The organism is Achromobacter sp. FW305-C-30-7, assembly GCF_058783105.1.
Genome location: NZ_JBYSYI010000007.1, coordinates 283194 through 323764, shown reverse-complemented (window position 1 = coordinate 323764; position 40571 = coordinate 283194). Strand labels below are relative to the sequence as shown.

At 67.2% G+C, this 40571-nt stretch carries 36 protein-coding genes and 2 tRNA genes (1 of these 38 only partly in view); 13 read left to right on the top strand and 25 right to left on the bottom strand.

Going from position 1 to position 40571, the window contains the following annotated elements; all coding sequences use genetic code 11:
• Positions 1 to 200: 200 nt before the first annotated feature.
• A tRNA-Arg gene (locus AC3WOB_RS23375) sits at positions 201 to 277 on the top strand.
• A gap of 80 nt (positions 278 to 357) precedes the next feature.
• Here AC3WOB_RS23375 and AC3WOB_RS23370 read toward each other — a convergent pair.
• From AC3WOB_RS23370 to AC3WOB_RS23360, 3 genes are all read right to left on the bottom strand, one after another.
• The gene (locus AC3WOB_RS23370) at positions 358 to 1134 is read right to left on the bottom strand and encodes a hypothetical protein (protein ID WP_492276321.1); all 777 of its coding nucleotides are present in this window, start codon (positions 1132 to 1134) and stop codon (positions 358 to 360) included.
• A 98-nt stretch (positions 1135 to 1232) separates the two neighbouring features.
• Positions 1233 to 2675 (bottom strand): DUF1254 domain-containing protein, encoded by a 1443-nt coding sequence (locus AC3WOB_RS23365; protein WP_492276320.1) that lies wholly within the window; start codon positions 2673 to 2675, stop codon positions 1233 to 1235.
• 82 nt (positions 2676 to 2757) lie between these two features.
• The gene (locus AC3WOB_RS23360; RefSeq protein WP_492276319.1) at positions 2758 to 3447 is read right to left on the bottom strand and encodes a DUF3313 domain-containing protein; all 690 of its coding nucleotides are present in this window, start codon (positions 3445 to 3447) and stop codon (positions 2758 to 2760) included.
• A 333-nt stretch (positions 3448 to 3780) separates the two neighbouring features.
• Here AC3WOB_RS23360 and AC3WOB_RS23355 point away from each other — a divergent pair.
• Positions 3781 to 3857: transfer RNA gene (locus AC3WOB_RS23355), tRNA-Arg, on the top strand.
• 90 nt (positions 3858 to 3947) lie between these two features.
• Here AC3WOB_RS23355 and AC3WOB_RS23350 read toward each other — a convergent pair.
• From AC3WOB_RS23350 to AC3WOB_RS23340, 3 genes are all read right to left on the bottom strand, one after another.
• The gene (locus AC3WOB_RS23350; RefSeq protein ID WP_041655893.1) at positions 3948 to 4169 is read right to left on the bottom strand and encodes a DUF3079 domain-containing protein; all 222 of its coding nucleotides are present in this window, start codon (positions 4167 to 4169) and stop codon (positions 3948 to 3950) included.
• Between the two features lie 205 nt (positions 4170 to 4374).
• A complete protein-coding gene (locus tag AC3WOB_RS23345; RefSeq protein ID WP_013395153.1) occupies positions 4375 to 4623 on the bottom strand; it encodes a hypothetical protein in 249 nt (82 codons plus the stop codon).
• Positions 4624 to 4724: 101 nt separating this feature from the next.
• A complete protein-coding gene (locus tag AC3WOB_RS23340) occupies positions 4725 to 5327 on the bottom strand; it encodes a helix-turn-helix domain-containing protein (protein ID WP_013395152.1) in 603 nt (200 codons plus the stop codon).
• Between the two features lie 185 nt (positions 5328 to 5512).
• Between AC3WOB_RS23340 and AC3WOB_RS23335 the strand changes: the two genes are divergently transcribed.
• The 3 genes from AC3WOB_RS23335 (at position 5513) to AC3WOB_RS23325 (ending at position 7727) form a co-directional block, all read left to right on the top strand.
• Positions 5513 to 6133, top strand: coding sequence for a hypothetical protein (locus AC3WOB_RS23335; protein ID WP_492276318.1), 621 nt, complete (start codon positions 5513 to 5515; stop codon positions 6131 to 6133).
• Between the two features lie 141 nt (positions 6134 to 6274).
• On the top strand, positions 6275 to 6901 hold the full coding sequence (locus AC3WOB_RS23330; protein WP_492276317.1) for a cysteine dioxygenase family protein: 627 nt from the start codon (positions 6275 to 6277) through the stop codon (positions 6899 to 6901).
• Positions 6902 to 6962: 61 nt separating this feature from the next.
• Entirely contained in the window at positions 6963 to 7727 is a 765-nt protein-coding gene (locus AC3WOB_RS23325) for an IclR family transcriptional regulator (protein ID WP_492276316.1), read from the top strand.
• Between the two features lie 12 nt (positions 7728 to 7739).
• On the opposite strand, the gene AC3WOB_RS23320 is transcribed toward AC3WOB_RS23325, so the two are convergent.
• On the bottom strand, positions 7740 to 8708 hold the full coding sequence (locus AC3WOB_RS23320) for a Bug family tripartite tricarboxylate transporter substrate binding protein (protein WP_492276315.1): 969 nt from the start codon (positions 8706 to 8708) through the stop codon (positions 7740 to 7742).
• A gap of 284 nt (positions 8709 to 8992) precedes the next feature.
• Here AC3WOB_RS23320 and AC3WOB_RS23315 point away from each other — a divergent pair, with 284 nt between their 5' ends.
• The 5 genes from AC3WOB_RS23315 to AC3WOB_RS23295 are packed head-to-tail and all read left to right on the top strand — an operon-like array spanning position 8993 to position 13981.
• A complete protein-coding gene (locus tag AC3WOB_RS23315) occupies positions 8993 to 10162 on the top strand; it encodes a CaiB/BaiF CoA transferase family protein (RefSeq protein WP_492276314.1) in 1170 nt (389 codons plus the stop codon).
• A complete protein-coding gene (locus AC3WOB_RS23310; protein WP_492276313.1) occupies positions 10159 to 10881 on the top strand; it encodes an enoyl-CoA hydratase/isomerase family protein in 723 nt (240 codons plus the stop codon). Before AC3WOB_RS23315 ends, AC3WOB_RS23310 begins: the two co-directional genes overlap by 4 nt.
• 33 nt (positions 10882 to 10914) lie before the next feature.
• Positions 10915 to 11748, top strand: a complete 834-nt coding sequence (locus AC3WOB_RS23305; protein ID WP_492276312.1) for a CoA transferase subunit A — start codon at positions 10915 to 10917, stop codon at positions 11746 to 11748.
• Positions 11741 to 12475: a CoA-transferase subunit beta gene (locus AC3WOB_RS23300; RefSeq protein WP_492276311.1), complete on the top strand. Its 735-nt coding sequence runs from the start codon at positions 11741 to 11743 to the stop codon at positions 12473 to 12475. The genes AC3WOB_RS23305 and AC3WOB_RS23300 overlap by 8 nt, the downstream gene beginning before the upstream one ends.
• 9 nt (positions 12476 to 12484) lie before the next feature.
• Positions 12485 to 13981: a class I adenylate-forming enzyme family protein gene (locus AC3WOB_RS23295; RefSeq protein WP_492276310.1), complete on the top strand. Its 1497-nt coding sequence runs from the start codon at positions 12485 to 12487 to the stop codon at positions 13979 to 13981.
• Between the two features lie 33 nt (positions 13982 to 14014).
• Here AC3WOB_RS23295 and AC3WOB_RS23290 read toward each other — a convergent pair whose 3' ends face one another.
• Positions 14015 to 14986, bottom strand: a complete 972-nt coding sequence (locus AC3WOB_RS23290; RefSeq protein ID WP_492276309.1) for a Bug family tripartite tricarboxylate transporter substrate binding protein — start codon at positions 14984 to 14986, stop codon at positions 14015 to 14017.
• Positions 14987 to 15046: 60 nt separating this feature from the next.
• Positions 15047 to 15916: a fumarylacetoacetate hydrolase family protein gene (locus AC3WOB_RS23285; RefSeq protein ID WP_013395141.1), complete on the bottom strand. Its 870-nt coding sequence runs from the start codon at positions 15914 to 15916 to the stop codon at positions 15047 to 15049.
• Between the two features lie 187 nt (positions 15917 to 16103).
• Here AC3WOB_RS23285 and AC3WOB_RS23280 point away from each other — a divergent pair, with 187 nt between their 5' ends.
• Positions 16104 to 16772 carry a FadR/GntR family transcriptional regulator gene (locus AC3WOB_RS23280; RefSeq protein ID WP_492276308.1) on the top strand — a complete coding sequence of 223 codons (669 nt, stop codon included), beginning with the start codon at positions 16104 to 16106 and terminating at the stop codon, positions 16770 to 16772.
• A 92-nt stretch (positions 16773 to 16864) separates the two neighbouring features.
• Here the strand turns inward: AC3WOB_RS23280 and AC3WOB_RS23275 are convergent, their stop codons facing one another.
• The 6 genes from AC3WOB_RS23275 to AC3WOB_RS23250 all read right to left on the bottom strand — a co-directional run bounded on the left by AC3WOB_RS23275 (position 16865) and on the right by AC3WOB_RS23250 (position 24088).
• A complete protein-coding gene (locus tag AC3WOB_RS23275) occupies positions 16865 to 17755 on the bottom strand; it encodes a GntR family transcriptional regulator (protein WP_492276307.1) in 891 nt (296 codons plus the stop codon).
• 5 nt (positions 17756 to 17760) lie between these two features.
• Positions 17761 to 18813, bottom strand: a complete 1053-nt coding sequence (gene pdxA, locus AC3WOB_RS23270; protein WP_492276306.1) for a 4-hydroxythreonine-4-phosphate dehydrogenase PdxA — start codon at positions 18811 to 18813, stop codon at positions 17761 to 17763.
• Positions 18810 to 20027: a D-threonate kinase gene (dtnK, locus tag AC3WOB_RS23265; protein WP_492276305.1), complete on the bottom strand. Its 1218-nt coding sequence runs from the start codon at positions 20025 to 20027 to the stop codon at positions 18810 to 18812. The genes pdxA and dtnK overlap by 4 nt, the downstream gene beginning before the upstream one ends.
• On the bottom strand, positions 20024 to 21049 hold the full coding sequence (locus tag AC3WOB_RS23260) for a 2-keto-3-deoxygluconate permease (protein WP_013395136.1): 1026 nt from the start codon (positions 21047 to 21049) through the stop codon (positions 20024 to 20026). The genes dtnK and AC3WOB_RS23260 overlap by 4 nt, the downstream gene beginning before the upstream one ends.
• 148 nt (positions 21050 to 21197) lie before the next feature.
• Positions 21198 to 23324, bottom strand: a complete 2127-nt coding sequence (locus AC3WOB_RS23255) for a TonB-dependent siderophore receptor (protein ID WP_492276304.1) — start codon at positions 23322 to 23324, stop codon at positions 21198 to 21200.
• A gap of 239 nt (positions 23325 to 23563) precedes the next feature.
• Positions 23564 to 24088 (bottom strand): MarR family winged helix-turn-helix transcriptional regulator, encoded by a 525-nt coding sequence (locus tag AC3WOB_RS23250; RefSeq protein ID WP_492276303.1) that lies wholly within the window; start codon positions 24086 to 24088, stop codon positions 23564 to 23566.
• 166 nt (positions 24089 to 24254) lie between these two features.
• On the opposite strand from AC3WOB_RS23250, the gene AC3WOB_RS23245 reads away from it, so the two are divergent.
• Both AC3WOB_RS23245 and AC3WOB_RS23240 read left to right on the top strand, forming a co-directional pair.
• Complete coding sequence (locus AC3WOB_RS23245) at positions 24255 to 25229, top strand: tripartite tricarboxylate transporter substrate-binding protein (RefSeq protein WP_492276302.1); 975 nt, start codon at positions 24255 to 24257, stop codon at positions 25227 to 25229.
• Between the two features lie 10 nt (positions 25230 to 25239).
• A complete protein-coding gene (locus AC3WOB_RS23240) occupies positions 25240 to 26808 on the top strand; it encodes a sulfatase-like hydrolase/transferase (protein ID WP_013395132.1) in 1569 nt (522 codons plus the stop codon).
• A gap of 51 nt (positions 26809 to 26859) precedes the next feature.
• Here AC3WOB_RS23240 and AC3WOB_RS23235 read toward each other — a convergent pair whose 3' ends face one another.
• The 10 genes from AC3WOB_RS23235 to AC3WOB_RS23190 all read right to left on the bottom strand — a co-directional run.
• Positions 26860 to 28563, bottom strand: a complete 1704-nt coding sequence (locus tag AC3WOB_RS23235; protein ID WP_013395131.1) for an AMP-binding protein — start codon at positions 28561 to 28563, stop codon at positions 26860 to 26862.
• A 48-nt stretch (positions 28564 to 28611) separates the two neighbouring features.
• Positions 28612 to 29202 carry a chalcone isomerase family protein gene (locus AC3WOB_RS23230; RefSeq protein WP_013395130.1) on the bottom strand — a complete coding sequence of 197 codons (591 nt, stop codon included), beginning with the start codon at positions 29200 to 29202 and terminating at the stop codon, positions 28612 to 28614.
• Positions 29166 to 29711: a PaaI family thioesterase gene (locus AC3WOB_RS23225; protein ID WP_013395129.1), complete on the bottom strand. Its 546-nt coding sequence runs from the start codon at positions 29709 to 29711 to the stop codon at positions 29166 to 29168. Before AC3WOB_RS23225 ends, AC3WOB_RS23230 begins: the two co-directional genes overlap by 37 nt.
• 17 nt (positions 29712 to 29728) lie before the next feature.
• Positions 29729 to 30928, bottom strand: coding sequence for an acetyl-CoA C-acyltransferase (locus AC3WOB_RS23220; RefSeq protein WP_013395128.1), 1200 nt, complete (start codon positions 30926 to 30928; stop codon positions 29729 to 29731).
• Position 30929: 1 nt separating this feature from the next.
• On the bottom strand, positions 30930 to 33320 hold the full coding sequence (locus AC3WOB_RS23215) for a 3-hydroxyacyl-CoA dehydrogenase/enoyl-CoA hydratase family protein (protein WP_013395127.1): 2391 nt from the start codon (positions 33318 to 33320) through the stop codon (positions 30930 to 30932).
• Positions 33321 to 33390: 70 nt separating this feature from the next.
• A complete protein-coding gene (locus AC3WOB_RS23210; protein ID WP_013395126.1) occupies positions 33391 to 34713 on the bottom strand; it encodes an OmpP1/FadL family transporter in 1323 nt (440 codons plus the stop codon).
• A gap of 77 nt (positions 34714 to 34790) precedes the next feature.
• Positions 34791 to 36749, bottom strand: a complete 1959-nt coding sequence (locus tag AC3WOB_RS23205) for a 3-hydroxyacyl-CoA dehydrogenase NAD-binding domain-containing protein (protein WP_492276301.1) — start codon at positions 36747 to 36749, stop codon at positions 34791 to 34793.
• Positions 36746 to 38041 (bottom strand): acetyl-CoA C-acetyltransferase, encoded by a 1296-nt coding sequence (locus AC3WOB_RS23200; protein WP_492276300.1) that lies wholly within the window; start codon positions 38039 to 38041, stop codon positions 36746 to 36748. Before AC3WOB_RS23200 ends, AC3WOB_RS23205 begins: the two co-directional genes overlap by 4 nt.
• A 12-nt stretch (positions 38042 to 38053) precedes the next feature.
• The gene (locus AC3WOB_RS23195) at positions 38054 to 40402 is read right to left on the bottom strand and encodes an acyl-CoA dehydrogenase (RefSeq protein WP_492276299.1); all 2349 of its coding nucleotides are present in this window, start codon (positions 40400 to 40402) and stop codon (positions 38054 to 38056) included.
• Between the two features lie 47 nt (positions 40403 to 40449).
• On the bottom strand, positions 40450 to 40571 hold the 3' end of the coding sequence (locus tag AC3WOB_RS23190; protein WP_492276298.1) for a TetR/AcrR family transcriptional regulator. It continues 544 nt past the right edge of the window; 122 of the gene's 666 nt are visible here — the last part of the coding sequence; its start codon lies beyond the right edge, outside the window — the gene reads right to left on this strand; it ends in the stop codon at positions 40450 to 40452.

Sequence of the window (40571 nt, the reverse complement as noted above, 5' to 3'; positions counted from 1 at the left end):
CCGTAGCTCAGCTGGATAGAGTACCTGGCTACGAACCAGGGGGTCGTAGGTTCGAATCCTGCCGGGCGCACCAAGTTTGATTCTGGATTGGTTTTAATCGGCCAGTGCAGCATTGAATAAAGCGTGTAAATGGCAAGAGCAGTAGCAAAAGCAGTAAAAACGGCAAGATTTTTCTGATATAATTTTGCCTCTTTGCCGGAGCGCCCGTAGCTCAGCTGGATAGAGTACCTGGCTACGAACCAGGGGGTCGTAGGTTCGAATCCTGCCGGGCGCACCAAGTTCACTTGGTCAATACAGCAAAGAAAATGGAAAGGCCTTTGATCTCGTATCGAAGGCCTTTTTGTTTTGCGCCGTCATCTAGAAGCGGATCGTCACGCCCGCCATCGGCCCTTGCAGCACGGCGTCGAACTTGAAGCCCCCACTGCTGTAGTCCACGCCCAGCGCGCGATAGCCTATCGCTGCCGAGACGTTCTTGCTGATGTTGTAGCCGATGCCCAGGCCCACATCCCAATCCGCTTCTGCCCCGCCCGCGCCGATCAGGCCCCAGCCGGTGATGTAGTACTTCGAACTCAGGACATAGTTTCCGCGCACGCCCACCAGGCCGTCGACCCAGGTGGCGCCGTCGCTGCGCGTTCTGCCATTCAGGTGCGCGCCCTTGAGCGTGATGTCGGTGTCGACCGACCAGACGCGCAAGCCGGCCACCACGTCCAATTGATGCGGCGAGTTTTCCAGCACGGAATAGCCGACCCCGAGCAGTCCCGCGAAGGTGGAAGTCTTTACGTCCGCGCTGCTGGCCAGCAAGCCGTGCGGCGTATCTCCTTGCGTGCCGATCTTGGTGTAGATCAGGTCGCCGAATATGCTGTAGCGGCCTTTGCGCGCATCGCCTATCAGCATGGCGCCGAAGTCGAGGTTGTCCAACAGTTTGTCGAAGTCTGCGTGGACATCGATGACGGGCGAACGCGATGCCGACGTCTTGCCGGACAGGCCGGCGGCCCAGAAGTAGGGCGTGACCGAAAACTGCCATTCATTTGACGGCAGGGATCCCGCCGCGGAAGCCGGATCCGCTTCGGCGCCCAGCGCGGCCCCGGCTTGCAGCAGCCCGCAAGCCAGGCAGCCCATGACTATCTTTTTCATCGCAAACCCTCCCCAAGCCGCGGGCGTGATGAATCGAATCCATCACGCCCGCCGTGGACGCAAAGCCGGTCTGGCGCCGGCGGAGTGCAGCGCCGGTATCAGGTGACCCTTCTTACGGGAGGCAAGGTCCAGGAGCCGTCGATGATCGACGGGTTGCTTTCGTTGGGCCAGTAGAGGCGCATCATCAGGATGAACTTTCCCTTGGGGGCGGGCAGCCAGTTCGACTCCATGTCGGGGCCGGGCGATTCATGCTGGATGAGCAGATCGATCGAACCGTCTGGCTTCGCCTTGAGGGCTTGGCGCGCGCTGATCGAGTAGCGGTTCAGCGGGTTATCGACGAAAAAGTAGCTCGCGTCATACATCGTCAACGACCAGAAGCCGGAGACGGGTGGAGTGAGGCCCTTCTTGAAGGTCAGCACATATTTTTCGGAACCGTTGTAGACGCGCTTGATGGCGCCGGTATCGGACTTCAGGGAGGTGGGGTAGATGGCGTCCTGCGGGCGGTTGGCGCCCAGGCCTATCGCGGTGACCAAGGCCCGCTGGATGTAGTTGGTGCCGTAGATGCCCGTCTTGGTCGTGAACCCCCAGCCGTCGATGTCCTGGATGTCGCCGTTGCTGGACTTGAAGTGCGTCATGATGCGCCCGAACCCGACCTGCGGGACGCGCTTCGCAATGGCGGGATCGAGTTGGCTCTTGTCGAAGTCCTGGCCGGGCACGATGCCTATCGCAGCCATTTTCGCCACGATGGGCGCGTCGGCGGCGCTCGGCGGATTGCGCTTGAGCAACTGGGCAAACAAGCTGAAGTACTCGACCGCGTCCATGTTGTTGACCTGGTCGCGCACCGAGGTTTTCATGTCGATGGCGGGGTCGACCTTGCCCGGTGGCGGATTCCAGTCCTTGCCCCATGCGCTCAATGGACAGAGCTTCACTTCGTCCTGCAGCTTGTGCACTAGCGCATAGTCTTCCGGCGTACCCGTACAGTAGATGCGGCCCAGCAGCCAGACGATGCTGGTGGGGGATTTGTAGTGGGTCATGCCTTGCGGAATCGCGCCCTCCCATCCGGGGCCGCTGACTACGTAGGTTTGGGCCCCGGTGCCAGTCGTGCGCTTGCCGGGCACGTCGAATACCGTGGTCCAGCCGTCCAGCATCGGAAACAGGGCATAGCGTCCGTTCATGTCGGGCAGGCTGACGACCCAGGGCTCGTCGCCGACGTCGAAGAAGGAAGTGGTGTAGAGCGTGTCGGCGTTCGGTGCGGTCACGTCCCGGAACTTGGCATCGGGATACTGGCGCAGCTTGATGAGATGTCCCATCGGCGCACGCGTCCCCTTGGGCTCCGCGACGTTGGTGATGACTCTTCTGGTCATCTCCATCGTCACCAGGGGATAGGCATAGACGTAGACATCCGTTGCCAGTCCGAACTGCTCGTCGCCTTCGGGAAAATCCGCGACCAATCCATCGGCGGCTCGGGCTGGCGCACCCAGGACGCTGGTTGCGAGTAGGGCAAGGCCACCTGCATTCAATGTGCGGCGTGTCAGCTTCATAGGATCGCTCCAACGAAATCATGGTTTGAAAATCACGAATAGCCGTGGCGCAGGTAAGGCTGCGCCCGGCCGATGCCTTGCGTTACCGCTGCCGGACGTACTTGCCGATTTCTCGCGCCGCGCCCGTGGTCCATTCATCGATCAACGGTTGCAGCTTGGACAGGCGCACGCCGCCCGCGCCCTGAGTGGCGTTGGCGACCTTCTCGCCGGTGCCGCCGCGCACGGAGGCATACAGCAATTCGTCCGTCATGCTGTCCGTGACCCGCGATTCGATGGCGACAGTCGCGTTGCGCGCCATGCCTCCTTCCATGGCGGCCCGGGCCTCGGTCATGACCAAGGCGATGGGAATGTATTGATAGGCGCGCAGCGCTTGCTCCGAGGTCCCCACCGCGGTGATGGCGATGCGTATATGGGCGACGCCAGGTTCGGCGCGATCAACCAGCCGCACCTGCTCGCCGACCTTGCGTCGCAGCGTTTCGTTGACCGCATTGCGGATTTCGGTGAGGGTTTCCAGGGAAACGTCCGCGGAAGGCTGCGGCTCCGGGTAATACACGACGGGCTCCAGCCAGACCGCGGTATAGCGCGATGGGTTGAAGTCGGGATTCAGGTAGACCAGGCGGGTGCCGCCGTCGGGCGCGGGCGCCTGGTGCAGCTGCGAGTAATCCGGCAGGAAGCCGGACTCCGTCGTTTTCGGCGCGGTGGAACAGCCGGCCGCCAGGATCGCGGCGGCGATGCCGACGAGAAGCGCGCCCGAGGAATTCTTGATCTTCATGCAAGTTCCTTCTGACGATATGGGGCATGGGAGCCCCGGCTGCAGGCGTCGGCGAGAGGTCCCGTGCAAAAGCTGCTTTCCGCTCGTGGGCGCATGTTTTGACCTATATGCACAGGAAGCCAATTATTTTTCGAACGCGGAAGTTTCGCAATGCGGCTGCATGAACTGGGTTTTCTGAACTATTTCCTTTGCGTGCGTTTTGTGGAAGGCATTGCGCGGAAAAGGTCCGTCAGCGTCTGGATGCGCCGGCGGCTGGATACGGGTGGGCGCCGGTTTGGTCGGGCCGATTTGCGCGTGCTTTATTTTTCATGGTATAAACACGCCTCTTTCGGAGCGCCCGTAGCTCAGCTGGATAGAGTACCTGGCTACGAACCAGGGGGTCGTAGGTTCGAATCCTGCCGGGCGCACCAAGCTTCTTGCTTGGCTTACACAGAAAGAAAATAGAAAGGCCTTTGATCTTGGATCGAAGGCCTTTTTTGTTTTGCGGCGGGAATGTCGCGTCAGCGCGGAGCAGGTGGGACTGGCGCCTGGGCTTGGGCTTTGTCGTCCGCGTCGAATCCCCAGTCGCCGACCGTGTACCAATCGTCTCCCAGCGTCTCGGCGGGATGCATGGTGCGGCCGGAGCCGTTGCCGCAAGCCATCGAATCGGTAGGGCAATAGCGGTCGCAGCCCCAGCATATGCGTTCGGGGTGCTTCGGGTGCAAGGGAAACTTCTTGGCCATGCCGGGTGCCTGTTGCCTGAGGGCGCCGCGGCGGCGGCGCCGATCTTTCCATGTATGCATCCAGCGTACTGCCGGGCGTGCACGGAATTCCTTGATCTGGCTCAAGCGCGAGCGCCTGCGGCGCACGTGCGCAATGTCGCGCGCCGGGCGGCTGTCTTGCAGGATTTGGGGAAGGGACCGCCGCCGCGGCAGCGGTCTCCTGCGCCTAGCGGCGTCGTCGGTCCACCGCCGTCAGCGAGGTGCCGCTCTTTACGAGCCGGTAGGTCTGTCCGCCTAGCCACGAGACCTTTTCGCCCGTGCTGGTGCGGCATATGCAATGCGTCTTCGGATCGAAACGCGAGGTGCCCAAGGCGGAGTACGCGTCAGGGTCTGAGACAAATCGTTCAATGCGGTAGAGCGTGCCGTCCGGCGCGGTGGCGAGGACGTCGGTCAATCGTCTTGCGGTGCCGAGCATATGCGATACCTCCATGCGCGGGCCATTGGATATACGGCGCCAAAGTCGTTCGGGCATTTCAGTGCGCTGGGGCGGGAAGCTGGATGTTCCCGCGCCGGGCGCTAATGAAAGTGCCCTCCAAACAATGAATCGTCGAGCTGGTCGGGAGAGACGCCCAGGGCTTCGGATACGCGGTCCAGGATAACCTGCCTGGGCCGTGGGCGCGGCCTTTCCAGTTCGATATAGATGGAGTGGTCCACGCCCAGGCGTGCAGCCATATCAGCGGTGCTGATATTGAGATGCTCGCGCCAGGCGCGTATCAGGCTCCAGTCGTTGCCGGTTTTTAGATTGACGACAGCTAATGGTAAATGACTCTGCCCCTGCGCGGGGGCTTTGCGCGGCGCGGCTTTTCTGCGCGCGTCGCGCAGGCTGCTCTTGGCGGCAGCGCTCTTGCGGGAATCGCCGCGAGGCGTGGTGGTTGCAGCTTCGGCGGTGAAAATGGCGCCGCCATTCAATTGGCGATATTGGTTGTCGCCGATCCAGTGCAGGGTCTCGCCGTTATCGAGCATGCATTCGCAATCCAGGTGGTAATTGCTGGGCATGCTTTCAAGTTGGGCGATGGTTTCCGTGGTCGTGGCGTGGCGCACCACACGGTGCAAGACACCGTCCGGCGAACGCACAAACACGTCGGGAAGTCTCCAGGAAAACGGAATGATAATCTCCACGGCGAAGCCTATCCGCCACTGTATCCCGGGGTGCTGGTGGTGGGATTTGGGGTTTCCCCTCGCCTGACTTGAGTACATGATTGTGCGCTACATCAGCCCTCAACATCTTCACAAATCTTCACTGCGCTCGGGGCTATCATCGCCGCGTTGCCCGCTGTCCGGGGCGTACTGTTCGAGTGGTGGCGATGCATCTGGCTGCGGCTGGAATCGTGGATGCGCGGCCGCGCGCGAGAAGGGTGGCATGGTGGGCGCTGCTGGCGGCGTGCGTGCTGCATGCGGTGGTTGCGGGGTTGTGGTGGCGAGAGCGGATCGAGCCCGTCGGCATGCGCGGCGCGCGCGCGCCGGAACCGCCGTTCTTCGTGGATCTGCTGCCAGCCAAGGTGCCGTCCGCGCCACCGGCACAAAAGATGCAGGACAGGTCCGGCTCCGTGCCTGCTCAACCCGCCCGCATCGACATGCCGCCGGCTCCCGCGGTGGCGCCGCGGCAACGATCCGGCGCGCGCAGGGCGCCCGCGCCATCCGCGCCACAATCGGACGGGACGCCCGCGGCATCGTCAGGCGCGCCGGATCCTCGGCGCGATTTCGCCTGGCGCCCGGAAGACGCGCAAGCGGCGGGCATGCCGCGGGCGCGCGGAGAACCCGCCGTGCGCCTCGGACCCAAGGCGCCAGTCGAACAATCCGAGATCGCGCGGGGCATCGCGAAGAGCGCGCGGCCGCCGTGCAAGAACGCGCATGCGGACATGGGCTTGCTGGCCTTGCCGTTCTTGCTGGCCGATACCGTTACGGATCGGGGCTGCAAGTGGTGAGGCCGAAGCCTGCGCTCGCGCCAGTCAAGAAAGGCTAGTCGCGATTACCAGGGCGGCGACAGGGGCAAGGCTGCGCATCTGTCCTGAATCATGGATACTGTTTTTTCAATCTGGGATTTCCAGAATTCATGGAGAGACGCAATGCCCGAATCTCAAGGCGGCCTGGACAGGCTGCGCCGCTTCATCGCCACCGCTACCCGCCTGGCCACGCCGTCCGCGCTGGCGCAGACGCCGGAACTGCAGGCTGCGTTCGCCGACCTGGTGCGCCATGACGACTGGCTGCCCGAGGCCTGTACCGCGCCGCATCCACAGTACTACCAGCAATACCTGCTGCACTGCGATCCGCTGGAGCGGTTTTCGCTGGTGAGCTTTGTGTGGGGGCCGGGCCAGTTCACGCCGGTGCACGATCACGAGGTCTGGGGCTACGTGGGCATGCTGCGCGGGGCCGAGGTCAACCAGCGTTATGTGCGCGGGCTGGACGGCAGCGTCGCGCCCGCGGGCGCCTCGACCACGCTGCAACCGGGCGACGTGGAGCGCCTGTCGCCCGCCGAAGGCGATATCCATCGTGTGTCCAACGCTCATGCGGACCGCGTGTCCATCAGCGTGCATCTCTACGGCGGCAACATCGGCGCCGTGTCGCGGCATGTCTATGATCCCGCGACGGGCCAGGCCAAGCCTTTCGTGTCCGGCTATTCGTCGGCCACCCTGCCGAACCTGTGGGACCGCTCGGAAACCGTGCGGGCCGCCCTCGCCGGGGGCGCAAGCTAGCACCTGTTCGCGCGCGGCGTCTCATGCTATTTTCTTGTCCTAAATATTAGGAAAATAAATAATGGACAAGACGCTGCTCAAAGGTCTGATGGTGCTGGAGGCGGTGACCGACGTGGACAATCCGCCGCGCACCATCGATGCGTTGGCCGCCCGTGTCGGGCTGACCCGCAGCAACACGCACCGCACCTTGCAGACGCTGATACACGCGGGCTACGTGATCAAGGACGACGACGGTGGGGGTTATCGCGGCGCGGTGCGGCTATTTGAGCTGGCGGCGCGCCAGCTGGCCCAGCTGGACGTGCGCAAACTGGCCGCGCCCTTCATGCGCACGCTGGCCGACCAGACCGGCGAAACCGTGCACCTGTCCGTGCTCGACGGCTTCGACGTGGTCTATGTGGACAAGATCGACAGCCCCCAACCCATACGCGCCTATTCGATGGTGGGCGGACGCGCGCCGGCCTACGCCGTCGCCACAGGCAAGGCGCTGCTGGCCTATCAGGCGGAAGGTTATGTCGAGCGTTACGCCGACAAGCTTGTGCGCCATACGCCATCGACCATCGTGTCCATGCCGTTCTTGAAGGACGAGCTGCGCAAGATCGCCCGCACCGGCTACGCGGTCAACCGCGGCGAATGGCGCGAAGGCGTGGGCGGGCTGGCCGTGACCTTGTTCAACAGCCTGGATCAGCCCGTGGCCGCGATAGGCATCTCCGGTCCGCTGGACCGCCTGAGCGCCGCCAGGATGAAGCAGCTGGCGCCGGACGTGGCTGCCTGTGCCCAGTCCATCTCGCAGGGGATGGGCTATCGCCGGGGCTATCTGGACCAGTAGCGGGCCGCGCCCTCATTTGGCCGCCGACAAACGCACCACGTCGGCCCAGCGGGCGACTTCCTGCTTGAGCACGCGGCTGGTGTCGGCGGGTGTGGTCGCCACGGCGTCGGCCCCCAGCTTCTGCGCGGCCTGCTGCACGGAAGCCATGGCGGCGGCCTTTTGCATGCCAGCCGAAAGCTTGTCCACCACCGCGGGCGGCGTGCCCGCTGGCGCCAACAAGGCGTAGGTGGTGGCGACCGAATAATCCTTCACGCCCTGCTCGGCCAGCGTGGGCAGATCCGGCAGCGCGGTGGCGCGCGTGGCGGTGGTGACGCCCAGCAGGCGGATCTTGCCGGTCGCGACCTGTGGCAGCAGCGCCGGCAGCGTTTCGATCACCATGTCGATCTGGCCGCCTAGCAGGTCGGTGATGGCGGGGCCGCTGCCGCGGTACGGCACGTGCATGAGCCGGGTGCCGGTCACGACCTGGAAGAGTTCGCCGGCCATGTGCTGGGAAGTGCCGGGGCCGGCCGAACCGAACGTGATGGTGCCGGGCTTGCTCTTGGCCAAAGCGATCAGCTCCTGAATATTCTTCGCGGGAATCTTGCTGCTGTTGACTGCCACGGCCATGGGCATGCTGGTGGCCATCGACACGCCGACGAAGGCGGTGCCGAAGTCATAGCCGGGCTTGTCCGGCATGGCCGCATGGATCGCGTGGCTGCCCACGGCGCCCATCAGCAGGGTGTAGCCGTCGGCCGCTGACTTGGCCACGTATTCCGCGCCGATCTCGCCGCCCGCGCCCGCCTTGTTTTCCACCACCACGCTCTGGCCCAGGTAGTCGCCCAGGTGTTGCGCGTAGATGCGCGCGGCGGCATCCGTCGCGCCGCCGGGCGGGAAGGGGACCACCATGCGCACGGGTTTCGTCGGCCAGTTGTCGGCCGAGGCCGCGCCGCCTGCCAAAACCAGCACCATGCCTGTCAGGGCAATGCGCCACGTTTTCTTCATGGAAGTCTCCTTGGTGTCGGTGGGGCCGGCATGCGCAGGGGCCGCGGTCCTTTTATTAAATCCTAATATATAGGACTCATGTATCAATAAATGGTTTACTTAGAATTCCACAGGGTGATATGCTGGTCAACAATTAAGCGCTGCACCTAGGGATTGCACTAGGAATTTAGCGAAGATATGCCGGCCTGCAGCGGCGCTTCGCTGGATCATGCCAGCCTGGAAGGCGTGCTCTTATAATGTTTTCTTTGTCCCAAATATTGAATTTTCATAGCGAGAGGTCAGACATGACACCCAGTTCGGCGCTGGCCGGCATCACGGTGCTGGAAATTTGCAATGTCGCGGCGGGGCCTTTTTGCGGCATGTTGTTGGCGGACATGGGCGCCGACGTGATCAAGATCGAAAACCCCGAAGGCGGCGATACGTTGCGTAGCTGGCCGCCCATTTCCGAGGGCTACAGCGAGAACTTCGCGTCCCTCAACCGCAACAAGCGTTCGGTGACGCTGAACCTGAAGGACCCTGGCGACGTGGCGCTGGCGCGCGAACTGGCGCTTTCCGCCGACGTGCTGATCGAGAACAATCGCCCGGGCGTGATGGACCGCCTGGGGCTGGGCTATGCGCAACTGCGCGAAGCCAATCCCAAGCTGGTCTATTGCTCGATTTCGGCCTACGGCCAGTCGGGCCCGCGCTCGCAGGAAGGCGGTTTTGACCTGACCATCCAGGCCATGAGCGGCCTCATGAGCGTGACCGGCGAAGCCGGCGGCGAACCCGTGAAGTGCGGCGTTCCCGTGGCGGACTTTTCGGCTGGACTGTATGGCGCCTTCGCCATCGCGTCGGCCTTGCGCGCGGCGCAGGCGAGCGGGCAGGGCACGCATATCGACGTGCCCATGCTGGGCGCCACCTTGGGCATCGCGGCCTTGCAGACTTCGGAGTTCTTCGGCAGCGGTAAGGACCCCGTCAAGCTGGGATCGGCCCATCCGCGCAACGCGCCGTACCAGGCCTTCCGCTGCAAGGGCGGCTATTTCGGCATGGCGGCGGGCAATCAGGCCTTGTGGAAGGGCGTGTGCGTAACGGTGGGCCGCGAGGACCTGCTGGCCGATCCGCGCTTTACCGATACCAGCGCCCGCGCGCGCAATCAGGCGGCGCTGCGCGACATCCTGGAAGCGATCTTCGAAGCCGAGGACGCGCAGACCTGGCTGGCGCGTTTCCGCGCGGCTGGCGTGCCCTGCGCGCCCATCAACACTTATTCGGAAGTCTTGGCCGACCCGCAGGTGGAGCACATGGGCTGGGTGCAGCCCGTGGATCTGCCCAATGGCGTGCGCACGCGCACCTTCGGCCTGCCGGTGCGCTTCGACGGCCAGACCACGGCCCTGCGCCGCCGTCCTCCGGCCCTGGGCGAGCACAACGATGAAGTGCTGGGCGCGCTGCGCGCCGGCAAGAAGGAGACGGCAGCATGAGTGGCGTTCTCCGCATCGACAAGCAGGGCGCGGCCTACGTGCTGACGCTGGCGCGGCCCGACAAGATGAATGCCTTGTCGGCGGAACTGGTGGAAGCGCTGATCGCGGCGCTGGATGAGGCCGAGTCCGGCGGCGCACAGCTCATCGTGCTCAAGGGCGAAGGCAGGAACTTCAGCGCGGGCTTCGACTTCGGCGGCTGGCAGGAACAGAGCGAAGGCGATCTGCTGCTGCGCTTCGTGCGCATCGAGATGCTGTTGCAGCGGCTGGCGGCCTCGCCCTGCCTGACGCTGGGGCTGGCGCATGGCCGCAATTTCGGCGCGGGCGTGGACTTGTTCGGCGCCTGCAAGTGGCGCGTGAGCGCGCCGGACGCCACCTTCCGCATGCCCGGACTGAAGTTCGGGCTGGTGCTGGGCACGCGCCGTTACGCGGCCCTGGTGGGCGCGGAGCGGGCGCGCGCGGTGCTGGAGCAGGCGGCCACGTTCAGCGCGGAAGAAGCCTTGCGCGACGGCTTCGCCAGCCGCCTCGCCGACGCGCCGGATTGGCGGGACGTCGAGCGCGACGCGCTGGACGCCGCGTCCGCGCTGAGCAGTGCGAGCCGCGTGCAGTTGTACGCGGCGCTGTCGGCGGAAACGCCCGACACCGATCTTGCCCGCCTGGTGCGCTCCGCCGCCCAGCCGGGATTGAAGGGCCGGGTGGCCGCGTATCTGCAGGCGCGCTGACCACGAAAAAGAACAGGCAGGGAAGGAGACATCATGGCATCGGGTTTCAATCAGAAGAACAAGCAGCGCACGCTGGCGGAATTGGCGGCGCTGGTGCCCAACGGCGCATCGATCGCATTGGGCGGCAGCTTCCTGCACCGCGGACCGTTCGCCTTCGTGCGCGAACTGATCCGGCAGGGGCGGCGCGACCTGGAACTGATCAAGCAATCGCCGGGCTACGACGTGGACATCTTGTGCCGCGCCGGCGCGCTGCGCCGCGTGCGCGCGGGCATCGTAGCCATGGAAGGGAACTTCGGCCTGGCGCCCTGGTACCGCAAGGCCGTGGAGCGCCGCGAGATCGAGCTGGAAGAACATGCCTGCGCCAGCCTCACGGCCGGTCTGCGCGCGGCGGCCTTCGGCGTGCCGTTCCAGCCTTGCGGCGGCCTGCATGGCAGCGGCCTGCCCGAGCTCAATGGCTGGAAATGCCTGGACGACCCCTATGGCAGCGGGCAGCAGACCTGGGTGGTGCCGGCGATCCGCCCGGACTACGCCGTGATCCATGCTTCCGAAGTGGACGCGCTGGGTAATGTGCGGGTACATGGCACCGCGCATTGGGACCGCGTCATGTCGCGCGCCGCGGGCAGCGTGCTGGTGGTGGCCGAGAAGGTGGTCGACAGCACGGTGTTCGAAGCCAATCCGGAATCCACGCTGGTGCCGTTCTTCATGGTGCAGGCCTATGCCGTGGCGCCGCAGGGCGCATGGCCGGGATCCTGCTGGCCGGACTACGCCATCGACTATCCGGCGGTGGAGGCATACATGGACAAGCAAGGCGATCTGCAGGCGCACATGGCTGCGGCGCCCGAAGCGCGGGAGGTGCAGCATGGCTGAGCAATGGTCGGGCTTTTCGTACATCGTCACCAATCTGGCGCGCTTCATCCGGCCGGACGAGATCACTTTCAGCGGCGTGAATTCGACCCTGCCCATGCTGGCCTGCCTGCTGGCCAAGCGCGCCTATGACTGGGATTTCGTCTACATCAACGTGGCCGGCGGCGTGAATCCGCGGCCTTCGCAGGTCCCCATCTCAAGTTCCGATCCGGTGCTGGCCGAGCACACGGCGTCGATCTTCTCCAACGAGGATTTCTACGACCTGTGCACGCGCGGCCGCATGGACCTGACCTTCCTGGGCGCGGCGCAAATCGACGGCGCAGGCTGCGCCAACAATTCTTGCATCGGCGACTGGCATGAGCCCAAGGTGCGCCTGCCGGGCGGCGGCGGCGGCGCGGTGATGCTGCCCACCGCCAGGCGCGCCTGCACTTGGCGCACCGAGCATTCGCGCCGCGCCTTCGTGCCGAAGCTGGACTTCATGACGTCCTGGGGCGGATTCCACGGCGTGGTCACGCCGATCGCCGTGTTCGTCAAGCGCGACGGGCGGCTGGCCTTGCAGTCCTGGCATCCGGAGTCCAGCTTGTCCGAAGTGCGCGAGCGCACCGGTTTCGAATTCGACGCCAGCGGCGCCGAGCCGTCCGCGCCGCCCACCACGGCCGAGACGCGCGCCCTGCACGAGCTGGATCCCGACGGGCAGTTCGAACGCGACGCCGCCGTCGCGCTGCGCTAGGAGGTCGCCATGACGCTTGCCGACGCCACGCTGGTGGCCGCTTTCGCGCGCCTGTGGAACCAGCCGCAATGGGCCGAACGGCCCGCTATCGTGACCGCGGACGGCACGCTGACGTATGCCGATCTGCGCCAGGAGGTCGGGCGCATCGCGGGCGGCCTGCGCGCCGCCGGCGTGGCGCGCGGCAGTTATGTGGCCATCGCAATGGAGCGGTCGCTGGGGCAGGTGCTGGCGATTCTGGGTGCGATGGCTGCGGGCGCCTGCCCGTGCCCGTTGGAGCCGCGCTTGTCGGATGCGGAGACTGCTCGCTGCGTGGCGGCGGTGGGGCTGGGTTGGGTGCTGCACGACGCGGCCAACGCGGGGACGGCGCGGGCCAGCGGCCTGGCGCCAGACCGCTTGCTGGATGCGGCCGGCGTGGCGCGAGGCCCGTTGGATTGGACAGGCGGCGCCGAGACCGCGCCCGGCGACGCGGGCCTGCTGCTGTTCACCTCCGGCAGCACCGGCAATCCCAAGGGCGTGCTGCTGAGCCACCGCGGCTTGGCGAACAATGCGCGCGGCGTGTTGGCGCATACCGGCTTGACGCAGGATGACCGGCTCTTGCATGTGATGCCGCTGCATCACACCAATGCGCTCAACAACCAGATCTTCGCGCCGTTGCTGGCGGGCGCCTGCGTGGCGCTGGCGGGGCGCTTCCGCGCGGACGACATGCCGGGATTGCTGCGCGCGTTCCGGCCCAGCATCATCACCGGCGTGCCGACCATGTACGCGCGCATGCTGGAACTGGAATTCGACCCCGCAAGCCTGGCGGCGTTGCGCTTTGCGCGCTGCGGCTCGGCGCCGATCACCGAAGCCCTGCACCGGCGCATCGAAGCCTTCCTGGGCTGCCCGCTGGTGGTGTCCTATGGTCTGTCGGAGGCCACCTGCACCTCCACCATGAACCCGCCCGCCGCGCGCCGCGTGGGCTCGGTGGGTACGGTGCTGGCCGGCCAGAGCGTGACCTTGCGCCTGCCGGACGGCGCCTTCGCCGCGCCGGGCAACGAAGGCGAGATCTGCATCGAGGGCGACAGCCTGATGCTGGGCTATGTGGGCGTGGACAGCGCCGACGCCGGCACGCCGCAGTTGCTGCATACGGGCGATCTGGGACGTTTCGACGAGCAGGGCTATCTGAGCATCACCGGCCGCATCAAGGACGTGATCATCCGCGGCGGCGAGAACATCTCGCCGGCGCTGATCGAGGGCGTGGTGACGGGCCTGCCGGGCGTGGCCGCCTGCTGCGTGGTGGGCGCGCCCGACGAGGATCTTGGCGAGGTGCCCGTGATCTTCGTGCAGCGCGCGGGCGACGCCGCGCCGGATGCGTCCGGCATACAGGCCGAGGTGCTGGCGCGCCTGGGCCGGATCTATGTGCCGCGCGAGGTGTTGTGGATCGAGCGCCTGCCCGAGAACGCGGTGGGCAAGGTCGACCGCAAGGCGCTGGCGCGCCAGTTGGCGCCGGCGGCCTTGCGGTTGTGAGCGGGCAGGGCGCGCGCGCTTCGCGGCGCGCGGCTATTCGACCTTGCCGATCCGGTTGACCGCCACTTCCAGCGAAGCCGAGTCCTTTTTCCAGTATTCGTCGAAGGCCGGCGCGTCCAGGTACTGCACCGGACTGCCGGTGCCGGCGATGCGGGCCTGGACCTCGGGGTTGTTGGCGATGTCTTTAACGGTCTGGCGCAGCTTGTCTATGACCGCCGGCGGCGTGCCGGCCAGGGCGAACACGCCCGACCACTGCACGAAACTGATGTCATAGCCCTGCGACTTGAAGGACGGCACCTCCGGCAGGCTGTCGAGCTTGCCGTCGCCCCAATGCGCTAGCGCCTTGACGCGACCGGCCTGGATCAGCTGCATGACGCTGGACGGCCCGGTGGCCAGGGCATCGACCTGGCCGCCCACCAGGGCTTGCACGGCGGGGCCGGCGCCGGTGAAGGGCACGTGCATCATCTTGATCCCGGCTGCGTTCTGCAGCATCTCCATCGGCACGTGCATGGTGCCGTAGATGCCGGAAGAGCCGTAGCTGAACTTGCCTGACTGCTTCTTGGCCGCGTCGACGAATTCCTGCAGCGTTTTGTATGGCGCGTCCGCGCGCACCACCAGCACGGTGGGATCGGCGGTAATGCGCGCAATCGGCACGAACTGATCCAGCTGATAGGCCGGCTTACGTTCCAGCAGACGGTCGGCGGCGGGCAGAATGGAAATGGACGACAGGCTCATCAGCAACGTGTAGCCGTCGGGCTTGGCGCGGCCGGCCTGGCCGATGCCGATGGCGCCGCCCGCGCCGCCCTTGTTCTCGATGACGACGGCCTGGCCCAGCTTGTCGCCCATGGCCTGGGCCAGCGGCCGGGCGATGGTGTCGGCGACGCCGCCGGGCGGGAACGGCACCACCATGGTGACGGGGCGCTCAGGGTAGCCGGCAGCCATCGCGTTGGCGGCGCCGAAGCATAGCAAGGCAGCCGCGGCCGCCCGGTAGCAACGCAGATTCATGTCTCACTCCTTGTGCTTTTATTGCCGAGCCGCCCCGTGTTCATTCCGGGGCTCTTGGGCTCAGACGAAGCGGTTTTCTATCTGGCCGATGCCGTCGATCTCCACCCGCACCACATCGCCGTGCTTGAGAAACTGCGGCGGATTCAGGCCCTGGCCCACGCCAGCCGGCGTGCCGGTGGCGATGACGTCGCCCGGATACAGCGTGATGCCGCGCGAGCAGGTTTCGATCAGCGTGGGGATGTCGAAGATCAGGTCTTCGGTGTTGCCGTCCTGGCGCAGCTCGCCATTGACCCAGCAGCGCACGCGGGTCTTCTGGCCGTCCATTTCGTCGGCCGTCACCAGCCAGGGACCCATGGGGCAGAAGGTGTCGAAGGACTTGCCCAGGTCCCATTGCTGGTGGCGCATCTGCACGTCGCGCGCGGTGACGTCGTTGACCACGGTGTAGGCGATGACGTGGCTCATGGCCTCGGCGCGGGAAATATTGCGGCCGCCCTTGCCGATCACCACCGCCAGTTCGGCTTCGTAGTCGATCTTGTCGGAGACGCCCACGGGCAGTTGCACGTCAGCCCACGGACCGACCACCGTCTGCGGCACCTTGGTGAACACGATGGGCCAGGATTCGGGGTTGGCGTCGTTGTCCTTGAAGACGGAGTCGCGCAATTCCTTGGCGTGGGCGTGATAGTTGCGCCCCACGCAGAACAGGTTGCGCCGCTGCGCCGGCAAGGGCGCTTCATGCTCCACCTGGTCCCAGCGGTAGGACGAGCCGATCTTGCCCGGCAAGGCGCGGCCTTCGGCCAGCCACTCCACGGCCGTCAGCGCGCCGGCCGCCGCGAGTTCGCGCGGGAAGTCCAGGGCAGTCACGCTGGCGCCGTCGTCGGCAACCACGCCGATGCGGCGCTCGCCATTGATCCGGAATACTGCAATTTTCATGCTTGCTCCCTGGGCGGTTCGGGCCGCCCTGTTTAATACCAAAAAGTACCAATTTGTTGATTTTTCAGGCCCAATTTCGCAAAAGAATATACCAACTGAACCAATTCTCCTATAAGAATTAATAGTTTTCGGGCGCTTATTGGTCTGAATTGGTATTATCTGGCCGCTAGCTATTCTGGAAAGGTCCATGGACAAAGCTTCCGCCTTGCGTGCGGTCATCCTCGAGAATCTGCAATCCGGCGCGTGGGCCCCCGGCCATCGCCTGCCCACGGAACGCGCCCTGAGCGAACAGTTCGGCATCAGCCGTTCAACGGTGCGCCGCACCCTGGCGGACTTGAAGAACGAAGGCCTGATCTCGCAGCGCGTGGGCAGCGGCACCTATGCCAATCTGTCCTCGACCCTGGCGCAGGCTGAAGGACTGCTGCGCGCCGAAGTGCTGTCCACCAGCCCGGCCGAACTGATGGCGGCGCGGCTGGTGCTGGAGCCGGCCATTGCGGCACTGGTGGTGCAGCACGGCAGCCCTGCCGATTTCGCGGCCATGCAGGACGCCTGTGCGCGGGCCGAGGCCGCCGACAGTTTCGAAGCGTTCGAGATTTGGGACGCCAGACTGCACGAATTGATGGCCATGGCTACCCACAATCTCTTCATCGAAAAAGTATTTGCGCTGATGACGGCGGCGCGGTCACAGGCGACCTGGGGCGCCTTGAAGCGCAAGAGCCTGACGCCAGAGCGGCGCGCGTCCTATCAGGTGGAGCACCGCGAGATCGTCGACGCGCTGCATGACCGCGACGCAGAGCGCGCCATGGAGGCCGTGCGGCGGCATCTGCTGCACGTCAGGGATAATTTGCTGGGATAGGGGCTGCAGCGTCCGCAAGCCCTGGGACGGGCTCTGCGGCTGCTACGGGATCGATGGCCGACGGCAAGGCCGGCCGGCGTCGGACAACCGGTTCAGGACTGCCCGCGCAGCCTGGCCAGTTCGGCGGATAGTTCGGCCACCAGGGCCTGGGCGCGCGCCAGCGGGTCGTGTTCCCCAGCCGGGATGTCGGCGGGCGCGGCGGGGGACCGCAGCCGGGGCTGCACGCTTTCATGTCCCATGCTGACGTCCACGTCGAACACCAGTTGTTCGGCGCGGTGCCAGGTCGTGAACCATTCCAGCGGCCGGTCATGCTGGTCCATGCCCTGGCCTTGCAGCATCAGCAGGGGCGTGCCGGTTTGCGTACCCAGTAATTCCGCCAGCGTCCGGTCGGCGGCGACTGCCCGGATCTGATTGCGCCCGGCGCCGGGACGCAGGCCGAAGCGCCGCGTCAGCACGCCGTGCAGGGACGCGTCGGTCAGATCGTCGGCGCGCAGGCCGGGCACGGCGTCGACGGGCAGCCAGGTGCGCACGTAGGCCAGCGGCGCGTCGGCCACATGGCGCAGGCGTTCCAGCATCAGCAACTGCGTGGTGCCGAAGAAGGCCGCCACGTCGGCGGGCGGCTCGGCGCGCGCGAACGCCAGCACGCGGGTCTGCAAGGCCACGCCGGACTGCGCGAATTGCTCGTACAGGCCGGTGGAGCGCTGCACCAGCCGGCGGTGTTCCTGCGGTGCAGCCACGCTGGCGGGGCGCCCGGTTTCGCGCTGGATCAGGCCTTCGGTGGCCAGGGCTGCCAGCGCCTGGCGCACCACGCTGCGCGCCACGCCAAAGCGGTCGCACAAGGCTGCCTCGCTGGGCAGCACGGCGCCGGCCGCGAGCTTGTTCGTGCGGATGTATCCGCGCAGCAGGGTCGCCACCTGGGCGTGCAGCGGGATATCGCCGGAGCGGTCAAGTACGGGCAATGCGTCGTGCGTGGCGGGCGCCATGGGAATCAACCTCCGGTTTGTGCCCGCGCAGTTTCCCACACATGCGTCCACCCCGGGGCCAGATGCGCGGCGCGCTCGGCGGCCAGGATCAGGCTGTCTTCGCGGGCGATGCCCTTGCCGGCGATGTCGAAGGCGGTGCCGTGGTCCACGGACACGCGCACGACCGGCAGGCCCACCGTGATGTTCACGCCGTCGTCGCCATACACCGCCTTGAAGGGCGCGTGGCCCTGGTCGTGGTAACAGGCGATCACGAACTTCCACTTGCCGCGCACGGCTTGCGGGAACAGCGCGTCGGCCGGGATGGGGCCGGCGGCCAGGATGCCGGCGGCATTGGCTTCGGCCACGGCGGGCGCCAGGATGTCGGCGTCCTCGCTGCCGAAGATGCCGTTTTCGCCGGCATGCGGATTCAGGCCCGATACGGCCACCGGCTGGTCGCCGCGGCCCAGCGCCTGGGCGAACGAACCGGCCAGTCGCAGCACCGCGCGCATGCGCGCCGGGGTCAGGTCTTCGATGGCCTGGCGCAGCGACACGTGGGTGGTGGCGTGGAAAATGTAGAGGTCGCCGGCCGACAGCACCAGCGAGAAGGTCTTGACGCCGAACTCGTGCGCCAGCAGCTCGGTGTGGCCGGGCCACTTGTGGCCGGCGGCATGCATGGCGGCTTTGTTGAGCGGGGCGGTGACGATGCCGTCGACCTCGCCGGCGCGCGCCAGAGCGCAGGCCGTGGTGACGAAGCGTACCGAGCCGTCGCCCGCGTCCGCGTTGATCTCGCCCAGCTTCACATGGGCCAGCGAGGGGCCGGCCTGCAGTACTTCGATGGTGCCGGGAGTGTTGGCGCAGTCGGCCGCGCGCTCCAGCTTGCGCACGATAGCGGGGTCGCCGCCCAGGCTGCGCACGGCATTGGCCATCACGTCCACGTCGCCGACCACCAGCAGGCGGGCCTTCTGGCGCAGTTCATCATGGCCCATCAGCATCTTGGCGGTGATTTCCGGCCCGATGCCCGCCACGTCGCCCAGGGTTACGGCCAGCAGGGGCAGCTTGCCCGATTGGGGTTGTGTCATCGCTTGAATCTCCTGTCGCGGATCGCGCGCACCGCGCGAACCAGTACATCTTCGGTGCCAAAGCCGCCGGCCTTGGTCACCACGGGCAGGCCGGCGGCCGTGCCTCCGGTCAGCGTGCCCAGGGGCACGCCGCCCATGACTTCATCCACCAGCGCAATGCCGCGGGCGCCCAGCGCCACCAGCACGCTGCGCGCGCCGTCGCCGCCGGTGGCGACCACGCCGGCCGCGTTGGCGCTGGCGATCAATTGCGCGGCCAGGCTGCCCAGGCGCGCGGCGACGGTCTCGGAATCCAGGCCGTCCTGTTGGCCTTCCGGCGCCAGCAGCAGCACCGTACCGGCCTGCGCGGGGGCTTGCGCGTGTGCCTGCAGCAGCGGCTGGCTCCAGGCCTGCCATGCGGCGTCGTCGGCCAATTGGGCCAGCGAGGGCGTCCAGGTGTCCGCGCCCGAGGCTTGCAGCGCGGCGGCTTGCGCCCGCGCTGCGCTGTGCTGCGAGGTCACCACCACCACGACCGGCGCGGTCTGGTCGGCGCCGGCCCAGACCCGGGCCAGCGGCACGGCCAGGCCGCCCGCGCCCACGGGCAGGGCGTGCACGCCAAGCAGGCCGATGGCACGTGCCAGGCGCTCCAGGTCGGCTTCAGTGGCGGCATCGACCACCACGGTCTTGCCTGCCTGGCGGATGCGCGCCGCCAGCGCTTGCGGCGTGTCGCCTTCCTGCGCCGCGACGTGCGCGCAACCGAGCAGGGTGGGGATATGGCTTTCGTTCACGGGGGTCACCGGATCGGTGGCCGCCGAGGTCTCGGTGACCGGCTTGCCGTTGACGTAGAGCACGCCTTGTTCGACGGTGCGGCCGGTGGCCGGAAAGGCCGGGCAGATCACCGCGATGGTGTCCGGGCCCCAAGCCTCGCGCGCCGCGTCGATCTCGGCCTTGAAGGCGCCGCGCAAGGTGGAGTCCACTTTCTTGTACAGGCGCGTGACGCCGGCCGCGCGCAGGCGCCGCACGTTCTGCCAGACGACTTCGGCCGCGTCGACGGCCGACAGGGGGCGGCTGTTGGTCGTGACCGCCAACACTTCCACGCCGGCGGCGCCCGGACCCGACAGCGCCTCGTCGGCGCCGCCGATGGACAGGTGCGTGCTCCAGCCGGCGCGCACGAACTGCACCGCCGTGTCGCCGGAACCGGTCAGGTCATCGGCGACGATGGCGATGGCGGGATTCAAAGCGCTTCTCCGCGCGCTTCGCGCAGGGCGGGCGCGACCGTGGGGTCGGCGTCCTCGGACTTGAGCTCGCCGGCGCGCTTGAGGAAGTACGAGGCCAGCATCGGGGCCAGGATCGAGCTGATCAGCACGCAGGCAGCGACCTGCGCGGTGGCGGTCGACACGTATTGCTGGAAGTTGGGATCGGCTGCCGCCACGACCGCGGGAGTGGCGATGGCGTTGCCGGCGGTGGTGCCAGCCGCGAAGCCCAGGCCGCTCTTGCCGCCGCGCTTCAGGATGTAGCGATAGCCCAGGTAGACCAGGCCGCCAGTGATGGGGCTGATGATCAGGCCCAGGATCAGGCCGCTGATGCCGCCCGAAACCACGGCGCCCAGGTTGATGCCGGTACCCAGCGCGAAGGCGAAGAACGGGATGACGATGTTGGGCACAGGCTTGAGCACGTCGCGCCACTTGGGATCCAGGTTGCCGACCACCACGCCCAGCAGGAACGGCACCAGCGCCGCCACCAGGGCGATCATGGGGATGTCGGCCAGGCCCGAGGCGCCCAGGAACAGCAGGCTGAAGAAGGGGCCATCGTTGACCGCGCTGGCCACATAGGCGCCGCGGTCGCGGGCGTCGCCGTACTGGCCGGTATAGGCCAGCCACAGGCCGCCGTTGCTGTTGTCGAAGGCCGCCAGCAGCGCCAGGATGGAGACGCCGAGCACGCCGTCCAGGCCGACGTAGCTGCCCAGGATGATGATGAGGGTGGCGGGCACCAGCGTCTTCATCAACAGGATGGTGCCGGCGGTGGCCAGGATGGGGCCGCCCGTGCGCGCATTGACCTGGGTGCCGGTGGCGAAGATCAGCAGCGCGATCAGGGGCAGGGCGCTGTTCTTGAACAACGCCGTGGTGAAGCCGCCGATCGCCAGGGCGTCGGGCGCGAAGGTGCCGATCAGGGAACCCAGGATCAGCGGCACCAGCATCAATCCACCGGGGATTTTCTGCATCGTGCCAAAAAAGGGCGAGCGGGTAGTTTCGGTCGACACTATCGGAGTCTCCAGGACGGTTTTTCTGGGTTGCAGACGTTCGAGCGCGCGTCTGTCAGATGGTTGATCAGGGATGAAAAACCGTAGTGTACACCTGTACGTACAGCATGTACGTACAGGTTTTCCCGCCCAGGAGGGAGTTCCGATTCTAGAAGCGGTAGGCGCCGCTCAGCATGACGGTGCGGCGCGCGCCGTAGAAGCAGTCGCCGCGGTCCAGGCAGACCACTTCATAAGTGCGGTCCGCAATGTTGTTCACGTTCAACGCATAGCGCCAAGGGCCATTGTCGTAGCTGAGCATGGCGTCGAATAGCGTGACTGCCGGCGTTTCCGGGGCGCCGCCGTCGCGGAACGCCGACAGGTAGCGCACGCCCGCGCCCACCGCGAAGCCAGGCTGGCCGGCCAGCGCGAAGCGGTACTTGCCCCACATGGAGGCCATGTGCTTGGGCTGCGCCTCCAGCTGCGGATCGAGGTCGGTGTAGATGTAGTTGGCGATCACGTCCACGTCCTTGGTGACGCGGCCGCGCAGCTCCAGCTCCACGCCGCGGGTGCGGGTCTTGCCAGCCTGCAGTTGGTTGTTCGGGTTGTTCGGATCGTTGGTCTGGCGGTTCTTTTCGCGCAGGTCATAGGCGGCCGCCGTGAACTCGATGTCGGCGTCCTTCGGCATGTACTTGATGCCGGCTTCGACCTGCTTGCCGCGCATGGGCTTCCAGCGCTGGTTGTAGAAGTCGGCGCCGGCGATGGGCGTGAACGATTCGCTGTAGCTGAGGTAGGGCGACCAGCCGTTGTCGGCCGCGTACATCAGGCCGAAGCGCTTGGTGGTGGCCATGTCGGTTTCGCGGTCCTGGCCTTCGGTGGTGCTGTCGGCGCGGTCGCGGCGGATGCCGGCCAGGAAGATCCAGTTTTTGTCGAACTTGATCTGGTCCTGCGCGTAGAAGCCGATCTGCTGCTGGTTGATCTTGGGGTTGTCCGACTGTTCGTATTCGGGCGCGTTGCCGTACACGGGGTGGTACAGGTCCAGCGGCGAGCCCGCGCCGCCCGCCGTTTTGCTGGTCTCGCGGTAGCGCGAATAATCCATGCCGAAGATCACCGTGTGCTCGGTGCGGCCCCAGTTCAGCTTGCCTTCCAGGTTCTGGTCGGCCAAGAGCGTGCGCATGCGAGGCTTGTTGACATAGAAAATGCGGTCGACGGTGGTCTGTTCCGGATCGATGTAGGAATCGCCGCGGCGCGCGCCGTAGACGTTGGGATAGAGCGTCTTGTAGTCGACGCTGCTGACCGTATTGCGGAAGTTCTGCCGTACTTTCCAAGTGTCGTTGAACTGGTGCTCGAACAGCCAGCCCACGCTGAATTGCTCGGTGTCGTAGGCGTCAAAACCGGGCTCGCTGGCAAAGCGCCGGGTCGGGATGCGGCCGTTGGGATTTTCCTGCACCGAGCCGCTCCACGGCAGGAAGGACTGCGTGGTGCCCGCGCGGTCCTTCTGCCAGGTGGCCTGCAGCGTCAGCGAGGTGGCCGCGCTGGGGCGCCAGGTCAAGGATGGGGCCAGCATCAGGCGGTCGTCCGGCGCGTACTGCACCTGGGTGTCACTGTCGCGCCCCACCGCAATGACGCGGTACAGCCACTGGCCGTCCTCGCTGGCTGGACCCGTCAGGTCGGCCTGGATCTCGCGGCGGTTGTGGTTGCCCAGCACCACGCCGATCTCGCGCTGGGTTTCTTCCAGTGGGCGTTTGCTGACCAGGTTGACGATGCCGCCGGTGCTGCCCTGCCCGTACAGCATGGAGGAGGGGCCGCGCAGCACTTCCACGCGCTCCATCGCATAAACCTCGGTGCGCGGATTGTTGAAGCTGAAATACTGGCGCAGTCCGTCCAGGTACTGCACCGGCTCCACGCCGCGGACGCGCACGTAGTCGGCGCGGTTGTCCACGCCATAGGCGTTGGGGCGCACGCCGGCCGCGTAGTTCATGGTGTCCTGGATGTTCTGCGCGCCCTGGTCCACGATTTGCTCGCGGGGAATCACGGTGATCGCCTGCGGCGTTTCCGACAAGGGCGTGTCGGTCTTGGTCGCGGTGGCGCTGCGCGTGGCGACGTAGCCTTCGACCGGGCTGGTCGCGGTTTCGCCGGTGCCGGTGACCTGCACGGCGGGCAGGATGGTGGCGGGTTCGCTGGATGCGGCGGACTGGGCCTGAGCTGTGGCGCCCAGGCAGGCCGCAAGCGCGGCGGCGGTGGGCAACAGGATCAGCGGCCGCGCGCGCCGGGCGGCGGAATGAGAGTGGCGTTTCAATGGATTTCCCCTGCGGCCTGATATCAGCCGATTGCGCATGCAAATGACAACGATAACTATTATTAATTTAGTGGATCGCGGCTGTCAGGAAATGCATGGGCCGCAGATGTAAAAAAGCCCTGCAAAGCTTGCCGGGCGGTAAGGTGGAAGGGAAAAAACGCCGTGCTATCAGTGGCTTGCGGTCGCATCCGGAAGCGGCGTTGCCGCCACGCGCTTGTTGGCGGGGCGCGACAGGTCGTTTACGCGTAGCGCCGCCGGCGGGTGCCGCCTTCACGCCGGCTGGCCTTTTCCGAGACGATGTTGTCCTCGGCCATGCGGCGGCCGCGTTGCTCGATGCGGCCCAGGAAATCGCGCAGCAAGGCGACCTCGTCGTCGCTCAGGTCCTGCACCAGCAGGTCATTCAGGTGCGAGACCTCGGGCAGCAGGGCATCGTAGCGGGCGATGCCTTCGGCCGTCGCTTCCACGCGCACCACGCGGCGGTCCGCGCTGTCGTGCAGGCGGCGCAGCCAGCCTTTCTCGCATAGCGCGCCCAGCGTGCGCGAAGTGCGCGTCAGGTCGAGCTTGGCGGCGGCCGCCAGTTCGGCCGAATTCATGGTGCCGCCCTCGACGGCACAGGCCAGCACGCGCCATTCGCGGCGCGTGATGCCAAAGCGTCCTTCGCACAGGCGCAGGAATACCGGATTGGATTGCGACCACGCCTGGTACAGCCGGTACATCAGCATGTCGGCAAGCTGGCGTTGGCCGGGTTCGGGGATGTTCGGCATGGCGTTTCCTCCAGGTGGCGTTGCAGTTCGCGCTGCATATCGTTATGGGCAGTCCTGGATTAGATCAACAAATGCGCGCGTTGCTAAATTCAATTTCCCTATTTGGGTATCGGCCATGCAGTGACAACCATAATCGACAGCGGGCCGCTGTCTCCAGGAGTGGACCATGCGTAGATGGATATCAGGCGCTGCCGCGGCAGTGATACTTGCGGGGGGCGCGCCGCTGGCCGGCGCGCAGCAGGCCCCGCTGGACGGGACGCTGACGGTGGTGGTGGGCTATCCGCCGGGCGGCAGTTCGGACCGCATCGCGCGGCTGGTCGCGGACCGGCTCAAGGACCGGGTCGGCGTGCCTGTGGTGGTCGAGAACAAGACCGGGGCGGGCGGCCGCATCGCGGCGCAAGCCCTGCACGCGGCGCCGGCCAGCCAGAACGTGCTGATGCTGGCGAACCCGGCCGTGATGGTGGTGGCGCCGCTGGTCTACGCCCAACCTGGTTATGACGCGCAGCGCGACTTCAAGCCCGTGTCGCTGGTCAGCAGCTACAAGTTTGCGCTGGCGGTGGCGGCGAATTCGCCGATCCAGGACCTGGCCGGCCTGCGGCAGTGGCTGAAGGCGAACCCCAAGCAGTTCGCCGTGGGCGTGCCGGCCACCGGCAGCCTGCCGCACTTCTTCGCGCTGATGCTGGGCCGCGAACTGGGCCAGGAACCGGAAGTGGTCGGCTACCGCGGATCGGCGCCGCTGATTTCCGAACTGATAGGGGGCATCCTGCCGCAAGGCATAGATACGCTGGACACCTTGCTGCCGCAGCATCGCGCCGGCAAGATCCGCATCCTTGCCGTGTCCGGCGACGCGCGCGATGCCGAACTGAAGGACGTGCCCACCTTCAAAGAGGGCGGGGTGAACCTGGCGGCTGACGGCTGGAACGCGTTCTTCGCGCCAGCCACGATGCCGCAGGCCAAGGCGGACAGGCTGGGCGCGGACATCGCGGCGGTGTTGCGCGAGCCCGCCATGCAGGAAGCCGTGCGCGCCGCGTACCTGGAGCCGGTGTCGCTGGATGCGCGCGGTACGGCCGACGCCTTGGCCGCCTACCGCAAGCAATGGGAGCCCGTGGTGCGCGCATCCGGCTTCACGGCCACGCAATAGGAGGACGGCGATGAGCGATGTGCAGAACGTGTTGTTCATCATGGCCGACCAGCTGCGGGCGGATCACCTGAGCTGTTATGGCCATCCCTACCTGCAGACGCCCAGCCTGGACGCGTTGGCGGCGCGCGGCGCGCGCTTCGACCGCGCCTTCGTGAACTCGGGCGTGTGCGGACCGTCGCGCATGAGCTACTACACCGGCCGCTACCCCTCGCGCCACGGCGCCACCTGGAACCGCGTGCCGCTGTCGGTCAACGAGATCACGCTGGGCGAGTACCTGGCGGGACAGGGCCGCGAGCTGGCGCTGGCCGGCAAGACCCATATCATTCCCGACAAGGCCGGCATGGAGCGGTTGGCGATCGACGGCAGCTCCGAGCTGGGCGTACTGCTCAGCCGCGGCGGCTTCACCGAACTGGACCGCTACGACGGCCATCACGCGCCGGGCGACGAAAGCGGCTATCCCGCCTTTCTGCGGCGCCACGGCTACAACAGCGCGGACCCCTGGACCGATTATGTGATCGCCGCGGTGGACCCGGGCGGCCAGGTGGTCAGCGGCTGGAACATGCGCAACGCGCATCTGCCCGCGCGCGTGGCCGAGCCGCATTCCGAGACCGCCTACATGACGGACCAGGCGCTGGACTTCATGAAGCGGCGCGGCAGCCAGCCTTGGGTGCTGCATCTGAGCTACGTGAAGCCGCACTGGCCCTACATGGCGCCGGATCCCTATCACAAGCTCTACACCCCGGACCAATGCCTGCCGGTCCGGCGCAATCGGGAAGAACTGGAGACCGCGCACCCGGTGGTGGCTGCCTACCGGCAGCATGAAGAGAGCGTCAGCTTTTCCACCGACGACTGCGTGCGCGTGGTGCGTCCGGCCTACCAGGGCTTGATCCGGCAGTTGGACGATCATCTGGGCCGGCTGTTCGACTACATGGAGGGCGCGGGCCTGATGAAGAACACGCTCATCGTGTTCACTTCGGACCACGGCGACTTCCTTGGCGATCATTGGCTGGGCGAAAAAGAGCTGTTCTACGACACCGCGCAGCGCGTGCCCTTCATCGTCATGGACCCTTCGGCCGCGGCCGACGCCACCCGCGGCCGTGCACTGGACGACATGGTGGAAAGCGTGGATCTGGTGCCCACGGTACTGCGCGCGCTGGGTACGCCCGGGCCAGGCCACCGGCTGGAGGGCCGTGAACTGCAGACCTTGCTGCACGGGCCCGACGCCGCCACGCCATGGCGCGACTGTGTGTATTCCGAGCTGGACTACAGCTTCCGCCAGGCTCGCGTTCTTTGCGGCAAGACCCCGCAGAACGCCCGCGCCTGGTCGGTGCGTACTGACCGCTGGCGCTACGTGTACTGGCTGGATGAGCGCGAACAGCTCTTCGACCTGCAGGCGGATCCCGACGAGTACCAGGACCTGGGCGCGAGCAGCGCGCACGCCGAAACGCGCCAGGCGTTGCGCCAGCGCCTGCTGGAGTGGATGCTGCGCGCCAAGCGCCGTACCACCATCAGCGACGAAGCCGTGGAAAAGGGTACCAACGCCCACAAGCGGGCAGGGGTGTACTTCGGCCAGTGGTAGTCCGGCCAGGGGCGCAAGGCGCTGGCTCGCGTTCCCGGCGAGCCAACGGATTCAGGCCTGGCCCGGCTGCCGGACGGGCGCCGGCGCGGCCTGCTGCGCTGCCGGCTTGAGCTCGCGGCGCAGGATCTTGCCGACATTGGTGCGTGGCAGATCATCGCGGAACTCGATGTAGCGCGGTACTTTGTAGCCGGTCAGCTGCTTGCGGCAATGCGCGATCAGGGTTTCGGCATCCAGCGCGGGATCCTTGCGGATCACGTACAGCTTGACGGCTTCGCCCGAGCGCTCGTCTGGCACGCCCACCGCCGCCACTTCGCGCACGCCCGGATGCAGGGCGGCCACGTCCTCGACCTCGTTGGGATAGACGTTGAAGCCAGACACCAGAATCATGTCCTTCTTGCGGTCCACCAGGAACACGTAACCCTTCTCGTCCACATAGCCGACGTCGCCGGTGCGCAGAAACCCATCCGGATACAGCACCAGCGCGGTTTCGTCGGGCCGTTGCCAATAGCCCTGCGTGACCTGGGGTCCGCGCACGCAGATTTCGCCGGTCTCGCCTATGCCCAGTTCACGGCCTTCGTCGTCGCGGATGGAAATTTCGGTGGACGGCACCGGCAGGCCGATCGATCCGGTGAATTCCTGCACGTCCAGCGGATTGATAGTGACCGCGGGTGAGGTCTCGGTCAGGCCGTAGGCCTGCGCCAGCGAACGGCCAGTGACGGCGCGCCAGCGGTCCGCCACGGAGCGTTGCACCGCCATGCCGCCGCCCATCGTCAGGCGCAGCCGCGAAAAATCCAGGCGTGCGAAATCCGGGTTGTTGAGCAGCGCGTTGAACAGCGTGTTTACGCCCGTGAAGGCCGAGAACGGCACCTTGCGCATTTCCTTGACCAGCCCGGGGATGTCGCGCGGGTTGATGATGAGCAGGTTGCTGGCGCCCATCTTCATGAAGGTCAGGCAGTTCGCCGTCAGCGCGAAGATGTGATACAGCGGCAAGGCCGTCACGATGCATTCCTCGCCTTCGGTCACCAGCGGCCTGACCCAGGCATAGGCCTGGTTCAGGTTGGCCACCAGGTTGCCGTGCGTCAGCATGGCCGCCTTGGCCACGCCGGTGGTGCCGCCGGTGTATTGCAGGCAGGCCAGGTCGCGCTGGTCCAGCGCGACTTCCGTGAAGGGCGCGGCGGCTGCGGCGCGCAGCGCATCGCCCAACCGGACGGCGCCGGGCAGGGACCAGGCGGGCACCATGCGCTTGACGCGGCGGACCACGAAATCCACCAGGCGCCCCTTGAGCGGCCCCAGCAGCTCGCCGATGGACGTCACCACCACGCGCTCGATCGCGGTCCCTCCCAGGGCTTTTTGCACGGTGGCGGCGAAGTTGTCCGCCACGACGATCACGCGGGCGCCCGAGTCGGCCAGCTGGTGCTGGAGTTCATGCGGGGTGTAGAGCGGATTGCAGTTGACCACCACGCAGCCGGCGCGCAGGGCGCCGAACAGGCACACGGGGTACTGCAGCAGGTTGGGCATCATCAGCGCGACGCGGTCGCCGCGGCCCAGGCCGTTGGCGTGCAGCCAGGCGGCGAAGTCGCGCGTCAGCCGGTCCAGCTCGGCATAGCTGAGCGACTTGCCCATGCTGATGTACGAGGTCTTGCCGGCATAGCGCCGGCAGCTCTCGCGCACGACCGAAGCCAGCGTCGTCACGCCGTCCATCTCGATCTCCGCGGGTACGCCCGCGGGATAGCTTTTCTGCCAGATTCGTTCCATTTACCGGATTTCCGTCTAGGGCCTGTACTGCAGGACGCGCCTGGAGCGCTAGCCGCCCAGCAGGGCTTTTTTCAGGGAGGCTTGGGCGGGCTTTTCGCCCAGCCAGACCCGCAGCAGGGCGCGCGCGAATGCGGGGCTGTCGATGCGGCCGCGCAGTTTGCCGTTATCCATGACCGCGACGCCGCGGGCGTCGAAATCCAGGTCTACCACGTCGCCTTCGCGCACCGAGCCGATTTCCGCCATCAGGGCGGACAGGCGGCCGGCCGGCGCTTTCAGCTCGGCCAGTTCCTGCGCGGAGCTATTGTCGCGCAAACCGTCCTGCAGGGCTTCGTCCAGGCTTTTGCTGTCCACGTCGCGCAGCAGGCGCAGGCGCATGCGGCGCGGTTCATCGCTGTTGATCAGCGCGGCTGCATCGCTGGTTTTCGCGGTGGCGTACAGCGCGGCCACGTAGACTTTGACGACGAACTTGGTGCGCACGCCGGCGCCGTTCAGCACCAGCGCGCGGCCGCCCTCCGACAGGCTGTCCGGCACGCGCACGCCGGCGACTTCCAGGTCGGCGGCTTGGGCGGGGGCGCCAGCCAGGCAGGCGGCAAGCATCAGGCTCAGGGCGAGGGTTCGCCCTCCGGGGATACGGCGCATGAGTCTCCTCCAGTGTTCTTTTGTTTGTAGAACTTCTTGTCTGCGATATAGATCGTGCGTTCCACGACGGCGTAGACCACGCCGTCGCGATCCTTGAGTTCCACCGTGTAGGTCCGGGTGGTTTCATGGTCGCGCGCCAGGATCGCGCGGATTTCCGCGATTTCGCCGGGCGCGAGCCGGAAGTCCACGTACAGCGTGGCATACGCCGGCTTGCGGTAGCGGATCGAGGCGGCCTTGTCCCACACGATATGGTCTGCGCCCAGCGCGGACATCAGCATCGTGGGGTGGGCGCCGTCGGTCACGGCGAACAGCGAACCGCCGTACATCGAGCCGACGATATTGCGGGTGCGCCGCAGCAGCGGCAGCTTGATGCGGATATGGTGGAAGTCCGCGGAGACATGTACCACTTTGCCGCCGGTGGCGCGGAACGCCGGATGCAGGTTGAAGCCCACCCGCATCAGGCGCGCCCGCCAGGTCGGCGACAGGTTCTTGAACCAATAGGGCTTCATGTTCCGCGCCGCTCCGTCTACATCGCCTCGAACAGACCGGCCGCGCCCATGCCGGTGCCGATGCACATGGTCACCAGCCCGTACTTGCCGCCCGTGCGGCGCAGGCCGTGGGTGATGGTAGCGGTGCGGATCGCGCCCGTGGCGCCCAGCGGGTGGCCCAGTGCGATCGCGCCGCCCAGTGGGTTCACCTTGGCCGGATCCAGCTTCAGTTCGCGGATGACGGCCAGCGACTGGGCGGCGAAGGCTTCGTTCAGTTCGATCCAGTCCAGCGCGTCCTGGCCGATGCCGGCGCGTTGCAGCACCTTGGGAATCGCTGCCACGGGGCCGATGCCCATGACCTCGGGCGGCACGCCGGCCACGGCGAAGCCGGCAAAGCGCGCCAGCGGGCTGAGGTTGAATTCGCGCAGGATGCGGTCGGACACCAGGATCACGGCGGCGGCGCCGTCGGACATCTGCGAGCTGTTGCCGGCGGTGACGCTGCCGCGCGCGGCGAACACGGGCTTCAGCCGGGCCAGCGCCGCGGCGCTGCTGTCCGGGCGCGGACCCTCGTCCACCTCGACCAGGCGGCGCGTGACGCGCACCGTGCCGCTGGCGTCGCCGGGCTGGCGCGACACCGTTTCATAGGGGGTGATCTCGGCGCGGAAATGGCCGGCGGCGATGGCGGCGCAGGCCTTCTGGTGCGAGGCCAGGGCGAAGGCGTCCTGGTCCTCGCGCGAGACCTTCCAGCGTTCGGCGACCTTCTCGCCGGTCAGGCCCATGCCGAAGGCCATGCCGATGTTTTCCTGGTGTTCGAAGATGGCCGGGTTCATCGACACCTTGTTGCCCATGATCTGCGGCATGGCGCTCATGGATTCGGTGCCGGCGCCTATCATGATGTCGGCTTCGCCGGTGCGGATGCGGGCCGCGGCGTCAGCCACCGCCTGCAGGCCGGAGGCGCAGAAGCGGTTCACGGTGACGCCGGCCACGCTTTGCGGCAGGCCGGCGAGCAACAGGCCGATGCGGGCCACGTTCATGCCCTGTTCGGCTTCCGGCATGGCGCAGCCGGCGATGACGTCGTCGATGCGCGCGGCGTCCAGGCCCGGGACCTGCGCCAGCGCGCCATTGAGCGCGGCCGCCAGCATGTCGTCGGGGCGGGTGGTGATGTAGGCGCCGTTGCGCTTGCCCACCGGCAGGCGCGTGGCGGCGACGATGTAGGCGTCTTGAATCTGCTTGCTCATGTCAGTTCCTCAGGGGCTTGCCGGTGTCCAGGGTGTGGCGGATGCGGGCCTGCGTTTCAGGCGTGCGCAGCAGCGCCACGAATTCCTTGCGTTCCACCGCCAGCAACCATTCCTCGTCGACCTTGGCGCCGGTTTCGACCTCGCCGCCGCACAGGGCAACGGCGGCGCTGCGCGCCACGCGGTAGTCGTGGGCGCTGATCATGCCGCCTTCGCGCATGTTGACCAGCACCATTTCGAAGTTGGCGATGCCGTTGCGGCCGGCGACGGGAATGTCGCGCAGGCGGGGCGGCGGCGTGTAGCCGGCCTCGGCTGCGGCGCGGGCCTGGCCGATGGCGACGTACAGCAGTTCGTCCGGATGGAACACGACGATGTCGTGCTCGCGGGCAAAGCCCGTGGCGATCGCTTCGAGCGCGCTCTTGGCGACCTGCGCCATGGCAATGGTCTGGAACACCGGCTGCAGGTAGGGGAAGACCTCGCCCGGCGTGGCGGTCGTGGCCGCCAGGGCGGCGGCGCGACCGGCGAATTCCTTGCTGCCGCCGCCGGCCGGAATCAGCCCGACGCCGGCTTCCACCAGCCCGACATAGCTTTCCAGCGCCAGCACCCGGTGCGAGGCATGCATCAGGAATTCGCAGCCGCCGCCCAACGCCATGCCCTGCACCGCCGCCACGGTGGGAATCTGCGCGTACTTGAACGACTGCGAGGTGCGCTGGAATTTCTCGACCGTGGCTTCCAGCATGTCCCACTGGCCGGCGGCGCAGGCCTCGGCGACCTGCTGCAGGTTGGCGCCCACTGCGAAGGGCGCGTCATGCCAGATGACCAGGCCGTCGTATTCGCGTTCGGCGCGCGCCACCGCCTGCAGGATGCCTTCCAGCACTTCGGCGCCCAGGGTGTGGTTCTTCGAGGTGACCGAGAGGATGGCCACGCCGGCGTCGGCCTGCGGCAGGTTCCACAGGCGCACGCCTTCGTTTTCCCAGATCGTGACGCCGCGCTCGCTGGCGCCTTCGCCGTAGACGCGCTCGGGGAACAGCTGGCGGCGGTACACCGGCAGCGTCGAGCGCGGGCGCAGCTGGCCGGTGCGCGCCGAGTAGGAGCCTTGCGGCGCATGCACGCCCTGGCGGTCCGGTTCCAGCGCCCAGGCGGGCAGCGGCGCATCGCTCATGGCCTGGCCGGCGGCGATGTCCTCGGCAACGGCGGCGGCGATGGCTTGCCAGCCGGCGGCCTGCCAGGTCTCGAACGGACCTTGGGCCCAGCCGAAGCCCCAGCGCATGGCCAGATCCAGGTCACGGGCGTTGTCGGCCACGTGTTCAAGCTGCACGGCGCTGTAGTGGAAGATGTCGCGGAACAGGCTCCACAGGAACTGGGCCTGGGGGTGGCCGCTGGCGCGCAGCGCGGCAAAGCGCTTACCCGGGTCGCGTTCCTTCAGCAGGGCGGCGACTTCGTCGGCCAGCTTGCCGGCGCCGGGCGCGTAGTCCTGCGCCTTCAGGTCCAGCACCTGGATTTCGCGGCCCTGCTTGCGGTAGACGCCGGCGCCTGTCTTCTGGCCCAGCGCGCCCTTGGCGATCAGGGCCGAGAGCCACTCGGGCAGCTTGAAGTAGCGGTGCCAGGGATCGTCCGGCAGATTCTTTTCCATGGTGCCGACCACGTGGGCCAGCGTGTCCAGGCCGACCACGTCGGCGGTGCGGTAGGTGGCGCTCTTGGGGCGGCCGATCTTCGGCCCGGTCAGCGCGTCGACCTCGTCGAACGCCAGGCCGAGGCGGGCCGTGTGGTGCATCGCTGCCAGGATCGAAAACACGCCGATGCGGTTGGCCACGAAGTTGGGCGTGTCCAGCGCGCGGATCACGCCCTTGCCCAGGGTCGAGGTCAGCCAGGTTTCAAGCTGGTCGAGCACGGCGGGCTGGGTGTGCGAGGTGGCGATGATCTCCACCAGCCGCATGTAGCGGGGCGGATTGAAAAAGTGGATGCCGCAAAAGCGGTCGCGCAGGCCCGCGGGCAGGGCGTTGGCCAGCGCGTCGATCGACAGGCCCGAGGTGTTGGAGGCGATGATGGCGCCAGGGGCCACATGCGGCGCGATGCGCTCGTACAGCGCGGTCTTCCAGTCCATGCGTTCGGCGATGGCCTCGATGACCAGGTCGCAGCTGCGCAGGCGTTCCAGGTCGTCGTCGTAGTTGGCGGGCGTGATGTACGCCAGGCGCGCAGCGCCGGCCAGCGGCGCGGGCTCCAGCTTCTTCAAGCCGGCGATCGCCTTCTTGACCGTGCCGTTGCGGTCGCCTTCGGGGGCGGCCAGGTCGAACAGCGTGACGGGCACGCCGGCATTGGCCAGATGGGCGGCGATCTGCGCGCCCATGACGCCGGCCCCCAGGACGGCGACGTGTTTGACGACGAACTTGCTCAAGGCAGTCTCCTGAAAAAATGCGGATGGCGAGGCGGTCCGGTCGAGGCCGGGCCCCGCCATCCGGGGCGGGTTAGAAGCGGGACGACAGCTGTATGCCCAGGATGTGGGCATTGCTGTCATAGGTGCCCGCGACGCGGCCCTTGGTCAGCTGGCTGCCGGACGTCGTATCGATGTCCGTCTTGCGCAGATAGAGATAGGTATAGCCCACGTCGAGCGTGGTGTCCTTGGTGGCCTGCCACTGCACGCCGGTCGAGAGCCAGTAGCGGTCGTTGTCCGGCAGCGAGGTCGGGCGGTCGGCTTCCTTGTACACGGGCGACTGGTCGAAGGCGACGCCGAACTTCCACTTCCAGTTGGGCGCGAACTTGTAGTTGGCGCCCAGGGCGACGCGCCAACTGTCGCGGAAGTTCAGCGGCAGCTCGTCATCGCGCGCGCCAGGGCCCGAGTTGCGGATCTTCAGGTTGGGGATGCTGCTCCAGCCGGTCCATGAGACGTCGCCCAGCAGCTCCCAGCGTTCGTTCAACTGGTGCGCCGCGCTCAGGATCAGGGTGTCGGGCAGGGACACGGTTGCCTTGGCGTCGAACGACACCGAGTTGCCACGCGGATAGATGCTGGTAATGTCAGTATCGCCCTTGGCCGTGTGCTTGATCTTGGAGCGGTAGGACAGGCCGATGCGGGTGTCTTCCGTCGGTTGCAGCATGAAGCCCACGTTCCAGCCCCAGGCGTCGCCCTTGAGATTCAAGTCGGCGTCGCCAGTGGTGCCCAGCGGCAGGCCTGGAACCGGCAGCACGGTCTTCTTCTTGTAATTGGCGTCGATGTGCTGCCAATTCAAGCCAAAGCCCATGGAGAACTTCTCGTTGACCTTGTAGGCGATCGACGGGTTGACGTTGATCGTCTTGATCTCGAACTTGTTGGAGTGGTACTGGCCCACCCAGCCGTCGTCGTACTCGGTCATCAGGCCGAAGGGCGCGCCCACGCCCAGGCCGATGTACCACTGCTCGTTCAATTGCCAGGAGGCGTACATATTGGGCACCACGCCCAGGTTGCCGGCGTCGCCGCCGTTGCCGCCGGTCGGGCGCGATCCGCCCAGGCCGGTGCCCGGCAGGCCGGGAATGCTGGGGTTGCGGCTGTCGCCGTTGTCGGAAAACTTGAACGACGGCTTGATCAGGTTGACGCCGCCGGACACGTTGAAGCCGGGCAGGTAGGTCATGCCGGCCGGGTTGTAATAGATGATGCTGGCGTTCTCCGGATTCGCCGCAGAGCCCGCATAGGCGTTGCCCAGGCCGCTGGCGTTCTGCTCCAGGAGCTGAAAGCCGGCCGAGTGCGTTGCCGTGGTCGCGCCCAGGCCGACCACGAGGGCCGACAAGGTGCTCAGGGACAATGAACGTCTGCTCATGGTACTGCCTCCTCGTGATGGATAGATGTCTCTATGGCACTGCCGGTCTTGTCGTTCCGGTTTAGGGGGTACAGGTCCTAATCGGCCTCAGCCGGTCTTATATCGCGCAATGCTTTACTGCTCTGGTAATGCAAGGGGCCGCCCGTGAATGGCGCGAACCCCGTTCCGAAAATCACGCCCGCGTCCGCCAGGTCGGCGTCGGCGACGATGCCCGCGTCCACGCGCTGGCGCGTGGCGTCTATCAGCGGCTGGATCAGGCGCTGCGCCAGTCCGGCGGGCGCGCCGGCGGGGCTGGCGCCCTTGGCCGGCTTGCCGTCGCGCCAGATGTAGAAGCCGCGGCCGCTCTTCTTGCCCAGGTCGCCGCGCGCCAGGCGCTCGGCCAGGCAGCGCGGCGGCTCGGCGCCGCCAGCAAGTTCCTCGCCTGCCGCGCGCGCGATGTCCAAGCCCACGGTATCTGCCAGCTCCAGCGGTCCCATCGGCATGCCGAAGGCGACCATGGCCGCGTCCACGGCCTCGGGCGCCAAGCCTTCATCCACGCTGCGCATGGCCTCCAGCATATAGGGCGCCAGCACGGCGTTGACCAGGAAGCCCGGCGCGCTCTTGACCGGCAGCGCCAGCTTGTCGATCTGCCCGACGAAGGCGCAGGCGCGGGCTTGCGCGTCGCCTGCGTCGCCTTCGGCGTGCACCACCTCCACCAGGGGCATCTTGGCCGCGGGATTGAAGAAGTGGATGCCCACCAGACGTTCTGGGTGCGCAAGGCCTGCGCGCAAGGTCTCCAGTGCCAGGCTGGAGGTGTTGGTGGCGAGCAGGGCATCGGCCTTCATGCGCGGTTCCAGCGAACGGTAGAGCGCGCGTTTGGCCTCGGGCTGTTCGCTGATGGCTTCGATGACGATGTCGGCCAGCGGCACGCCGCCGCCCGCCGGGTCGGGCATCAGGCGGTCGAACGCCGCGCGCGCCAGCCGCGGATCCTTCAGGCGGCGCGAGTACAGCTGGGCGGCGCGCTTGATGGCCGGCGCGATGCGCGCCATGTCCTGGTCCTGCAAGGTGACCGTCATGCCCTTGAGCGCGCACCAGGCGGCGATATCGCCGCCCATCACCCCGGCGCCCACCACGTGCACATGGCGCGCGGGCGCGATGCCGGCCTGTTTGCCGTTGGCCTTCAGCCGGTCCTGCAGGCGGAACACCCGCAGCAGGTTGCGGGCGGTGTCGGAGGAAATGATGCGGTCGATCAGCGCGGGCGCCTGCAGGGCGTTGCCGCCGTGTTTTTCCCAGATATCGACGATGGCGGGCGCGGCGGGATAGTGGCCCAGCGGATCCTTGGCGGCGATCTGCTTGCGGGCGCGGCTGGCGACGATGGCCTTGAGCGGCCAGCGGTTGGCCCAGCCGCCGAAGCCGCGCGCGCGGCGCGGCGCCTTGCGCGACAGCACCGTCTGGCGCGCGGCGGCCAGCAGCAGGCGCGGCGGCACGCGCGCGTCGGCAAGACCCAATGCGGCGGCGCGGCGCGCGTCGGCGCCGCGGCCGGTCAGCATCATGTCGAGCGCGGCGGGCGCGCCTATCAGTTGCGGCAGGCGCAGCATGCCGCCCCAGCCGGGGAAAATGCCCAGCATCACTTCGGGCAGCGCGAGCGAGGTGCCGGGCTGGTCCGCCACCAGCCGGTAGCGGCAGGCCAGCGCCAGCTCCAGGCCGCCGCCCAGGCAGTGGCCCTGGATCAGCGCCAGCGTCGGATAGCGCACCGCGGCCAGGCGGTTGAAGAGATTCCAGCCGCGCGCGACCAGCGCGCGCGCCTGCTCCGGCGTGTCCAGGCTGGCGAATTCGTTGACATCGGCGCCCACGATGAAGCCCGTGGCCTTGCCGGACTGGATGATCAGCCCCGCGGGCGGGGCCGTGTCCAGCGCATCCAGCACCACCGCCAGCTCGCTCATGGTGTCGGCGGACAAGGCATTGACCGCGCTGCCGGCGCGGTCGAAGGTCAGCCACGCCAGGCCGTCGGTATCGCGGTCCAGGCGCCAGTGGGATAGCGTATCCAGTGTCGTCATGGGCGGTCCTCGTCCAGGGTTTCGACCAGCATCGCGCCGCCTTGGCCGCCGCCGATGCAGATGGCCGCCATGCCGCGCCTGGCGCCGCGGCGCTTCAGGGCCGCGAGCAGGTGCAGCACGATGCGGGCGCCGGAAGCGCCCACGGGATGCCCGATGGCGATTGCGCCGCCATCGACGTTGAGCCGGGCCGGATCGAGGTCGCCCCAGGCCGGCGTGCCGAAATGCTCCTGGCAATAGGCATCGTCGCGCCAGGCCGCCAGGCAGCCTAACACCTGGGCGGCGAAGGCCTCGTTGATCTCCCACAAGTCCAGGTCATTGAGGCCCAGGCCGTGGCGTTGCAGGATGGGTGTGGCCGCATGTACCGGACCCAGGCCCATCTGCGCGGGATCGAGGCCGGCCCACTGGCTGTCGACGATGCGGCCCAGCGGCCGCAAGTTCCATTTGCGCACCGCTTCCTCGGAAGCGAGCGTCAGCATGGCGGCGCCGTCCGTCACTTGCGAGCTGTTGCCCGCGGTGATGTTGCCCCAGGGCTTGTCGAATACGGGTTTGAGCTTGGCGAGTTTTTCGGGCGTGGAGTCGTCGCGCACGCCGTCGTCGTCGGGATAGAGCTTGCCTTGCGTGTCGATCAGCGGCGAGATCTCGCCCAGCGCGCCGGCCGCGCGGGCCGCCAGCGCGCGCGCATGGCTCTGGGCCGCATAGGCGTCCATCGCCGCGCGGTCGATGCCGAAGCGGGTCGCGACGTTCTCGGCGGTCTGTCCCATGGACAGGCCGACCACCGGGTCCGTCAGGCCCTTGAGCAGGCCGATGACGGGCACGAGGTTGCGCAGTCGGAAGCGGCCCAATGCCGCGAGCTTGGCGCCCATGCCGCGGGCGGCATACCAACTGGCCAGCCAGCGCACCATCTCGTCCGAGTACAGCACCGGCGCGCGCGACAGGGCATCCGTGCCGCCGGCCAGCACCAGTTCGGAACGGCCGGACTGGATGTTGGCGATGGCGGAATCCAGCGCCTGCATGCCGGATGCGCAATTGCGCATGACGGTCCAGCCCGGCACCTTGTTGCCGCAGCCCAGGCGCAGCGCGATCACGCGGCCGATGTTCACTTCGTCGGGGGACGGCGCGGCGCAGCCCACGATGACCTCGTCCAGGTCCGTGGGCGCATGGGGCTGGCGCAGCAGCAGGGCGCGCCCGGCCTGCACGGCGAGATCGCCGGCGGCGAAGGGGCCTGGGCCGGTGCGCGCCTTCAGGAAAGGCGTGCGGGCGCCGTCGACGACGTAAACCGGTTTGAATGCCATCCGCTGCCTCCTTCAGGCGACCCTGCGTTCGGCCGCGGGGCTGCCCTGGTCCGCGGCGCGCAAGTCAAAGGGAAAATCATCCACTTTCACCACCGTGTCGCGCAAGCGGTTGCGGCGTTTCACGACTGCAAATTCTTCCGGGGTGATGCCGCCGATGGCGAAGGCGGCGTCGGCGATGTCGCGCACATTGGCCTGCGGATTGCCGTCAAGCGCGCCGCGCTTTTCAAGCTCGCGGATCTTGGCTTCGATGGGTTCGGCGTCCAGCGTGGCGGCCAGGGCCAGTTCGATCGCGCCCACGGGTTCGGCTTCGGTCGCCGGCAGATGGCAGCCCGCGGTCAGGCGGTCGCGCGTCGCGCTCGGGTTGATCAGCAGCCGCGCCACGTCCTGCCCCAGTTGGTCGGACGGCAGGGACTGCGTGCGGCCCCAGGGGAAGACCAGGCGGCGCAGGCTCCAGGCCACGAAGCGGTTGGGGTAGTTGTCGAGCACGCCTTCGATGGCTTCCTGCAGCTTGTACAGCGCGTCCTGGATCGACCAGTGGGCCAGCGGCGCATCGGCCGACTGGCGGCCTTCGTCCTCGACGCGCTTGAGCGTGGCGCTGATCAGGTACATCTGCGACAGCACGTCGCCCAGGCGCGCCGACAGGCGCTCGCGGCGTTTCAGGCTGCCGCCCAGCACCAGCATCGAGGTATCGGCCAGCAGCGCGAAGGCGGCGCTGTAGCGGCTGAGCAGCTGGTAGTAGCGTTTCATGTCGGGTGCGACGTCGGCGTTGACGCCGACGAAGCGCGCACCGGTGAGCGCGGTGCCCAAGGCGCGCAGCTTGTTCTTCGCGACGAAGCCCACGTGGCCCCAGAAGGCGCGGTCGAAATCGTCCAGGCCGCGCTTGCGGTCGGGCGACTGCGCGGCCTGCATTTCAGCCAGCACGTAGGGATGGCAGCGGATCGCGCCCTGGCCGAAGATGATCAGGCTGCGCGTCAGGATGTTGGCGCCTTCGACGGTGATGCCGATGGGTATCTGCTGATAGGCGCGGCCGAGGAAGTTGGACGGTCCCAGGCAGATGCCCTTGCCGCCGATGACGTCCATGCCGTCGTTGACGACTTGGCGCGCGCGCTCGGTCACGTGGTACTTGACGATGGCGGACACGACCGAGGGCTTTTCGCCCAGGTCCACCGCGCCCGCCGTCATGCTGCGCGCGGCGTCCATCATGTAGGTGTTGCCGCCGATGCGCGCCAGCGCTTCTTCCACGCCTTCGAACTTGCCGACGGGTGTGCGGAATTGGCTGCGCACGCGCGCATAGCCGCCTACCGCCCGCGTCGTCAGCTTGGACATGCCGGTGTTGGACGAGGGCAGCGAAATCGAGCGGCCCGCGGCCAGGCATTCCATCAGCATGCGCCAGCCCTGGCCGGCCATGGCCGGGCCGCCGATGATGAAGTCCAGCGGCATGAACACGTCCGTGCCGCGCGTGGGGCCGTTCATGAACATGGCGTTCAGCGGAAAGTGGCGGCGGCCGGTGTCCACGCCGGGATGGTCGTGCGGCACCAGCGCGCAGGTGATGCCCAGGTCTTTCGCGCCGCCCAACAGGCCGTCGGGATCGTACAGGCGGAACGCCAGGCCCAGCAGGGTGCACACGGGCGCCAGCGTGATGTAGCGCTTGTCCCAGGTGACCTTCATGCCTATTACTTCGCGGCCCTGCCATTCGCCCTTGCAGACGATGCCGCTGTCGGGGATGGCGGCGGCGTCGGAACCGGCCCAGGGACTGGTCAGCGCGAAGGCAGGCACTTCCTCGCCGCGCGCCAGGCGCGGCAGATAGTGGTTCTTCTGTTCGTCGGTGCCGTAATGCAGCAGCAGTTCGGCGGGGCCAAGCGAATTGGGCACCATGACCGATACCGCCAGGGCCGACGAGCGCGTGGACAGCTTGGTCACGATTTCGGAGTGGGCATAGGCCGAGAACCCCAGGCCGCCGTATGCCTTGGGAATGATCATGCCCAGGAAACCCTGGGTCTTCAGGTAGCTCCAGACTTCGGCCGGCAGGTCGTAGCTTTCCTGCGTCACGTGCCAGTCGTTGACCATGCGGCAAGCCTCTTCGGCCTGGACGTCGAGAAAGCGTTGTTCGTCATCGTTCAGGCGCGGGCGAGGATAGGCCAGCAGGCGGCTCCAGTCGGGGCGGCCGCGGAACAATTCGCCTTCCCACCAGACCGTGCCCGCTTCGAGCGCATCGCGCTCGGTGTCCGACATCTGCGGCAGCACCTTGCGGTACAGATTGAAGATCGGAGCGGACAGCAGGGCGCGCCGGATGGGACGCACGCCCAGCACGACCGCGGCCAGCAGCGCGACGATGACCAGGGCGAGGATGACTGCGTTCATTTTCTTGTCTCCGTGGAGGTTCTGTTCCGTCTGCGGGCGCGTCGCGCTCAGGGCACCTGCGGCAGCGGCGCGCGCAGGCCGCCGAGCAGGAAGCTCATGAGGCGCGGCAGCAGCAGGTTCGGGTTATCGGGCTGTTCGGCGTCGTCAATGGTCCAGCCGGTGACCGAGC

What these genes read in the sequence shown, in the direction of transcription:
- AC3WOB_RS23370 (WP_492276321.1), bottom strand. Translation starts at nt 1,134, where the DNA reads ATGAAAAAGATAGTCATGGGCTGCCTGGCTTGCGGGCTGCTGCAAGCC.
- AC3WOB_RS23365 (WP_492276320.1), bottom strand. Translation starts at nt 2,675, where the DNA reads ATGAAGCTGACACGCCGCACATTGAATGCAGGTGGCCTTGCCCTACTC.
- AC3WOB_RS23360 (WP_492276319.1), bottom strand. Translation starts at nt 3,447, where the DNA reads ATGAAGATCAAGAATTCCTCGGGCGCGCTTCTCGTCGGCATCGCCGCC.
- AC3WOB_RS23350 (WP_041655893.1), bottom strand. Translation starts at nt 4,169, where the DNA reads ATGGCCAAGAAGTTTCCCTTGCACCCGAAGCACCCCGAACGCATATGC.
- AC3WOB_RS23345 (WP_013395153.1), bottom strand. Translation starts at nt 4,623, where the DNA reads ATGCTCGGCACCGCAAGACGATTGACCGACGTCCTCGCCACCGCGCCG.
- AC3WOB_RS23335 (WP_492276318.1), top strand. Translation starts at nt 5,513, where the DNA reads ATGCATCTGGCTGCGGCTGGAATCGTGGATGCGCGGCCGCGCGCGAGA.
- AC3WOB_RS23330 (WP_492276317.1), top strand. Translation starts at nt 6,275, where the DNA reads ATGCCCGAATCTCAAGGCGGCCTGGACAGGCTGCGCCGCTTCATCGCC.
- AC3WOB_RS23325 (WP_492276316.1), top strand. Translation starts at nt 6,963, where the DNA reads ATGGACAAGACGCTGCTCAAAGGTCTGATGGTGCTGGAGGCGGTGACC.
- AC3WOB_RS23320 (WP_492276315.1), bottom strand. Translation starts at nt 8,708, where the DNA reads ATGAAGAAAACGTGGCGCATTGCCCTGACAGGCATGGTGCTGGTTTTG.
- AC3WOB_RS23315 (WP_492276314.1), top strand. Translation starts at nt 8,993, where the DNA reads ATGACACCCAGTTCGGCGCTGGCCGGCATCACGGTGCTGGAAATTTGC.
- AC3WOB_RS23310 (WP_492276313.1), top strand. Translation starts at nt 10,159, where the DNA reads ATGAGTGGCGTTCTCCGCATCGACAAGCAGGGCGCGGCCTACGTGCTG.
- AC3WOB_RS23305 (WP_492276312.1), top strand. Translation starts at nt 10,915, where the DNA reads ATGGCATCGGGTTTCAATCAGAAGAACAAGCAGCGCACGCTGGCGGAA.
- AC3WOB_RS23300 (WP_492276311.1), top strand. Translation starts at nt 11,741, where the DNA reads ATGGCTGAGCAATGGTCGGGCTTTTCGTACATCGTCACCAATCTGGCG.
- AC3WOB_RS23295 (WP_492276310.1), top strand. Translation starts at nt 12,485, where the DNA reads ATGACGCTTGCCGACGCCACGCTGGTGGCCGCTTTCGCGCGCCTGTGG.
- AC3WOB_RS23290 (WP_492276309.1), bottom strand. Translation starts at nt 14,986, where the DNA reads ATGAATCTGCGTTGCTACCGGGCGGCCGCGGCTGCCTTGCTATGCTTC.
- AC3WOB_RS23285 (WP_013395141.1), bottom strand. Translation starts at nt 15,916, where the DNA reads ATGAAAATTGCAGTATTCCGGATCAATGGCGAGCGCCGCATCGGCGTG.
- AC3WOB_RS23280 (WP_492276308.1), top strand. Translation starts at nt 16,104, where the DNA reads ATGGACAAAGCTTCCGCCTTGCGTGCGGTCATCCTCGAGAATCTGCAA.
- AC3WOB_RS23275 (WP_492276307.1), bottom strand. Translation starts at nt 17,755, where the DNA reads ATGGCGCCCGCCACGCACGACGCATTGCCCGTACTTGACCGCTCCGGC.
- pdxA (WP_492276306.1), bottom strand. Translation starts at nt 18,813, where the DNA reads ATGACACAACCCCAATCGGGCAAGCTGCCCCTGCTGGCCGTAACCCTG.
- AC3WOB_RS23250 (WP_492276303.1), bottom strand. Translation starts at nt 24,088, where the DNA reads ATGCCGAACATCCCCGAACCCGGCCAACGCCAGCTTGCCGACATGCTG.
- AC3WOB_RS23245 (WP_492276302.1), top strand. Translation starts at nt 24,255, where the DNA reads ATGCGTAGATGGATATCAGGCGCTGCCGCGGCAGTGATACTTGCGGGG.
- AC3WOB_RS23240 (WP_013395132.1), top strand. Translation starts at nt 25,240, where the DNA reads ATGAGCGATGTGCAGAACGTGTTGTTCATCATGGCCGACCAGCTGCGG.
- AC3WOB_RS23235 (WP_013395131.1), bottom strand. Translation starts at nt 28,563, where the DNA reads ATGGAACGAATCTGGCAGAAAAGCTATCCCGCGGGCGTACCCGCGGAG.
- AC3WOB_RS23230 (WP_013395130.1), bottom strand. Translation starts at nt 29,202, where the DNA reads ATGCGCCGTATCCCCGGAGGGCGAACCCTCGCCCTGAGCCTGATGCTT.
- AC3WOB_RS23225 (WP_013395129.1), bottom strand. Translation starts at nt 29,711, where the DNA reads ATGAAGCCCTATTGGTTCAAGAACCTGTCGCCGACCTGGCGGGCGCGC.
- AC3WOB_RS23220 (WP_013395128.1), bottom strand. Translation starts at nt 30,928, where the DNA reads ATGAGCAAGCAGATTCAAGACGCCTACATCGTCGCCGCCACGCGCCTG.
- AC3WOB_RS23210 (WP_013395126.1), bottom strand. Translation starts at nt 34,713, where the DNA reads ATGAGCAGACGTTCATTGTCCCTGAGCACCTTGTCGGCCCTCGTGGTC.
- AC3WOB_RS23205 (WP_492276301.1), bottom strand. Translation starts at nt 36,749, where the DNA reads ATGACGACACTGGATACGCTATCCCACTGGCGCCTGGACCGCGATACC.
- AC3WOB_RS23200 (WP_492276300.1), bottom strand. Translation starts at nt 38,041, where the DNA reads ATGGCATTCAAACCGGTTTACGTCGTCGACGGCGCCCGCACGCCTTTC.
- AC3WOB_RS23195 (WP_492276299.1), bottom strand. Translation starts at nt 40,402, where the DNA reads ATGAACGCAGTCATCCTCGCCCTGGTCATCGTCGCGCTGCTGGCCGCG.